The organism is Balneolaceae bacterium (genome assembly GCA_034521495.1).
Taxonomy (GTDB): domain Bacteria; phylum Bacteroidota; class Rhodothermia; order Balneolales; family Balneolaceae; genus Rhodohalobacter.
Genome location: JAXHMK010000016.1, coordinates 115,344 through 158,123, shown reverse-complemented (window position 1 = coordinate 158,123; position 42,780 = coordinate 115,344). Strand labels below are relative to the sequence as shown.

The window sequence follows — 42,780 nt, the reverse complement described above, 5'->3', positions numbered from 1 at the left end:
ACGCGTCTACCAATTCCGCCACCGAGGCACATCATTTCAAGACCTCAAATATAAGGGTAGCCCCGGTTCTTCTACAAGAAGATTTTTGGATTATTTTTTATCGGTTTACTGAAATTTACTCATCTTTACCTAATTGGAATTGGTTTTATGAAATTTAGCCCAAAAATAAACCGGGAGTCCGGCCAAGAGAATTGCAACACCAGCTAATGCACCTGTGCCGGTGAATGCCAGGCTTGAATAAAGCATATAACCGCAGGCGATTAAAAAAAGAACCGGAGTGACAGGGTAGAGGGGGACAGAAAAGGGACGCTGGTCTGTCTCAGATCGGTAACGAAAGATGAAGAGAGTGACAGTGGTTAATAATAAGAAGAACCAGAAAACAGGAGCCGTGTAATCAACCATAGTTTGAACCGCCTGCTGAGACCATGCGCCCAGACCCACCAGTATCAACGCAATGCCCCCCTGTACAATCAGCGCATTGACCGGTGTGTTGTTAGAGGATTTCCATCTTCCCATAAACCGGAGAAGCGGAAAATCACGGCCCAGGGCGTAATTGGTTCTGGCACCTGTAATGATTGTTGCATTTGCCGTAGATAGCGCCGTTGCGATGACAATGATCGCGACTATGAACGTGCTTTCATTTCCAAAAAGTTGAGTAGTTAATTCAGCACCGACCGTTTCAGAATTTTGCAGATGTTCGAGGCCGAGTACCTGCAGGTATGCAACATTGACCAGTACGTACAGTGCTGTAATAATAAAAATGCCAAACAGGAGTACTTTCATCATATTTCGTTTCACATCCTGAATTTCTCCGGAGAGATAGGCTGCTTCATTCCATCCGCCGTATGTTAGCAGAACAAAGATCATGGCAGCACCTACCGACCCTCCTGAGAACAATCCGTCACCGGGCGAGGCGGAATTAGATACCGAAGGGAGTGATTCCGCAGATATAAATGCAAACAGAGATAAAACAACAAGCATCAGGATGATAGACGCTGTAAGAACATTTTGAATACGCCTGGAGGGATCTGTTCCCAATAGATTAACACCGGTCAGAACCACAATGGTAAGAATCGCATAGATGGTTGAGCTATGAAGGCCCAAATCAAGAATTAAGGAAGCATAATCGCCGAGAATAAAAGCAATCAGGGCAATTGAGCCGGTTTGAATTACTGTCATGCGCCCCCATGTAAACAGGAATCCCACGGATGAACCAAATGCATTGCTCAGGAAATGATATTCGCCTCCGGCATCGGGTTTTGAGGAGGCAAGTTCGGCATAGCAAAGTGCACCCATTAAAGAGATAAATCCGCCTGCCACCCAGAATGCAATGAACTGAAATTCACTGGCTGAGTTACTCGCTACAATTGGCGGAAGACGGAAAATTCCGATTCCGACAACAATTCCAACAACTACCGCAATAGAGCTCAGAGTTGTAAATACCGGTCGAATTTGCTCCCGGGATATTCTATTCATTCTTCATCCAATGTAGCTGACCACCGATCAATACGGTTTAATTCTTCATTGTGAATCTGTGCATATCCCCGGACAGAATGATCCTCAACGGAGCCGCTGAAGATGTAACGGGTGTTGCTGATTTCATCATGAGCAATCAGTGTCAATCGTTTTCCGCTGAGGGTAGCCTCTTCAGTAGTTAACTCTAAATCTCCTGCTCTCAAGGTAATATCAACCTCCTGGTAGGTTTGATTGATCTGCATGGAAAACGATTGGCCGGCGGTTTCCCATTGCCAATTTCCGTCAACATCAGCAGGGATTACCCAATAATAGATATCGCGATTAGCGTATCGTTCAGCTTTATCAGGCTGCCACTCGTCCATATCAAAACTATGTGAAACCACACGAGTGCCCGGGCTGAGTTTGTCAAGAAGATATGGCCGTAATTTTACATTTACAGAACTGAGAAGATACATGGTAATGACAGATGCCTGGCTGAAATCCGTTTCAAAAATGTCTGCTTCCCTGAAGATAACCCGGTCTGAAACTCCCTCAGATTCAGCATTTTCCCTGGCTTCCCTCACCCGGGTAGGATTTAGATCGATGCCGTGGCCAACGGCGCCTCTTTTTGCAGCAGCTATTACAATTCGTCCGTCTCCCGATCCGAGATCAATCACATAATCACCGGGTCCTACGTCAGCCAGGTCGAGCATAACTTCAACCACATCACTGGGTGTTGGCACGTAAGGAACATCCAGGTTCTGGGCATTTGAAACAGGAATAAAAAACATCAGAAAAACTGAAATAAAAAAACCAGCTTTTAAAAATTCGGTGAGCGGCTTTCTGATAGGGTGCTGTGAATCTGCGATAAGCTCTTGTCTTTTAAAATGAATGTTATTCTTTTTTGTGTTCATTGGATGAACTCCGATTGGTTACCAATTCTGTTAAATCCTCCGTGATAGAATGCCATCAATGAATCTAATTGTTAGAGGATGGTTCCTGCATATTTAGATGGCAAATCATGAATACTATTATAAATAAAACATTATCAACAAAAGTTTTATAAATATTTGTAATGATTTCATAGCTGTCCAAGACATTTAAAGAAAGAGAAGAAATCTACCTTTTTTATCTCTGAGAAAAGGTATTTATAAGATGGTAAAACCAGACCACCTGAATTGGAGTTTTCTAACACCTAATCATATTGATCAGCATTGTATCTGTTTAGCGATCTGTAGATAAAAATCGAATCACTGGCAAAACTGGTGAGGGTGAAACGATGAATGGTCTTGAACCGAGTGTTTTCGCGCTAAATAAGTACTCCGCATTAGCTCATCAGGGAGAAACATTTTTGACAGGTTTAAATGATTTAAATATCGGGATAGGTAATAATGAATCAGATAAACGAATATTGAATTCGATATTTGGCGATAACTGGTTGAAGGGCTAATGTTACAACCTTTTAAAAAAAGGTAGTTAGACAGGTGCCAGTAAAACAAGAGAAGGCTTTGCAAAACTCTGACCGTCATCCTGAACTTGATTCAGGATCTCCAGATACTGGCTATAAAGACGAATGGAGAATCTGAATCGAGTTCAGATTGACCAATAACCACGGTTTTGCAAAGCCCTCCAAGAATTCAAAAAATATTTAGTGTTTTAGTGCATTTGTGAACTATTTCAAGTGAGGAAATTTACACTTCTTATCAATCTTGAGGTATTTGAATGTAGTGGTTCTAACACTAATTGATGCTGAACAAAATGATCCTCAATTTCGTTAGGATTGATATAGTATATAGACAGATATAAGAAAATCAGAACGATAAAATATAGGGGCATATGAAATACCGAACATTGGGAAATAGCGGACTAACAGTAAGTGAAGTAGGATTGGGAACCATGCAGTTTGGAGAAGCGATGCAGATGGGTGGCCTGGGCCAGAAAGAAACAAATGAAATGGTACAGTTTGCGCTCGATCATGGAATTAATTTTATAGATACAGCGAATGTTTACAGCCTTGGGGAGAGTGAAAAACTGCTCGGAAACGCCCTGAAAGGCATTCGTGAAGATCTGGTTTTAGCTACAAAATTCCGGCTGCCGATGGATGAGCATCTCATACATAGTGGAGCGACGAGAGGGAATATTATGCATTCGGTGGAAAAAAGCTTGCAAAGACTGCAGACAGACTATATAGATCTGTACCAGGTGCACAGCTGGGATCCATACACTCCCCTCGAAGAAACATTACGGGCGTTTGATGATCTTGTTAAACAGGGAAAAGTCCGGTATATCGGGTTGAGTAATTACATGGCTTGGCAGGCAGCTACTGCACTTGGTATCCAGGAGAAAGAGGGGCTTGAAAAATATGTGACTGCCCAGATGTACTACAGTCTTGTGGGGCGGGACCTTGAAAACGAATTCATGTCGTTCGCGAAATATAATAATATAGGTATTCTTGTCTGGAGTCCGCTGGCTGGCGGTTTTCTCAGCGGTAAATACGACCGTGACAATCCGCCACCGGAGGGAACCCGTTTTGCCGAAGCCGGTCAGTTTGTTCCGTTTGATGTGGATAAAGGATTTGAAATTGTAGATGTGCTTAAGAAAGTGGCGAACCGTCATGGAGTAAGTCCGGCTCGTGCATCACTGGCATGGACGCTCTCCCGGGAAAACATCAGCAGTGTATTGATTGCTGCACGTAATCTGGATCACCTGGAAGACAACATCAAGGCGGTGGATCTGGATCTGAGCGACGAAGATTTGAAAGAGCTGAATGAGGTCTCCGATCCGGGCGTTCCCTATCCGCGCTGGATGGTTTTACAACAGGCGATGGCTGAAGATCCGAGAGCCAAAGCTCTTGAGCCGGAGAAATTTAAAGATGGCGCCCCATGGGATGATCTGCGGTTTAAGAAAATGCCGCTGGAAGGGGACACAGATTAACGACATTGATTTAAGGATCTAACAGCTTCAAAATACGTAACACGTTTTGGCACTCACTCAGCTTCTGTTAGTTGTTTTTGATATCAGGGCAGTGGAACGCGTTCGGAAAAGTGGGCGAATACGGCTTAGATGATCATTCAACCAGGTCAGTCGGGATAGAATTCCCGGATGTCGTTAAACAGACAGATTTTGAATCAAGTTTAGAATGACTTTTTTGTCATTTGTGATAGGTAGTAAGTTTAATTTAAAACAATCGTAAAACATGAAAGCAGCTTATATAGATGAAACCGGAACTCTCGATTCAATAAAAATTGGAGATGTTGAACCTCCCGAATTAAAAGAAGGGGAGGTACTTGTTCGTGTGAAAGCTGCCGGAGTGAACCCGGTGGACGCAGCAATTGTACAGGGCTACATGGAGGGACGATTACCTCATCAGTTTCCGATGATTCCGGGCTGGGACCTCTCCGGTGTGATTGAGGAGAGAGGACATGGAGCCCGGCGTTTCGATACCGGAGATGAGGTGTATGGTTACGCCCGTCGTCCAACTGTTCAGTGGGGAACCTTTGCAGAGCATGTAGTAATCCCTGAAAGTTATCTTGCCAAAAACCCCAAAAGTGTTTCACATAAAGAAGCCGGGGCGATTCCACTGGTGGGCTTAACGGCGTATCAATCGTTGTATGATGCAGGGAATTTGCAGGAAGGCCAAACCGTCCTGATTCTCGGTGCTTCCGGCGGAGTCGGGACATTTGCCATCCAACTTGCAAAGGCCCGCGGAGCTACTGTTATTGGCATTGCCAGTGAGAAAAATCACGATTATATGAAAGAGTTAGGGGCTGATGAAACGATCACTTATGAGGATACTGACATTTCAGAGGCAGTTCTTGATGCTACACCGGGCGGAGTGGATCTGATTTTTGATTGCAGTCGTGGTGATGCCCTCCAGAGAAGTTTAAAAACTCTTAAAAATGGCGGGAAACTGGTTTCTATTACAAAAAGTAACCCCGATATCGATTCAAATATCGATCATGAATATGTGTTTGTGGAACCGAACTCCAAACAACTGGATCATCTGAGAGAGTTGGTAGATGATGATAAAATTTCAGTTCCGGTTTCAAAGACCTTTTCGCTCGATCAGGCTGCTGAGGCCCTTAAGCAGATTCAAACACTTCATACAAAGGGTAAGATTGTAATCGAGCCTTAAGCTGAATTATTTACAGAATCATATTTAATCAAAAAATCCTATCAGAATGAAAATAATTATAGCGGGCGCAACAGGAACCATCGGCAGCAAAGTAACGGATGATCTTGAAAGCGATCATGAAGTGATAAAAGTTGGATCCAGCAGTGGAGATATCCATGCAGATATTACTGATTCTGATTCAATTGAAGATCTTTTTAAAGAAGTTGGTTCTTTTGATGCTCTCGTCAGCGCAACCGGAGCCGGACATTTTGGTCCGATACGGGATATGACCGAAGAGGATTTCAGGGTTGGGTTAAACAGCAAATTAATGGGACAGGTTAATCTCGTTTTGAAAGGCCAAAACTACATAAATCCCAACGGTTCATTTACATTGGTTTCCGGAATTTTGTCGGAAGATCCCGTGTACGCATCCAGCAACCTGGCGGCTGTAAATGGAGCGATCAACAGTTTTGTAAAAGCAGCAGCCAGAGAGTTGGAGAACGGTGTGCGAATAAACGCCGTAAGTCCTGGTGTTGTGGAAGATTCTCCCGAATTTTTTGATGCATTTCCGGGTCATAAACCAGTTTCTATGGAGAATGTAGTGCGAGGTTATCGCAAGAGTATTCTTGGAAAGATTACTGGTGAAGTGGTGAAAGTTTATTAACAATTTGGAAGCATTTTATCCGTCAGACCGCTTGAAACGGTCTGACGGTTTTGACTGAGTTGGAAACTGTGAACGATTGGAAAAAACCTGGCAGAGCGATTGTGTTTTTCAATCTCCTGCCAGAGTTGCATTTAAAGGGTGGGCAGATTTAGGTTTTAAAATAGGAATCCGAACTCTGAAAGGAACTACGCTCCGCTCAGTGCTCTTTCAGGTTCTCTTTCCAGAAGCTTCACTCAGCGAAAAAATCCGGTCCATCGGAACCCACTTCTGACCTTCTTTGGCAAACGGGAGGCGCTTTTGATAGTTGTCCATCAGCGTTTCCCACTCCTGTACTTTAGAATTCTTACGATCTGCCTCAGCCTTCGCTTCAGCATCAAAATTATCTTCGGTCTCCATAATCATAAAAAGCCGGTTGGCAACATTATAAATCTCCATATCAAGAATCCCGGCATCGGTAATGCTCTCTAATACTTCCGGCCAAACATTCTCATGATGTTCAATATATTTTTTGATGAGATCGGGATCATCTTTCAGATCAAGAGCAAAACAGAAACGTTTCATACGAGGTGGTTTAATGTTCCAGGTCTAAAGTTTAAGGTACCAGCTTCCAGAGTCCAGTATCCAGCACCCCTTAAGCAATTGTCATTTTTCGATTACTGAACCCGAAATAGGCAACCACCAGGAAGCAGATCAGCGGGATGAAGAAGGAGAGGTGAATGCTGCCTGTGATATCAGACACCTGTCCCTGGATAGCGGTTAAAACAGCACCGCCGAGTATTGCCATAATCAAACCGGAACCCGCAATTTTGCGATCTCGACCGAGTCCCTTAGAAGCCAGACCAAAGATGGTTGGGAACATGAGTGACATACATCCGGAGATTCCAACCAAAGCAAGTACGCCTGCAAATCCTCCCACAAAGATAACCAGAAGGAGAAAAACTACAGCTACAAATGCACTCCAGATCAAGAGTATGGAGCCGCGGAAACGTTTGAGCAATCCCGTAAATGCAAACCGCATGACCGTGAAAAGAATCAAAGCAGCCAGGTAGTAGTTGGAAGCCCCGCTTTCATCCAGGCTAAGCTCGGCCATCACGTAACGAATAGTATACGACCAAACTCCAATCTGTGCACCCACATAGAAAAACTGAGCAACAACTCCCCATTTATAGTTTGAATTGGATAAAAGATTTTTCAGGGAATCTCTAATATTGAGGCTCTCCTCAAGATTTGAAAATGAAGGCATTTTGATCGTTGCAATGATGATCCAAATAACAAGCAGTAAAAGAGCTACTCCAACATAGGGACCCATCACAGCCGAAAGTTCTTGTTGCTGCATGATTGTAAGCTCTTCCGGGCTGAGTCCGGCCCGGGTTGTGGCATCAGCGGTGTTCAGGTGTTCAAGAATAAAAAACTTACTCAAAATTACCCCGGTGATTGAACCGATTGGATTAAACGCCTGAGCCAGATTAAGCCGTTGAACACTGTTTTCTTCAGAACCCATTGCCAGGATATAAGGATTGGCTGTTGTTTCCAGAACGGATAATCCACCGGCGAGAATAAAAAGGGCAGTCAAAAAATGACCGTAAACCATTGTTTGGCTGGCGGGATAGAATAATAGCGCTCCAAGGATGAAGAAACCTAAACCAAGAAGAATACCAGATTTATACGTGAACTTTCTGATAAAAATTGCTGCTGGCAGAGCAAGACAGAAATAGGACCCGTAAAATGCCACCTGAATCCATGAGGTTTGGAAGTCCGTCATGCTCATGATCCGTTTGAACGCGGCCAGGAGCGTATCCGTCATATTATTGGCCAGTCCCCACATAAAAAACATGCTGGTAACAAGGATGAAGGGAATCAGATATTTTCTATCAACAACAGAGCTTCGCATGTTTTCTGGTTTAATGTTCATGGTAAAAGTACCCCGGGTCGCCTGAGCCGGGAAAAGCGATGTAAATACTAATTCAGATAGCGCAAACGACCTCGTTTGTGTTCAACTATTAAGTAAGACTCAGATGGCGCAAACGTCCTCGTTTGTGCCACAACATTTCTTCGTAAGGCAAAAGTCGAATGCCTGCGCCATCTTAGAGTTCACGAGGACCCTCAAAGTGCGCCAGCTCCTTGAAGAGCCGATAACATTTGTACCTAACAGTTACATAAGGCACAAGCGAGACGCTTGCGCCATCTCGAATCCGCAATCCACAATCCACATCTTGTATCCTGAATCATGCCTGATACGCGCGGTCAAAATGTACATAACCGCCATCTACAAACAGCCACTGACCGGTGGTATGTGAACTGCGATCACTCAACAGAAACAGTGCTGTATCAGCAATCTCTTCGGAAGTTGTAAAGCGTTTTTCAAGCGGTATTCGATTTTCAATTTCTGAAAGTCGTTCCTCGGGATTATCAAAAGATTGTATCCATTTTCTGTAAAGCGGAGTCATTACTTCGGCTGGCACAATTGCGTTTACCCGAACTCCATATTGTGCCAGTTCTACGGCCCACTCGCGAGTGAGAGCCAGTTGTGCACCTTTGCTTGCAGCATAGCCTGATGTACCTCCCTGTCCAGTGAGAGCTGTTTTTGAGCTGATATTTACAATAGCTCCTTTTGTTTTTTTGAGATGTGGAAGTGCATAATGCACCAGGTCGTAGTAGTGCAAAAGGTTCGTTGTGACTGACTCCCTGAATTCATCAGGTCCGCCAGATTCGAGACCTGCTCCGTCATTCACACCAGCATTGTTAACTATTCCATGCAGGGCTCCGAATGTATTAACGGCTTTTTGAACTGTATCTTCGCAGACTTCCGGATTGGGCAGATCGGCGATTACGTTCAGACATTCTCCGCCTTTTTTTTCAATTTTTTTCTTAAGCTCAATACTGGCCTCTTCAGATCGTCCAAGAATTACAGGAATAGCTCCTTCATTCACCAATCCCCATACAATAGATTCCCCAATGCCTTTTGCTCCGCCTGTTACAATGAACACTTTATTTTTTAGATGTAAATCCATAGTAATCTATTCCTTTAGTTGATAAAATTCGGCAGCTGTTTCGCCCATAATGTCGCTGTATTCCGTTTGACTCAACCCATCGAGGAAATCATCAATAATACCGATCACTTCTTCATATTCAGCAGCGAGCAGACAGACCGGCCAATCGGAACCTATCATCAGCCGATCAGCTCCAAAATGTTCCAGGCACGTTTCCAGGTAAGGAGTAAAATCTTTCGTTTGCCAGTGATTCCAATCAGCTTCGGTGACCATTCCCGATAGTTTTACGTAAATGTTGGGGAAATCAGAAAGTTTTTCCATGGATGAAGCCCAGTCTTCAAATGAACTTTCTTTGATGACAGGCTTTGCGATGTGATCAATCACAAAATGCATCTCAGGGAATCTTTTCACGAATTCGATACACTCCCGAAGCTGGTTTTCAAATATCAGGATATCATATCGGAATCTTGTTTTTTGAAGGGCTTCGATGCCACTGATAAAACGTTCATCTAACATCGATCCAGTTGGTTCACCTTGTAAAATTTCTCTGAATCCTTTCAGTTTTTTAAACTGATCAAAGTGTACAAGCCGCTGCTCAAGTTTTGGGGATTTCAGATCAACCCAACCCACAACTCCTTTGATGAATTCATGCTTTTCAGCAAGGGTAAGCAGGAAATTGGTTTCTCGTTCGGATTGATCGGCTTGAACCGTAATACAGCCATCAAATTCTGCATCAGATAGATGGGGTTCAAGATCTTGTGGCATAAAGTCCTGTTTCAGAACTTCCATGGAGTCGTCAATCCACTGATCGCGAACAGGATCATACTTCCAAAAATGTTGATGTGAATCGATTTTCATCACTTACCTGAGTTCGATATTATTTTATCGATGATCATTTGATTCATCTTTTTCCTGAACTTTCGTTTACCAGTTATTTTTCTTGATAAGCAACAGCCGTTTGTTTGGATGCGCCAAGACCGTCAATTCCCAGTTCCATGACATCACCGGGTTTGAGATATTTTGGAGGATTAAAGCCAAGTCCAACACCTTCAGGTGTTCCGGTTGAGATAATATCACCAGCTTGTAAACTCATAAATTGCGACAAGTAACTGATCACCTGCGGGATGTTGAAAATGAAATCCTTTGTATTTCCATCCTGAAGAGTTTCACCATTTAATTTTAACCAAAGACGCAGATTGTGGGGATCGGCGATTTCATCTTTGGTCACCAGGTAGGGACCTACCGGTGCAAATGTATCGCAGCTCTTTCCTTTCACCCACTGTCCGCCTCGTTCAAGCTGGAACTCCCGCTCGCTTACATCATTATGGACGGCATAACCCGCCACATACTCCATCGCTTCCTCTTCGCTCACATAACTGGCTTTTTTGCCAATGATAACAGCCAGTTCTACTTCCCAATCGGTTTTTTTACTGTTTTTCGGAATGATGACCGGGTCGTAAGGACCTGTAAGTGATGATGTGGCTTTGAAGAAAACGACCGGCTCTTTGGGAATCTCTGATCCGCTTTCGGCCGCATGTTTGCTGTAGTTAAGTCCGATACATACAATTTTCCCCGGCTTTGAAATAGGCACTCCGATGCGTTCGGAATCTGAAATTTTTGATGCATCAGCAGGATCAAAATCAGATTGCAGTTTTTGGAGTCCGCCGCTTGTAAAGAACTCTTCATTATAATCATCAACGAGATGGCTGGTATTATACTTTACACCATCTACTTCAATACCAGGTTTTTCGGCTCCCGGTTTACCGTATCTAAATAATTTCATTATATAGTTTTATATGATTCAGGTTGTTTCTATTAGAACCTGCGAGAGTCCGACAGGTCCTCGCAGAGTTCGGTAGTTGTGCAAAAAAACTCTTTCAGGAGCTTCCGCACTCTGAAAGGATTTTTCGCATCCATTAGTTATTGATATTTATAAATCCACCATCAATCGGGTAATCGGTTCCGGTGATAAAATCAGCTTTATCGGAACATAGAAACAGGGCAAGATTAGCAACCTCTTCCGGTTTTGCCATTCGCCCGATTGGCTGGGTATTTGATAATTTTTCAAACATCTCTTTCTCTTTTCCCGGGTAATTTTGAGCTAAATATCCATCCACAAATGGTGTATGTACACGGGCGGGGGAGATGGAGTTGCAGCGCACACCATCATCAATATAATCTTTGGCAACAGAGTAGGTCATTGTCAAAACGGCCCCTTTGGTCATGGTATAGGCAAATCGGTCGGGAATGCCCACGTGGGAAACCACCGATGCCATATTTAAAATACAGCCTTTGGTTTTCTTCAGAGATCGAATTGAGGCCTGGATGCAGTTAAAAATTCCTTTGATGTTTACGCTGTAAAGCCGGTCGAGATCTTCTTCGCTTGTATGTTCAATATTCCCGATATGGGCAATACCCGCATTATTCACTAAGATATCGATCGGTTCGGTTTCAGTGATTTTTTCTATGATATCATGAACTTGTTTATGATTCGAGACATCACACTGATGGATTTCGATGTCGTGATCGCCTTCAATTTTGGCATCCTCTTCGATTTCAAGAACATGAACTTTTGCGCCATTGGCTGCAAATACGTTGGTAATTGCCAATCCAATGCCGCTTACTCCGCCGGTTACGATTGCTGTCTTGTTTTCTAATTCCATGTTTTTCGAATTACCTTTGATTTACGTTCGTAATTTGATAGAAATTTGAACTCTTTAAAATTTGCCACAAAAGCAGATAAACACGAAAGTTTTTTGTGATTTAATGTTTTCGTGGCGCAAAATGCAATTAATGTTGATTAAATACCCGGACTGAATTTTAGTTTCGAGAATCATCCCCCTGCGCCCCCTTCAGAGGTGGACTTCTTCTCTTCAGAATTATGCCAAATTTTTCCGTTTGGAAATTCATAATCTTTCAGAGATTCTGGCTTCATTTCAATGCTGTATCCTGGTTTTTTTGGAGGGATGTAAGCTCCGTTTTTGATTTCAACCGGATCAACAAAATGTTCATGCAAGTGGTCCACATATTCGATAATGCGGTTCTCCTTACTTCCACTGATAGCAATGTAATCAATCATCGACAGATGTTGAACATATTCGCACAAACCAACACCGCCGGCATGCGGACAAACCGGAATGCCAAATTTGGCAGCCATCAACATAATAGCAAGATTTTCATTTACACCCCCCACACGACAGCTATCAATCTGGCAAATATCCATCGCTTCGGCCTGCATTAACTGTTTGAAAATTACACGATTCTGGCAGTGCTCGCCGGTGGCAATTTTAATTGGCTTAATCTCTTTCCCGATTGCGGCATGACCTATAATATCGTCGGGACTGGTGGGTTCTTCAATCCAATAAGGGTCAAAATCTGCCAGGGATTTCATGTTGGAGATCGCTTCATCCACATTCCATTTCTGATTGGCGTCCATCATCAGTTTCATGTCTGATCCAATCTCTTCACGGATGATTCCGGCACGTCGCCTGTCATCCTCCAGGTCTGAGCCCACTTTCATTTTGAGATGAGTAAAACCTTCTTCCCTGGCTTCCCGGCTCAGGCGGCGGATTTTCTCATCCGAATAACCCAGCCAACCGGCCGAAGTGGTGTAAGCCGGATAGCCATTTTGTGTCAGGTCTTCAATTCGTTCTTGTTTAGATGATTCCTGTTTTTGTAAAATATTAAGAGCTTCCTCAGGAGTGATGGCATCTGTGATATATGTAAAATCAACACATTGTACAAGTTCTTCGGGAGACATATCCGCTAAAAGCCTCCAAAGTGGTTTCTCTTCAACTTTTGCATACAGGTCCCAAACAGCGTTGACGATTGCTCCTGTTGCAAGATGGATTACACCTTTTTCGGGTCCCAGCCATCGGAGTTGACTGTCGCCGGTTATCATCTTCCAGAAAGCTCCCATATCAGAGGTAAAGTCGCTGAGTTGCTTTCCCTCAATCAAGTAAGACATGGATTGAATGGCCTGTACACAGATCTCGTTTCCCCGCCCGATGGTAAATGTAAGTCCATGGCCTTCATACTCTGAATCTGTTTTTAAAATCACGTAGGCAGCAGAATAATCGGGATCGGGATTCATGGCATCTGAGCCATCCAGTGACTGGCTGGTAGGAAACCGAATATCTTTTACTTTTACATCTGTTATGGTGATATCCATCTCTATTTTATTTAAAACTTTATATCAATCTAATATTTATAAATGAATGTACATACATTCACAAAGAGTGTAGGAAAAAGTTGTTAAAGATGTTAAACAGATCTTGATATTTCCTGAGGTGAATTCATTTAATGTTTTGAGATTCAAAAGTGAATGAACAATCTGTATATTTCAGACTTCAAATATCCCAGAACTGAATGATCTATTTATGTCAAATCGTGTATTAACAATAACCATGAATCCCGCTGTGGATGTAAACAGCGAGGCAGATAAAGTGGTTACCAATCAAAAAGTGAGATGCGAAAAACCAGATTATGATCCCGGAGGAGGCGGAATAAATGTAGCCCGGGTTTTAACAAGATTAGGCATACAGGCAAATGCTTTTTATTTAGCCGGCGGGATTACAGGTGAATATCTTACATATCTTCTGGATGAGGAGAATGTCCCTCATAAACATAGTAAAATCAATGGAATGACAAGAGAAAATACGTCGGTGATTGACAGGAATACCGGTGAGCAGTATCGGTTTGTATTTCCGGGGCCAACTATTGAAAATGCAGAATGGAAAAACACACTTGACTGGATAGAGGAGAACCTAAATGACTTTGATATAGTTGTGGGCAGCGGAAGTTTGCCCCCTGGTGTACCCACAGATTTTTACAGCATGGTTGGATCAATTGTTTTGGAAAATGGGAAAGAGTTTATCCTGGATACATCAGGTGATTTTCTTTCAGAAGGATTGAAAAACGGGGCCACATATATCAAGCCAAATCAGGAGGAATTTGAAGAGCTAAAGAAACAGAAAGAAGCTGATTCAATGGATGACCTTCTTGAGCAACTTTTTAGCCAGGGTGTTGAAAATGTTATCTATACTCTTGGAAGCGAGGAAACAAAGCTCATCAATAAAAATGGATCCACAAGCTTTAAACCTCCACAAATTGAAGTAAACAGTTCTATTGGAGCTGGAGATAGTTTTGTAGGAGGACTTGTGGCCGGATTAGTTACCGGTATGAGTACCAGGGATGCCGTGCTTTTTGGAATAGCCACAGCAGCAAGTACATTAAAAAGTTTTGGGACAGATCTATGTGAACTTGAGGATGTAAAATCGATTTACAAGGATCTTTCATCGACAAAAAAATCATAATTAGAAGGCTTTGCAAAACTCTGACCGTCATCCTGAACTTGATTCAGGATCTCCAGATACAGGCTATAAAGACGAATGGAGAATCTGAATCGAGTTCAGATTGACCAGTAACCACGGTTTTGCAAAGCCCTCAATTAGAACATTTGATATGTTAGCTCTTGACATTTGAAATTTAAGATACCCGTAACCTCATTTCGATTAATAAAAACGAATGAAAAAGTCTCCCCTAACAAGGGGAGATTTAGAGGGGTGTTCATTGGTTTTGCATATTACTGATGGACATCCCCCTGTTTCCCCCTTTTTTAAGGGGGACTATCAAGAATCTAACTTATGAATCGAACTCAGGTCCGTAGCTAAATTCGGCCTGGCAATCTCTTTTCACACTACATTCGTGAGATATACACTGGAAGGGGTTGGAGTCCCGTGATGTTAATTTCGGTGTATTTCAGTGAGTTAATAAAGATGGCTTGAGCGAAACAATTATTCTGGAGTGCGATAAACAGCCATCAAAAGAGGAAACAGGTGTAGAAATTTACGAGGGAAAAGCCGGTTTTATGAATGTGCTAATTGACAATCAGTCACGATAAAGAGTGCAACAGGGCAGGGATCTACTCGGAAACCTGATGTAATAATCACTATGATCCGGGCTGAATATATGAGCCGCCTCCTTTCCACGTGCCTTTTTCAAATACAAGCTTATAGATTTCACGATCATCTTCCCTTACGAAACTTACCTCTCCTTCTATCTGCTTGACAAGGGCATCCATGATACGCGCATCGAGGGATTGAGAATCATTAATATCAACATTTCCATTTTTTGACAGTGCGTTACTTTCCACGGAAATAGTTACATGCCCATTCTCAGTTGTTAATTGCATGTTGATAAACGGATTTTCAACTTCGTTGAACTCTTTGGCATTTGTATAAACAAGCATTTCATTACAGATCAACCCAACAGGAATGGCTTGGTTGATATTTAGTTCCAGCTCCTGGATCTCTTTTTGGTAATCTATCTCAGTATCATTCAGTTCGAAAATATGATTCAAAAACTTAACCTGTTCATTCAGATACCATTTAAAATCGATATTTGGTTCTTTTTCAACGCCTTTAAAATTCTCATAGATCAATGAAAGTGATTTAAGACGGGTTTTATAATGATAGAGGACATCATTTAGGTGTTTAGAATCCGAGTACATTAATTGCAACTCCAGGAGTGCAGACATCAGTGCAATATTGTTTTTTACACGGTGATGAACTTCAGCCAGTAGAATCTCTTTTTCTTCAAGAGCCTGTTTTATCCTGGCTTCATCTTCTTTTTGTTGCGTTACGTCTTCGAGAATTGCGATAAGATATTGAACATGATTATTCGCGTCATAAACGGCTGCCTTTGTTACTTTTCCCGTAAAGTACTCACCACTCTTGCGCCTGTACTTCTTTTCCATATTATAACTTGATATGACCCCATCTACGATATCCTGGTCTAATTGGCGGCCTTTACCAATATCATCGGAGTGAATAAAATCTTCAAAATTCAAATTTAAAAGTTCTGTTTTGCTGTAGCCGAGCAGTTTGCAGAGGGTTTTATTAACCAGTAACCACTTTTCGTTCGGTTTGTGATGGGCAATTCCGACCGGAGCGTGCTCAAATGTGGCTTTAAATTTGTTCTTCTCCTCTTTCGTCTCTTGAAACAAATTTTCTATCAGCAGGTTGCTTTGATAGATTAAAAAAAAGATTAAAACGCCGCTGGCAAGTACATAAAACCATCCTTTGTAAGATTGAACCCGGGTGATTGTATCGACATCATCAAACATTGTGAGAACGGCCTGGTCGGAATATTGAATCCACAGCGCCCCTACAATAATGTAGATAAGGGTTATGATGAACGGACTCCCTTTTATAATTCTTTTTAACTTATCCATATACTCAAGTAACTGATTGATTTTTATAAAGCAAGTTAATTTTCTGTTTAAATCAAAACTGCTTTTTAAAATCGATCTTTTTAAAAGATCTTAAAGCTGTTAATTTGAATAAATTTCATCAATAAACATATCCTCTATATGAAAGCAATTATTTACTTTTTCCTGTTATCTCCTTTGGCTTTCGGTCTTTTTGGATCGATAACAAGTACCAAACATGAGATGTCAGAATTTATGAATCAGGAAACTCCTCATTCCATCAGAGTGATGTCATTTAATCTTCGTTTGGATACACCAACCGACAGTTCAGATGCATGGCCTCATCGAAAAGAGATGGTTGCACGAACCATGCGATTTCACAAAGCTGATTTTGTGGGAATACAGGAGGGATTGCCGCATCAGCTGGAGCAACTGGATGAAATGCTGCCCTATTTTAACCGCATCGGTGTCGGTAGAAATACGCCAGATGATCCCGGAGAATATTCTGCCATATATTACAAGAAAGATCGGTTTGAACTGATTGAGAACGACACATTCTGGCTTTCGGAAACACCGAATGAAGTTGCAAGTGTAGGGTGGGATGCTGCATTGCCCCGAATTGTTACATGGGGAGAATTCAGAGACAGAGATACCGGCAACAATTTTTTTGTTTTCAATACTCACTTCGATCATAGAGGAAAAAAAGCCCGAAGAGAAAGTGCAGCGTTAATTGTAGATAAGATTTACGAGATTGCCGGAAACCAACCGGTTGTTCTTACCGGTGATTTTAATACCACTGAAAATGATCCGCCGTACAACGTTCTGACTGGATCAGAAGATGGTCAATCAACGGATCTTGAAGATGGATTTTATCATGCTCAACATGGACATCACGGGCCAACATCAACCTGGAATGGGTTTGAGGAAATTCTTCCGGACCGGCGGATCGACTTTATATTCACTAATTCTGGTTTTGATGTGCTAAACCACGCAATTTTAGCGGATCAATATGACGGGCGGTTTCCGTCTGATCATCTGCCGGTGGCTGCGGATATTAAATTTTCAGGGGAATAACGTCTACTCAAGAAAAGGGCACAAGCGGGACGCTTGCGCCATCAGGTGCTTCAAATTATTCTGGAAGGAGTGGATTAATAAGTGTAGAAATTGTTCAGGTTTGAATGAATAGGTACAGGGGGCACAAGCGAGGACGCTTGCGCCATCTACTAAAGCCATGCACTGTGCCTGATTTTTCAATAGCCTTCCGGATTTTTTTGCTGCCAGTTCCAGGCATCGCGGCACATCTCCTCTAATCCTCGATCGGCTTTCCAGTCCAGCTCACGTTCTGCTTTGGAAGGATCGGCATAACATGAGGCTGCATCACCATCTCGGCGGGGTGCTATTTCGTAGGGAATGGATACCTCGTTTACCTCTTCAAATGTTTTTACCAATTCTAAAACTGTGTACCCGCTTCCGGTACCGAGGTTATAGGTCACGAGGCCGGGATTCTCAGTAAGTTTTTCGAGGGCTTTCAAATGACCGACGGCAAGATCCACAACGTGAATATAATCTCGCTCTCCGGTTCCATCTCTTGTTGGGTAGTCATCTCCAAAAACGTTCAGTTTATCGCGTTTACCTACGGCTACTTGTGTAACGTAGGGCATTAAGTTGTTTGGAACTCCGCTGGGATCTTCACCAATCTGGCCGCTTTCGTGTGCTCCAACAGGATTGAAATACCGAAGAAGTGCCACATTCCATCCGGGGTTGGCGGCCTGGAGATCTTTTAAAAGGAACTCCGTGGTGAGTTTGGTTTGTCCGTAAGGATTTACAGCTCCGAGTGCAGAATCTTCAGTTAGTGGAGATTGGGAAGGATCACCATAAACGGTTGCTGAGGAGCTAAAAACAAAGTTATTTACACCGGTCTCCTGCATTACTTCACAAAGATTAATCGTGCCACTGATGTTATTTTTGTAGTATCGAAGCGGCTGTTTTACAGATTCCCCAACCGCTTTTAATGCAGCAAAATGGATGACAGCATCAAAAGAGTAGGCATTAAACACCTCACGAAGATCATTCTTATTCAAAAGATCTACCTGGTAAAAATCGATCTTTTTTGATGTTAACGATTCAACTCTTGAGATGGCCTCCAGTTTGCTGTTGCTGAGATTATCAACCACAACAACTTTATAATCTGCATTTAAAAGTTCTAATACGGTATGGCTGCCGATAAATCCTGCGCCTCCTGTTACAAGAATACTCTTCATTCTTAATTTTTTTATTCAATTAGATAATATCATATCTAAGATAAGTCCTAAATATGATAAGGAAAAAAGCTTCTGTATAATCAGGAAGGCATACTGATTTTAAACGTTGTTCCCCTGTTGAGCAAGCTTTGAACAGTGATTTTAGCTCCGTGCAGTTCCAATATTTTTTTAGCGATTGAAAGTCCTAATCCTGCACCTGAACTGTTTGAGCGGCTTTTGTCAACCTGGTAAAAACGGTCGAAAATATGGGGGATATCCGATTCAGGAATTCCTTTACCTGAATCACTAATCTCAAGGTTGATCTCTTTCCCATTTTGAACCAACTGAATGGTTACCGTTCCGCCTTCAGGTGTGTGCTTGATAGCATTGTCAATAAGATTGGTGAGGGCACGGTCGAGCAGACCGATATCTGCATAAACCTGTGCGTGCGGATTTTCGGGATAGATTGTCTTAATCTCGATATTTTTTTGTTGGGCAATGGGTTTAAACTGCTGTACAAGATCCTGCACCAGTTCCGCCAGGGTAATATGCTCAAGATTTGGGGTTACATTTTCGGCGTCAAGTTTAGAGAGGGCAAACAGGTCATCGATCATCCGGTTTAGCTTTTTGGTATTTGTGAGTACCGGTTCCAAATAGTTTTGCAGTTCTTCGCGCGAGAGCTCTTTTCCCTTCATCTGTATGGTTTCCAAATACCCCTGAATAGATGAAAGGGGATTACGCAGATCGTGAGAAACATTGGCAACCAGGTCTCTGCGAAGCTTATCGGCTTTCTTCATTTCGTTCATGCTTTCAAGAACGGTGTCGGCCATTTTGTTGAAACAACGAGAGAGATCGGTGATTTCATCATTACTCTTGATAGGAATTCGCTTATTCAATTGGCCCCGCTCAAACTCTTTCACAGTCTTTTTTATTATATCTAAGCGGCGGGTAAGCATTCGGAAGATGAAAAATCCAATAGCCAATCCAATCAAAAGAACTGTACCGATGAACATGAGAGAGCCTCGCAGAATATAACTGTCTTCAATCATGTCTGCGGTTTGTGTAAACTGACTCCCCTCCAGCACAACATAGATATAACAGTCTTCTTCCCCCATAATCGTAATATTGGCTGCGCTAAAGGGTTTCAGCAGGTCCGGGTTTTTGGGATCCATTCCAAGAATGGGCAGAGGTTCACCGGCAATAAATTGATCCAGAGGTTTTACATCCACCATTAGTGTTTCCGGTTCCTGCCCGTTGTTTTGTGCCTGTATAAAACTTTTAATCATACCCTGGCGGTTGAGTAGATAAAAATCGAACTGGGGATTGGCTCCGCTAAGCTCACGTAGTTTTCGGGCTATTGCTTGTTCATCAAAATTATCATCCACAATGGGCTGAAACTCCGTTACAAGTCGTTTGGCGAGATCTCTGTTGGTTTTTTGAATAGATTCCTGGATAATGCGAGATGAGGCCCGGATACTTGTGTACGCCACAAGAGCTCCGAACAGAATCATAATTACCGAAAAAATGGCAATAAGTTTAAAGTAGAATCTACGCATTGTCTTGGCTGTCTGCAGGATCTGTAAACCGGTAGCCAACTCCCCAAACCGTTTTAATGAAGTGAGGATTAGAAGGGTCGCTTTCAATTTTACTCCGCAACCGATTGATGTGTGAATTTACGGTATGGCTGTATCCTTCGTAGCTATATCCCCACACTATATTAAGAAGTTGTTCGCGGCTATAAGCCTTGCCCGGGTTGGAGCTAAACAGAAGTAACAGGTCGTACTCCTTACTGGTTAGTTCAATGCTTTTTCCAGAAAGTGTTACTTTTCGTTTATCAGGATAGATTTCAAGGTGATCATAAACCAGTTTATCCGGTAAATTACCCTCCTGTTCCCGATCTACCTTAATGCGCCGGAAGATCGCTTTTACCCGGGCTGTTAATTCCCGAACACTGAACGGTTTAGTCATATAATCATCAGCCCCGAGTTCCAGCCCAAGAATTGTGTCAACTTCTTCGGTTTTCGCGGTGAGCATCATAATGGGTATCTTTCGATTCTCTTTTCTGATTCGTTTGCATACTTCAAAACCATCCAATTTGGGAAGCATGATATCGAGAATTACAAGCGAGGGATCTTTTTCTTCAAATAGCTTCAGTGCTTCAAGACCATCTCCTGCCGTATATATTTTGTAGCCCTGATCCTCAAGATTAATTTTTATGAGTTTTACCAGGTCACGGTCGTCTTCAACAATCAGTATAGAGTTGGAACTGTCTTTCATAGACATTTTTTTCAAATTAAGAGGAAAAAATCCCCTGTTTATCAACTGCTTTCATCACAGAAAGGTAACATCTGTTATTCCAGTTGCTTTAATTCCTTGAGGAGTTGAGTGCAGAATTTATTCATATTATCAGCCAGATTTTTAATCTCCTCATCAGAGGCATCTTCTTCGAGCATAATTTTAGATGTCTCATACATTGTGATGACTGGATCCAGTTTCATCATTTGGGCAACGGGTTTAATTTTGTGGCCGGCTTTACGGAGGCTCTCCATATCCCGAGTTTTTAAAGATTTTGCAAATTTATCTTTAAACTCGGTGAATGATTCAACGGACGCTGAAGCAAATTCGCTAACGTAATCCTCATCACCATATAAAAGATCAACGATTACCTGTTTATCAACAATTGGTTCTTGAATATCCATAAGTTATCTGTTTACAGGTTTTGTAATTCCGTGTGGTGTAGGTTGTCCATTTTCATCCAGATGAACAAATACAATTTTATCAATCCGAATGATCGGTTTACGCGTGAACTTATGCCGAACTTCGCATTTTACTGTGATAGATGTTGTTCCGAGAGAAACCGTCTCCATTCCAATCTCAATGATATCTCCAAGTTTAGCTGAGCTTACAAAATCGATTTCAGACATAAATTTTGTCGCTATATTCCCCTTTCCCAGCTGGCATATAACATAAATGGCAGCCTCCTCATCAACCCAGGCCAGTACAGATCCTCCAAAAAGAGTGCCATGAGCATTCAGATCCTGTGGTTTGATGAGCTTCCTGCTAAAAAATCGCATTTTTGGAAAATTATTTTCCATGAAAAGCCAGTTTTAAAGTTTTAATTTCTCAGGATTTATAAATAATTGCGCTTTAAATCAAATAGTCACTTCAAGATAGCGTGTTTACATCTTTTCTGATAATATTTTCATGAGAGAATTAGCCTCAAACAACAAGTTGTTTCTATTTATTAATACTTCATTAATATTTAGATAATAAGGAATAGATATGTTGTAATCAGTAACTCCAAAGCGTACTATCGACAATCATATAACGGCAAAAAAAGCTCACTTGATTGGGAGCTTTTTTTATTTCAAAACCGGATGTTACGACCAGGGCCGGATATCGAGATAGAGTTTTCCCTTAAATCCTTTTTTAGATGATAATGGAATATAAACACCTTTCTGGTCAGTGAGCACATCTTTGCCAAGTTTTTCGCCCCACTGTTCATCAGTTGGTATATACCGGATGTTCCATCCGTCATCGGTAATGGTAGCTCGCACGGTTAATTTATCGCGATAGAGATTCTCTTCGGGAATCCGTTCTTCAAGGAAAAGAATTTTATTGATTCTGTACTCCGTAGTTCTAACCACAATGTCGATTGTGAATACAAGTGTTCGTCCGTGTGTAATTTTGTTGCTGTCCAGGAAAACCGAGAACAAAACAGGCAGCCTTGGTTTGTTCCGTCCAACATTTTCGGGGCGCAGAAGTTCATCAAATGTTCGAAAAACAGCGGAACTGTGATCTATTTTACGTTCGGTAAGTTTGTATGTAAACGATCCTCGCGGTGCAACGGTAGCCTCAAAAAAGTAGGAAGCTTTGATATCTTTGTCTTCTTCATACGCCTTTTGAACAGAAGGAGGCAACGGCAGTGCAATAGGTTCTAAAACTCCTTTCACTCTTGTGTTTCCAAACAGAAATCGAACCAGGTTCTGGTATCCTTCTTCAGAATTTACCATTCCAAAGTGGCCGCTGTGGCTGTGATGGGTATAAGCTCTCGGCGATTTATCGACTGTTGCATTTTTTATTTTAACGAGTCCGTCACTCATAGGCCCGACGGCGTATTTGGCGGCGTTATAATCTTTGTGATTTGTACCTACCAGGCAGAAAAACCGGGCTGGATCAAATTTTCCATCCAGCGAGTTAACCTGTACCGAATCTCTGTTAAGATCCAGGTAAGACGCCATCTTATCCCGGTTAAAGTTGTTCATATCCCAAATTCCCAGGAAACCGGGAACGTTTGCTCCGGCAACCTCTATCCCGTTATGCGGAGTGCCGTAGGTAAATACCTTATCTACCAAATGCTTTACATTTTTATTGCTTACATTGTCGTTTTGCAGCAAACAGCGGCAGATCAATCCTCCCATGGAATGTGCCACCAGGTAGACTTTAAATTTATTGTGAGCCTCTTGATCGTCTCCGCAGACCAGGTTTTTGGTTTTCTCAATCAGTTTGCCCAGGGCTTTGGCAGCATCAATAACTGATGGTACTTTTCCTGCACCAATTTCTTCAGAAGCAACATCGTAATACCGGTGAATAATGATACTTTTAGCCGGAATGGTGTCTTCAATTTCTGTTCCATTCATATAATTATCGGCGTATTCGTAATCTTTCATCAAGCGCACAAGAGACGATTCAAATATGTGTTTCTTGATTTTACCATCCCACTCCTGGCGGATTTTGGTGGATCCGAGATTGAAACCCATATATGGCGTTGCAACAGTATCTTCAATCTCAGATTGCCTCATAGCATAACCGCGTACATAAATAATAGGATAGAAAGGAGGATTGATAGCTGGCATAGATATCTCCTGAATTTTAAATGAATATTATCAACAGTTAAATAAATAAATGAAAAACAGTAATGATTTACTATTTTTGATCGCAGAAAAGAATATTAATTCATTAAATTTTCTCAAAATTCAACTTGAGTCCTGGTAGTATTATTGGGATTTTTTCGCATTTGGGGTTTAGAAATAGTATCTGAATAAAAGCAATATACGGTGCCAGATTTGATTACAGTTGTTGGTATAATTTTTATTGCCGGGTGCAATTACGTTGCAACCGGATGGTTCATCAAGTATGCTCAAAAACATAACATTACGGATGTACCAACGAAGCGAAGTTCCCATAGTACGCCAACACCAAGGGGAGGAGGTATTGGCTTTGTCCTTACATCAATCATCGCATTTGTTCTTTATTTTGCATGGCAAGGCCTGCTTACCTCGAGTGCATATCTTTCCTTAATTGCAACAACAATAGTGATTTCATTACTGGGCTGGTTTGATGATAGAATTAATCTTTCTCAATCCATTCGATTAGTCACACAAGTGGCGGCTGCTTCTTTAATTCTATTCTTTGTGGGCACACTTGATTCGTTTTCTTTACCATACGTGTCTGAATTTTCATTGGGAATTTTTAGCCCGTTTCTTGGGATTTTGTGGATAACCGGTGTTACGAATATCTACAATTTTATGGATGGGGTTGACGGGATAGCTACAGCCCAGGCGCTCACCGCCTCTGGAGGCTGGATGATTTTTGCTTTTTTTTGGGGTGAACCCACTCTCTTTACACTTAACCTGATTGTATTTGCAACTGTATTGGTTTTTCTAATATACAATTGGGCACCTGCCAAAATATTTATGGGCGATGTAGGTAGTCTTTTCCTGGGTTTCTTTTTTGCTGTGATGCCCTTTGTTGCGGCATCAGTTTCTAAGGAGATCACTATTGCCACAAGTCTGTGGATTGGAGCATTGCTTTTATGGCCCTTTCTGTTTGATAGTTCATCAACCCTGGTTCGGCGAATGATAAAAGGTGAGAATATTTTTAAACCTCATCGTTCTCATCTTTATCAGCGATTAAATATAGCAGGTTGGCCGCATTCAAAAATTTCAACTCTGTACCTGGCTTTTGCTCTAATTTGTTTGATGATCTCACTGTTGTATTACCATGAAAATGATGCAGTTCAAATTTCTCTTCTGCTCTTGTTACTGCTTATGTCATTTTTATATTTGACGGGAGTTCATTTTGTAGAGAAAAATAAGCAACAGTAAATATCAACAAAGTTTATTCCACTACTGCACGCCATAGTGCTGTTGACTGGTGTTATCTGAGGCAATTAGATTTTAGAACAATCAGAGAGGTTCACATGCTGTTGGAGTACCCACCGCACAGTAAAACAGCTATCTGTTGGCTTCTTTAAAGCTATTTATAAAAAGGCTGTGCAGAAGCAATCATTTGTTTTCGACTTCATTCGTCGTACCTCCTCATCGCGATCAAACTGACGTTCTATTGAGCGCCCCGAAGGGATCACTTTGTGGCAGCGGAGCGAAGTCGAAATATGTCTGGTATTTCAAAACCCTCTCAATAAAACATGAGCGGTAATTATAAAATGAAGCTATACATATACATTGATAGTAATTAAATTCTATTTCGGACAGAAAAATTACGGATAATACAACTTATAGGATATATATCAGTAATTTTTAATTGACTAATAATTACTATATTAATCGGATAGTTAGAGAGTTTTAAAATAGTAGACTTGGTATTATTTACATATAAGGTTTAAACCTTGAAAATGGCAATATTGAAGAAATATACAAGCCGTGTCTTTTTTTTCATTGCAGGAGATGCGATCGCCATACTGCTGTCTTCTTTCATATCGATATATATTTTAAGGTCTGTAGCCAGTTTTTCGGTTGAACTACCTATCCTGTTTATAGCCGCTTATTTAGTACTTTCTCTCCTTTTTCTTGGCCTGTTTAAGATGTATAAGGTAAGCTGGCGTTTTACCAGTCTTCGTGAATTGTTAATGATTATTAGTGCTTTGACAATTTCCGCTATTTTATACGCCGGGTTTTTAGTGGTCATAGGACAGGCCAACAATATACAGCTCTCTTTACTTGCAATAACCCATCTGCAAAGCATACTCTATATTGGTGCTTTCCGAATAAGTAAACGTTTAAATCTTGAAATTTTTCAAAATCAACATCACGAAAAAAGAGCCATTGTATTCGGAGCGGGTAATGCGGGTGATCAGATCATGCGGGATATAAAACGGCATACACACTGGAATTTAAATATTATTGCTGTATTCGATGATGCTGAGAAATTACATGGTCTTTCCATGCATGGGGTTCCAATTAAAGGCGACAGAAATAAAATGATTCAATTTCTGCGATATACAGATATCGATGAGTTGATTATTGCTATACCGTCTCTCCCAAAGCATGATCTGAAATCGGTCATCAAGAGAATAAAAAACGTAAAACCGAACTTAAAGGTAAAAGTACTGCCATCCTTTCACCTTCTTTCAGATGATCCGGTAGGGGTTAAAAATATTCGCGAAATCAGTATTGATGATATTCTTGGCCGCGAACCTGCAAAAATTGATATGGATTCAATTCGCAGCAGTATTGAAGGAAAAACAGTTTTAATAACTGGTGCCGGAGGTTCGATAGGCCGGGAAATTGTCAGGCAGTGTGTAAGTTTAAATGTTGGTAAACTCATTGCTCTTGATATTGATGAAACCGAAGTGTTTCATATACAGAAAGAGTTTGAAGATGGAGAGGTAAATCTTGTACCATATGTTGCAAATATTATGGATGAAGATAAAATGAACCGGCTTTTAAAGAAGGAAAAGCCTCATATTATCTTTCATGCAGCTGCTTATAAGCATGTGCCCATGATGGAAGATTTTCCGGAAGAAGCTATTAAAGTAAATGTGAAAGGTACAGATGTTCTTGCACGCCTCTCTTGTACCCATGATGTAGATAAATTTGTACTGATTTCAACGGATAAAGCTGTAAACCCAACTAATGTAATGGGGGCAACTAAACGGATTGCCGAGGAGATCTGTCTTGATCATAACGATCTTTGTATTACTAAATTTATATCGGTTCGTTTTGGTAATGTATTGGGATCCCGGGGTTCTGTAGTACCGATTTTTATCGATCAAATTCAAAATGGGGGCCCTGTTACAATTACACATCCTGAGGTAAAACGATATTTTATGACAATTCCTGAAGCAGTATTATTAGTAATGCAGGCAGGAGAGATGGGTAAAGGAGGCGAAGTTTTTGTATTGGATATGGGTGAACCCGTTAAGATTTTAGATATGGCTAAACAACTCATTCAGCTTCATGGCTTAGAGCCTGAAAAAGACATTCCGATTGAGTTTATTGGTTTACGACCCGGCGAAAAAATGTTTGAAGAACTGCTGAAGGCTGAAGAGGGGGTTGAAAATACTTCTCACGAGTTAATTCACAAGGCTATTTGCAGGAAAGATGTAAATAATGATGAACTCACAATGGTAATTTCTCAAATGGTGGAAAGTATTGAGAACGGAAATATGGATTCACTTCGCAATCATATCAAAAAAATTGTTCCTACGTACTCCTACAAAGACTCGTATAAAACTCTCAATAATGAACGCGACTCTTTGAAGAATTATACCAATTAGTGATCCAGTTTTTTGACTAAAATTCGGCATTTATAAATAAACTTATTCATCTGGTGCTATTTTCATTTCTCAATTCGGTGAGGAGTCTTATATTCCATGCTTGCAATAGATAATATTCATAATAAAAATACATGAACATCAAACAGTTACTGCAAAAAATTCAAAATAGAGAGTTTAAAGTTGGAATTATCGGTCTTGGTTATGTTGGGTTACCACTGATGTGGACTTTCCACGACAATGGAATGCCTGTTATTGGGTACGATATTGATGAGTACAAAGTGAAATGCATTGAAGAGGGTACACCTTACATCAAACATCTCGGAAAAGATAAAATGCAGGTATTAGCTGAATCAGACAGGTCTTCTGCTACTGCAGATTTCTCTCGATTAGAGGAAGCTGATGCACTTCTGATGTGTGTACCTACCCCGCTGAATACTCACAGAGAGCCGGAGATGAGATTTGTTGTGGAAACGGCCAGGGTTATCGCAAAAAATTTAAGGAAAAACCAGTTGGTAATCCTTGAGTCTACAACATGGCCGGGTACTACCCAGGAATTAATTATCCCGATTCTGGAAGAAGAAAGCGGCTTAACTTCGGGGGAAGATTTTTATGTAGCGTACAGCCCGGAGCGCGAAGATCCCGGAAATGCAGAGTTTAATACGTCCAAGATTCCTAAAGTTGTGGGCGGACATGGACAGGAAGCAGTAGAACTTGCCTGCGAACTCTACAATACATCCATTGTGGAAACAGTGCCCGTAAGCGATACAAAAACAGCCGAAGCGGTAAAATTAACTGAAAATATATTTCGTTCAGTTAACATTGCGTTGGTAAATGAATTAAAAGTGATTTATAAAGAGATGGGTATCGATGTCCATGAAGTGTTGGATGCGGCTGAAACCAAACCCTTTGGATTTATGAAGTTTACTCCGGGACCTGGTTTGGGAGGACATTGTATTCCAATCGATCCATTTTATTTAACGTGGAAAGCAAGGCAGTTTGAGCAAAATACGCGATTTATTGAGCTGGCCGGTGAGATTAACACCGAGATGCCAAATTATGTAGTAAACAGAACACTTCAGGCACTCAACTCTCATAAAAAAGCTGTAAACGGCAGCAAAGTTTTGATTCTTGGTTTAGCCTACAAACCCAACGTGGATGATGATAGAGAATCACCCAGTTATAAACTGATGGATCTATTCTCTTCAATGGGTGCAGACGTGAATTACTACGATCCCTATGTGCCTGTAATCAAAGAATCCAGGGAACATGCGCACTGGGCGGGTACCAAATCCGTGGAATGGAATAAAGATACCATACAACAGTATGATGTGGTTGTTATTTCAACAAATCACGATGAGATAGATTACCATGAATTATCTGAATGGAACGACCTGATTGTGGATACCCGTAACTCCATGAAGCATATATCATCTAAAAACGGGCATGTTTGGAAAGCTTAACGGGCTTGGGGAAACAAAAAAATATTACATAGCATAACCTTTAATAAAAAACGGTTATACAATTCTCTTCTTGATTTTAAATTTTAAACAACATTAGAAAATGAAAGTTCTTATCACCGGCACGGCTGGTTTTATCGGGTTTCACTTAACAAAGCGTTTGCTTGAGGAAAACTTTGAAATAGTGGGCCTGGATAATATAAACGACTATTATGATGTGAAGCTGAAAAAAGACCGACTGAAAGAAACAGGTATTGATGAGATCAGCGAAGATAATCTTGTAACAAGTTCATCAAACAGCAATTATCGTTTCATCAAAACAGATCTTGGAAATAAAGAAGTTGTAGAACAGCTTTTCGAGTCAGAACAATTCGATATAGTTATTAACTTAGCGGCTCAGGCGGGCGTTCGTTATAGCCTTGAGAATCCACACTCATATATAGAAAGTAATATAGTCGGTTTTTTAAATATCCTTGAAGGATGTCGCCATACGAATGTATCTCATCTGTTGTATGCTTCATCAAGTTCAGTATATGGATCAAACAAAGAGATGCCTTTCAAAACATCAGACAATGTAGATCATCCGGTGAGTTTATATGCTGCAAGTAAAAAGTCTGATGAATTGATGGCCCATGCATATTCTCATCTGTATGGCATTCCAACAACGGGGCTTCGCTTTTTTACCGTTTATGGCCCATGGGGACGGCCCGATATGGCACTGTTCCTGTTTACAAAAGCGATGTTGGAAGGACATCCAATTAAGGTATTTAATCACGGTAATATGGCTCGCGATTTTACTTATGTTGATGATATTGTTGAGGGAATGAAAAGATTAATTCTAAAAGCGCCTTCTGAATCTTCAGGTCAGCTAACTGCTCCTTACCAGCTTTTTAATATTGGGTATGGCAGTCCTGTCAATCTCATGGACTTTATCAATGAAATTGAAGAAAACCTGGGAATTGAAGCTGAAAAGAACATGATGGACATACAACCCGGCGATGTTCCTAAAACATGGGCAGATGTGGAACCTCTTAACAATTTAACAGGATTTCGTCCACAAGTAACTGTAAAAGAGGGAGTTAAAAAATTTATAAATTGGTATAAAAAATACTATACTGATTAACAATGATCTAAAAATTGTTGGGACAAAACAGGTGGAAAAGCTTTAGTTATAAAGATTGTAAGAATAGCAGATATAGCTGAGCATTAAATCGATAAGATAAATAGAATAGAATTTTTGTAAATTCTTAATTTTATTTGTCTTGATGTGAAATAAGCTTTAGTGTTTTTTCTTCTTAAGGAATAATTAACTGTTGGTAATGTTAAAAAGAATTATTGATCACAGAGATTTTTGGAAGTTCTTTATAGAGCTTGGTGTTTGGAGTTCTATTACAATCGTAGCATTTACGCTCCGTCTTGATGGAGATTTTAATGGATATGTTGATGAAATTTTAGGAGCAACGGTTGTACTTTCATTAATAAAAGCTTTTTCTATTTATTGGTTTGGAACGTTCCGGCAATCTTGGAGGAATACAGGATTTCGGGATCTTTTTTCCCTTTTAAAGTCTATTTCATTTGTCACTGGCATTTTTCTTGTTTCAACAATTTTACTTCGTGAGTCCGTTGTTATTCCATATTCTGTTCCTGTTATAGAATACTTTTTATCACTCTTGCTGCTGTCCGGTATGAGAGTGGGCACTCGTTTTTATCTTGTGTATTGGAATCCAACGTATGTTCGGGCTAAAACCAAAAATAAACACAGAGTACTAATTGCCGGTGCTGGAGAGAGTGGTAATATGGCTGCCCGCGAAATGTTACGCCACCCCCAGGCCGGAATGTATCCTGTTGCTTTTTTAGATGATGACAGATCGAAGCACGAACAAAAATTTCTTGGAATTCCGGTTGTTGGCACCATTGATGAAATGGATGAAGCGGTCAAACAGTTTAAAATTGATGAAATTTTGATAGCTATGCCTTCTGAATCTGGTGATGTGATTCGGAGAGTTGTTGAGCAGGCAAGAAAGACGGATGCCAAATATAGAATAATTCCAAGCATATACGACCTGATTAGCGGTAAAGTAACTATCAATCAGATACGGGATGTGGATGTAGAAGACCTGCTTCGCAGAAAACCGGTTGAACTGAATACCAAGCTGATCAGAAAATATACGGAAGACAAAACTATTCTCGTGACGGGGGCCGGTGGATCCATTGGTTCAGAAATTGTTCGCCAACTCTCAAGATTCAAACCTCGCAAGGTTGTACTTTTGGGTCGCGGTGAAAATAGTATTCACCGGTTGATAAATCATATTGACTATCAGTTTAGCGACCTTAGTTATGCTACTGAGATAGGAGATGTTAGGGATAAGCAAACTCTTGAACGGATTTTTAAAAAATATAAACCGCAAGTTGTTTTTCATACAGCCGCTCATAAACATGTTCCGCTTATGGAAGCTAATCCCGAGCAAGCGATATTTAATAATGTATGCGGAACAAGGAACTTAGTTCAGGTTTCTCTTGATTTTAAAATAACGCACTTTGTTAATATTTCTACAGATAAGGCCGTAAATCCCACCTCTGTGATGGGAGCTACCAAAAGGATATCGGAGCAGATTGTGCAGTGGGGTTCAAATCAAACAACTAACGGAGAAGTTTTTGTATCTGTTAGATTTGGAAATGTACTGGGCAGCCGGGGAAGTGTTATTCCCAAATTTAAAGAACAGATTAAACGTGGCGGCCCGATCTCCATTACGCATCCGGATATGGTGCGCTATTTTATGACGATTCCCGAGGCATCACAACTTGTAATGCAGGCCGGGGCATTAAATATGAACGGTTCTGTATTCGTGTTGGATATGGGGGAGCCGGTAAACATAGAAACAATGGCAAGGGATTTAATAACACTATCGGGTTTTGAACCGGATAAAGATATTAAAATTGAATATATAGGGATGCGGCCGGGTGAAAAGCTTTACGAAGAACTTTTAACGGCTGAAGAAGGAACTGATATGACACAGCATGAAAAAATTTATGTAGCAAAAAGCAATGATGTAAAAAGTGATATTTCAAATAAGCTTGATCATCTGGAGCAGGTAGCAGCCGGTGGTAATCACGAACAGATTAAGCAAGCAATTAAAGATATTGTACCTACATATCAATTCAAGTCAAAAGAACTCCTCAATTACAAAGCTTAGATTTACGTACATTTTCGTAAATTTAGTAAGAATTCAATCATTTCTATATTACCTGAAATATTAAAGTAATTTTGTCTCGTTGTGTCAGATTATAACAAAAATGAGCCGGACCGCCCTGAGGAGGGAAGTATAGAAAAAAAGGGTAAAAAACAGTTAGAGAAAAGCTCATTAAAAGAAGAATACAGGCTTATCCCTGTTTCGGAAGAGGGATACCAAGACCGCGAGGACGAAGTATTTATTGACCTTGTAGGTATTGCTAAAGATCTATGGGTTAATAAGGGTACAATACTCAGCTCTGTAATTATTGTATTTGCTTTAGGAATAATTATATACCTGGGTAGTAATCCAATGTATTATTCAGAGGCTCAATTGATGCCACAATCCACTTCAAATCAATCTCAATTAGGTCAATTATTTCAACAATACGGTAACTTTTTTGGCATTCAAAGAGAGGCTGAAGAAAATGATATCCAGGTCACCATGTATCCTCATATTGTTGAGAGTCTGAATTTTCAAATTGAATTGATGCAGCATGAAGTCTATTTCAGCACATTAGACAGCACCCTAACGGTTTTCGATTACTTTAATGAATATTACAGACCCAGTTTAGTAGACAGGACGGTAGATTTTATTTGGAATTACACAATTGCACTACCGGTTACAATTTGGGATGGAACAAGGTCATTTTTTTCTAAAGAAACCTCAGAACGCCCTGAAATTGACTTTTCTCAGTTCGATGAATTTGATGCGCCAAAACAATTAGATAATCGTATCAGAAAAGTATCAACTACTGCAGGAGAGTTGATAACGATCTCCAGGGAGCCACAAACAGGGTTTGTTAATATTGGGGTTTCGCTACCTGATCCACAAGCCTCAACAGAAATGGTGATGTTAGTTAAGGAACTGTTGCAGGAGTATGTAACTGATTTCCGAACTGAGAAGGCAATAAATAATTTAGAATTTATAGAAGAACAGTATGAAGAAGCAAAACAATTGTTCCAAATCCGTCAGGATTCATTAGCAGCTTTTCAGGATCGGAATGTAAATCTTAATTTACAAAGTGTAGCTGTGGTGGAGCAACGTCTTCAGTCTGAGTATGATTTAGCGTTCAGCCTTTATAACACATTAGCCCGAAGACTACAGGAAGCAAAGATTCAGGTGCAGGAAGAAACACCTGTCTTCAGGGTTCATGAGCCTGCTGTGATACCGGGGAGTCCATCTGAACCAGACCCTTTAAGAATTTTAGGTGGTTCATTATTTGCAGGCCTGTTTTTGGGGATTGTTATGATCTATCTGAGACGATGGGTATCCTACTTTTGGAATGAATTTAAAAATAAAGATCCTAAACCTTACCTAAGCTGAGTTTGAAGTTTTTTGAGAGTATAGCGTATTATTTTGGCGTCTATAAAGATTTTATAGGGAAAAGACTCTACATTGTATTTGCTCTAACGGCCACTGCTGCACTAACCGAGGCTTTCGGAATTACGTTAATCTTACCTTTGATTGAAGCGGCTGACGCCGGAGATGGCGGACTTGGCGGCCGTGGTGGTGTTGCGTTACAGTTTTTGCATGCAATTCTTGAATTTATGGGAATCCAAAACTCAATTGTTGGTATTCTCATTTTTATTGGCGTGATATTTATAGGCAAGGGTTTTTTGAAATTCCTGGAGGGTGGATATGCCAGTTATCTTCGTGCCCAATTGATGAAAGAGATCAAGGGGAAGATGTTTAATTCCTACCGGTTTATGGATTATAAATATTATGCTGATAATAATACCGGTCATTTTATCAATGTGATTAACGGACAAATCAATAATTTTATACGAACATTTGATACATTTACCCGTTTTCTCACAATGATTATTATTACGGCATCGTACCTGTCAATTGCATTTTTACTGGCATGGAGATTCGCCCTAATGGCCATAGGCATAGGTTTTCTGCTTCTGTTTCTCTTCAGATATTTAAATAAATACGTTCAGAATCTCTCCAGGAAAACCTCTAAAGAAGAAAGTCTTCTGAATAAGTTTTTGGTTCAAACTATTCAGTCATTTAAATATCTGTCATCCACAAATCAGATGCAGTATTTGAAAGGCGGTGTAATGTCGAGTATTGAAAGACTGGCTCAGTATATGTTTCGGCAAGGAGCTGCAAGTGCATTTACAAAGGCTATACGGGAACCTGTTTCTGTTATATTTCTGCTTTTTGTAATTATTGTTCAAGTGGTGGTATTCGACGCCCCGATAGCCCCGATATTTGTTGCCCTGTTACTCTTTCACAGAGGAATGCAACACATGATTGGAATCCAGGATGACTGGCAAAAAACAATGGAAAAAATCGGATCACTTGAGATGGTTGTGAACGAGTTTGAGATTTTGGAACATCACCGCGAACAAAGTGGTTCTCGTTCTGTTGGTCAGCTTTCGGATGGAATCGAGTTGCATGATGTTAAATTCCGCTACGATGACAGTGACGAGAATATTCTTAAGTCTGTAAATATTGAGATTCCGATCAATAACATGATCGCCTTTGTGGGAGAATCCGGTGCTGGCAAATCAACGCTGATTGACACTTTAACCCTTCTTTTAAAACCCCAGAGTGGTAAAATTTACATTGATGGTATTGATTCTTCAGAGATTGAAGTTGGTTCATGGAGATCACAAATTGGATATGTTTCTCAGGAAACGGTTGTTTTTGATGATACCGTAGCTAACAATATCTGCTTATGGAAAGGGGATTATGAAAATGATCCCGGCGTAAGAAAACGTGTGGAAGAAGCAGCCAAAAGAGCTTATGCCGATCAGTTTATCCGGGATATGAATGATGGATACCAAACAGTTGTGGGCGATCGGGGAGTACGTTTGTCCGGCGGTCAGCGCCAGCGACTTTTCATCGCACGCGAACTTTATAAAAATCCTAATCTGCTTATTCTTGATGAGGCTACAAGTTCTCTGGATACAGAATCCGAGCGATATATTCAAAAAAGTATCGATGCTCTGAAAGGCTCAATGACAGTGGTAATTATTGCACATCGATTGTCTACTATCAAAAACTCAGACTTGATTTATGTACTGGAAAAAGGACGTATTATTGAAAGCGGAACATACGATGAGCTTTCGCTAAATAGTGATTCCCGTTTTGCCCAGATGGTTGCAATTCAAAGCCTGTAGTTTGCAAATAGGTGATTGCTGCAATACATTTCACTTCTCAATTAAACAGAGGGTAGAATGACTCCAAATCTGGCAATTGTATTACCTGCCTACAAATCTGAATTTTTACAGAAAACGCTTCAAAGCATCTGCAATCAGACGGATCAGCGATTTATACTATACATTTTTGATGACGCCAGTCCACATAATATCGAACAGATTACTCAACAAGTATCTTTTGATTGTAAAGTTAAATTCAAACGGTTTAAAAGAAATCTTGGAAAGAGATCACTCACTCAGCAGTGGGAGCGATGCATTGGAGAGACAGCAGAGGAAGACTGGATCTGGCTTTTTTCTGATGATGATATTATGACACCAGATTGTGTGGAATCTTTTTATAAAACCGTTAATGTAAATCCGGGATTTTCGGCCTATCGGTTCAATACAAAAAAAGTATCAGTAAACGGAAAAGTTATTAAAGAGAACGAATTCCCGGAGATACTTGACGGGGCTGAATTCCTGAATAATAAGTTGTCCTACAAAGAGGAAAGCTATATTGTTGAGTATGTTTTTTCACGGAGAGCATATCAAGAGATAGATGGATTTCCTGACTTACCGCTTGCGTGGACGGCCGACGATCTTTTTTGCCTGAAACTCGCCCAACACGGAGGTATCTGCTCCATTAAGGGGGGATCTGTCCATTGGCGCTATAGTGATTCAAATATATCAGGTAGAAAGAATCGAAAAAATGCACTTTTGAAGGTGAATGCGGCTTTAGAATTTGTAGATTGGATCATGGAAAAGCCTAACATTACACAAAAACTCAAGCCCCGTGAATTGCCGATTACATGGTATATTCGTCAAATTCGCTCGATGCTGGATCAGTTGACGCTTATAGATCAGTTGAAAGCGGTGCAATCTGTATCACATCATGATAAAGGTGCATGGATACATTATTTTCGAATGAAAAAAAACAGAAGTAAAATATACGGATGGCTGAAAAAATTCTCATCATAAGTCCGGTTCCACTTTTTCCGGGTCATGCGGGTAATCGCGAAAGAATTCGGGCGATCTGTTACGAGCTGATGTCCAGTGGATACCAACTCGATTTTTTTTATACAGGATTCCATCAAGAAATTTCGAATGATCATCAAACCTTTTTTAACGGTACAGTTTTAGAACATGCTCTGACGGATGAAAAAGTAAAATGGATTAAAAATCCGCTGTATAGAATGAGAGAAATTCTTCAGGGTATCAGGATAAAAACAGACCGATGGTTGAGATATCTCAAAGATGGAGCGAAATCTGCTCGATTTAACCGGAGCTTGAAGGAGTACAGAAATTTCGGGAAGCTAATTCTCCTGGAGAATCAAATACATAGTGATTCATATAAAGCTGTAGTTGTAAACTATGCCCCTTACTCCTTCTACTTTGATCTTTTTGACAAAGAAACTATCAAAATTATCGATACACATGATCGGTTAACGGATCGTTTTAAACTGTTTTCAGAAAACAACCAAGCTCCGGCAGACTGGCACAGTCTTCAAAAAAAGGATGAGAAAAAAGTTCTTGCAAAAGCAGATGTAGTGTGGGCAATTACGGAGCAGGAAAAATATTTTTTTGAGGAGTTGCTCGCCGCAGACTCAGTACAAGTTTATTTATTAAAACATCTGATTTCCTACAGCCAAACAGAAAATCGTGAATCGGTCAATACTATTATTATGATCGGTTCATCAAATCGACTGAATATCAGAGGTTTGACATGGTTTTTAGAGCAGGTTTGGAAAAAAATTACACACTACGAATTTGATCTGAAATTCCTGGTAGCCGGGTCGATTTGTGAGGCCGTAGATGCGTCTATATTGGATGAAAATGTTGAACTTTATGGAAGGTTTGATTCAACCGACGAAATTTATTCTAAAGGAGATCTTTTCATCAACCCGATGCAGGAGGGTACAGGTTTAAAAATCAAAACTTTTGAAGCACTTGCCAATGGTAAATTTGTACTTTCAACGGAAGCCGGCGCTACGGGATTACAAGAACTGATTGGCCATGCGTTGATCTGTACAAATAATCCTGCTGTCTGGATTTCTGAGATTAAAGATTTTTTTGAAAAGGGAACTAAAAAGGAAGAAAAGTTAGAGCAAACAAAAAAAATTATCTCAAAAATCTACAGGGATAATTTAAATGTGATTAGCAAATCGTTGAACATCAAAAAAGGAAGCTAAGTGTTTGTGACACAATTGGTATCTTTTTCTACCTTAAAGAGCAATCAATTACGAAACCCGATATATCATTCATGAAAATATTGATTCCACAGCATGTAAGAACAAGCGGAAAAGCAAATCCCTATCTGTTCTTGCTGATGAGAGAGCTGCATAAATTAAATAAGATTACCGAAATACAGCACGGATATGGCTGGTTATATGAACCCGGTTTGTGGGATATTATTCACTTGCATTGGCCCGAGTATTTAGTAAAATCACAACTCACTGATATGACGAGGATCGATTTGCTGCAAGAAAAGCATTTTAAAAAAGTCACTGACTCTATTGAACAAAAGAAGTCGCAGGGCGCAAAGATTGTTCTAACCGTTCACAATGAAAAACCGCATGAAGATAAAGGTGGCATTTTTGATTCATTCTATGATCAGATTTATGATTTGGCAGACGGATTCATTCACCTGGGAACATTTTCTGAGAAGAAATTGCATGAAGTTTACCCGAAAGCAAAGGAGAAGTCCCATTTTGTAATTCCTCATGGCGATTACAATTATTTTCCTTCTGACATGAAAAGGTCTGAATGCCGGCAGAAGTTAAATATTGATGAGGATCAAAAGCTCTTGTTGGCATTTGGTGCCATACGATCTAAAGAGGAGCTTGAATTGGGTATCAATGCTTTCAACAACAGTTCTGTTGAGAATAGTATTTTTTTAGTAGCAGGATCACTTCCGCACCCATATCGATCAGAACTGGATCACTATATAACAAGAAAAAAATTATATACCAATGTTCTCAATAAACGTATCAAAGTTCATGAAAAAGTGGTCGCACCGGAAGAGGTTCAGATCTATCTGAAAGCTACAGATCTTTTGTTTTTACCTCGTTTAGATACTCTCAATTCCGGAAACATAGCGTTAGGTTTTACATTTGGTAAAGTAGTTACAGGTCCTGGCTATGGAGTAATTGGTGAAATTTTAAACGAGACCGGCAATCCTGTTTTTGACCCCGCCAACCTGGAATCGGTAAGTGAGGGTATTGAGAAAGGGTTTGAATTATCAGAAGAAGGGCATGGTATAAAGAATAAGGAATATGCAAATCATCAAATGAATTGGAAAAATATCGCACAGAAAACAGTTCAGTCGTATAAATCTTTATAACCGTTTATGAGAGAACTTAACAGAGATATAGATTTGTTTTTGACTTCATTCCTCGTTCCTTCTCATTACACCGAGGGGATCTGCCGCAACCATCCCTTAAGGGGCCCTTGGAGCGCTCAAACTAACGCCATATTGAGCGCAGTAGAGCAGCCTGCCCCGAAGCGTCAGGGAAGTCGAAATATGTACTGTATTTTAAAGTTCTCTTTGAAAGAACTTAAAATTACGGTCGGAAAATGAATCCAAAAGATTTTCAATCGGAAAGGCCGACTGTTTCTGTCATCATTCCTTTTTATAACAATCAGGATGAGGTTGTACGGATTGAAGAGCATATACGAAATCAAACCTACCCGGAAAGTAATCTTGAAGTCATTTTTGTGGATAATGGTTCTGAGGACTCGTATCAATTTCAGGAGTCTTTTTTAAAGAGGAACATCCTGCTTACAGAAAAGAAATATTTAAACAGCCCATACTCCGCAAGAAACAGGGGGATAGAAGCATCAACAGGGGAGATTATTGTTTTTGTGGATGCGAATTCATTTCCTGAAGGTGATTGGTTGGAACAAGGGGTGAACTGCCTGAGAGATTCCGGGAAGGATTTAATGGGTGGGAATGTGCTATTTGATTTCCAGGATGAAATGACGGCCGCTAAAATTGTAGATTCATTAACATCCATACAGATGAAAGATGCGATTGAGAAAAGAGGTGTTGCATACACGGCTAATCTGTTCGTGAAAAGATGTGTTTTTGATCAAATCGGCCATTTTGAAGAGCGGAGTGCGATCCGGTGGTGATGTACGGTGGACCCTGAAAGCAAAAAGCCACAATTATAACATCGGGTATTGTAGGACAGCGGCGGTAAAAAAATATGCCCGCCAGTCAAAAAGCCTTTATCAAAAGAAAATACGAACCGGAAGAGGCTACTTTTATACCTGGAAACAAGAACCCAGAAAGGAGAGAAAACCTTGGTATTATAATTTTTTAAGATCCTTAAAACCCCCATCTATTGCAAAAATCAGAGGAAATAACCCGGAGAGGTACAGAAAAGAATTTGATCAGAAAACAGGTCTGATTTGGTTACATTTTTATGCATTAGGGATTTTGGAACAACTGGCGTTTATTTTTGAATTTATGAGAGAAAAAGTAAAGTGATATGGGTACTGAAAGTAAACTCAGACAGGCAAAAATATATTACCTCTTATGAGTGAAATGAAGAAATATGAGTACAGGCGGCAGTTCATAGCCGGTTCACATTTTCGGGGTGAAAATGAATACTGGCAGCACATTGATGTTGCGAAGAATTTAAAGCTCAGCGTCCATAAGGATCTTCCCGTACAGGTCATTCAGAGAGAAGAAAAGCAACTTTTTCTGTTGGGGTATATTATTGATCCGTTTCACCCGGATCGGACGGATGCGGATATCATAGAATGGCTTTTTGAGAAGTCAGCAGATGCTTCAACTCTAATTGAAAATACATATCGCTTATCCGGAAGGTGGATTCTGATTTATGTTGACGATGGGGAGATTACATTCTTTCACGATCCGTTTGGGATGAGGCAGATTTACTACGCCAAAGTTGAGGGGAATATTTGGTGTGCATCGGATCCTGCAATTTTAGCTGATTACCTGAATTTAAAACCTGATGAAGAAGATGAAGAGAAGATTAAATTCATCCATTCTTCTGCGTTTGAGAAAAAAGAAAGATTTTGGGTAGGAGACAAAACAAGGTATCGGGAAATACAGCACTTGCTTCCAAACCATTATTTGGAAATTAATACGGGTTTTGTTCACAGGTATTGGATGAATAATGAACCAACAATCTCAGCAGATGAAGCCGCAAAACGGGCAGGTGATCTTTTAAAAGGTTCACTTCTTTCAGCCAAAAAAAGATTTAATTTGATGATGCCTGTTACGGCAGGATGGGACAGCCGGGCACTGCTATCTGCAACAAAAAAGATCAAAGATGAGATATTCTATTTTATCAGTACCAAAAACCAGTTAACCGAAGAAGATGAAGATGTAAAAATCCCCCAAAAACTATTTAAAAAATTAAGGGTAGATTTCCACCTGTTAGATAATCTGAAACACCCCGATGAAGATTTTTTAAAGACACTGCATAAGAATGTAGACCTGGCTCGAAATCTTCCTAAAACGTTGACTTTTTATGAGTTTTATTTAAATCACCAGGAGAAGGTGAATATAAACGGGCGAGGGGCAGAAACCGCTCGATCATACTATCCTTTTGAGAAAAATCCTGCGCCTGAATTTCTTGCAAAAGTAACGGGTTACCCGAATAGTGAATTCGTTTTGGAGGAGATAAATAGCTGGATAAACGAAACTAGGCCCATTATATCAGAAAACAATATTGATATGGTTGATCTTTATTACTGGGAACAGAGAATGGGGAATTGGGGAGGAACAGACCCGGCTGAACAGGATATTGCCATTGAGGAATTTTGCCCGTTTAATAACAGGAAATTGATGATGATTCTGCTGAGTACGAATAAAAAATATCGTATCAGGCCCAATTACAGGTTACACAATATGATCATCTCATATTTGTGGAAAGATATATTAAGGGAACCGATTAACCCCATGCCGAAACTTTTATATTTTAAAATGCTCATCAATAGCAAAATATCTTCGAACCTAAAAAGCAAAATTAAGAGATTACTTGGTATGCATCCGTATGATTAAAAAGGAACATATAAGCCCAAATAAATCCATTGGATTATTGAATGAGCAGCATTTTTTTGGACTTTCGCATATCATGCGATTGGATAGCATAGATATAGAAACCTGAAGCGAGATTTGATGCATTAACTTGAATTAAATAGCTACCGGGTTCTCTAAATCCGCTGAAAAGAGTTTTTATCTTTCTACCGGCTAAATTATAAAGATCGATGTTTACGTTTCCTGCATTCTCCACGCTGTAATAAAATTGAGTTTGATTGTTGAAGGGATTCGGATAATTCTGTCCTAACTGGAAAAAAGATTGGGTCTCTAAATATGGGAATTCGGATTCAATCTGGTTTTTATATCGAATGATGGCCTCTAAAAAGTAGTAATCAGCATAGATTGTTCCTCGTTCTGAATCCCCCCGATGAATTGTGGACCGGAGAAGTATGGAACTATCATCGGTTTGTTTTGATGAATATTCGTCACTCATCAAAGAGTTTAAAATATCTACAGCATTATTGAAATAGTCGGGATTATTCGTAAACGAATAGAGTTCAATCAAACCGGATGAAGCGATTGCGGCTGCGGAGGCGTCTTTGGTGGTGTTTGGAATTGCAGGCTCCCTGAAATCGTACCATGGGACATGATCAACCGGAAGGTTTTCAAGAAAATAGTCTGCAACAGTTGTTGCAGCCTTTAAAAAATCAGGATTTTTCGTGTAGCGGTATGCCATTGTAAATCCATAAATGGCCCAAGCTTGTCCTCGTGACCACACAGAATTTTTATCATATCCTTGAATTGTAAATTTTCGATTTACCGATCCGTTCTTATTAAAATCGACAATGTGATAAGTGCTGCCATCTTGCCTCAGATGATGCTCAATAGTTGTGTTGGCATGTGTAATCGCAATATCTTTCCATTCATTTCGTCCGGAATGTTTTGCAGCTAAAAAGAGCAGTTCCAGGTTCATCAAATTATCGATGATAACGGGATTCACGGCGTTGAGCTCTGTCCAGGGATCCCAGGATTTTACAGCACCAATATCAGGGTTATAGCGTTTTGAAAGGCTGTACGCTCCCTGTAATATGATCTTCAGATACTCGGGTTGATCAGTTAATTTGAATCCATTTCCGTAACTGCCAACGATTCGGAACCCAACATCATGGTCTGAAGATTTATACGCAGTTGATTTCATGTCGTGTGTCCATTTTTGGGCATACTCTTGCCATTTTTCTTCGCCGGTAAGTTGATACATAAACCAGAGTGTACCTGCAAAAAATCCGCTTGTCCACTCATTTCTGTCAAAAGTGATCCACTCTCCGGTTACCGTATCTGTATGAGCGGGATGAACTGTTTTATGAAAAGAGATCTCTTCTAATGTTTTTTCTAATTTTTGATCGGCAAGATTTATGGCATCATTCAGGAATAAAAAATTTCGAAGATCGGCATAAGGCTGAGAAAAAGAGAGATCAACATTCGCTGTAACAAAAATCAGCAGAGTAAAGAGATGGTAAATTCCGAGCTTCATCTTTAAATATATCGTGTTTATTATAATTCACTGAGCGGAGGATAAGTGAGCAGAATGTTAGAATTTTGACATCCATTATTAATAAGAATCTGTGCAATTTCTTCATATTTTGCACTGTCAAACGCAACAGCGGCGGGCCTGAAAATCTCAAGATATCTGCATGTTCTAAAATCGGGATCGGATGAAAAAAGAGTGGTATTATCTTC

At 40.4% G+C, this 42,780-nt stretch carries 35 protein-coding genes (1 of these 35 cut by a window edge); 17 read left to right on the top strand and 18 right to left on the bottom strand.

Annotation, left to right across the window (positions count from 1 at the left end; genetic code table 11):
- Positions 1-129: 129 nt before the first annotated feature.
- Positions 130-1,476: an APC family permease gene (locus tag U5K72_15920; GenBank protein ID MDZ7720304.1), complete on the bottom strand. Its 1,347-nt coding sequence runs from the start codon at positions 1,474-1,476 to the stop codon at positions 130-132.
- On the bottom strand, positions 1,473-2,369 hold the full coding sequence (locus U5K72_15915) for a methyltransferase domain-containing protein (protein MDZ7720303.1): 897 nt from the start codon (positions 2,367-2,369) through the stop codon (positions 1,473-1,475). The genes U5K72_15920 and U5K72_15915 overlap by 4 nt, the downstream gene beginning before the upstream one ends.
- A gap of 922 nt (positions 2,370-3,291) precedes the next feature.
- On the opposite strand from U5K72_15915, the gene U5K72_15910 reads away from it, so the two are divergent.
- The 3 genes from U5K72_15910 (at position 3,292) to U5K72_15900 (ending at position 6,233) form a co-directional block, all read left to right on the top strand.
- Positions 3,292-4,389 carry an aldo/keto reductase gene (locus U5K72_15910; GenBank protein MDZ7720302.1) on the top strand — a complete coding sequence of 366 codons (1,098 nt, stop codon included), beginning with the start codon at positions 3,292-3,294 and terminating at the stop codon, positions 4,387-4,389.
- A gap of 262 nt (positions 4,390-4,651) precedes the next feature.
- Positions 4,652-5,590, top strand: coding sequence for an NADP-dependent oxidoreductase (locus U5K72_15905; protein ID MDZ7720301.1), 939 nt, complete (start codon positions 4,652-4,654; stop codon positions 5,588-5,590).
- 46 nt (positions 5,591-5,636) lie between these two features.
- A complete protein-coding gene (locus U5K72_15900) occupies positions 5,637-6,233 on the top strand; it encodes a short chain dehydrogenase (GenBank protein ID MDZ7720300.1) in 597 nt (198 codons plus the stop codon).
- A 207-nt stretch (positions 6,234-6,440) separates the two neighbouring features.
- On the opposite strand, the gene U5K72_15895 is transcribed toward U5K72_15900, so the two are convergent.
- The 7 genes from U5K72_15895 to U5K72_15865 all read right to left on the bottom strand — a co-directional run bounded on the left by U5K72_15895 (position 6,441) and on the right by U5K72_15865 (position 13,394).
- Positions 6,441-6,794, bottom strand: coding sequence for an L-rhamnose mutarotase (locus tag U5K72_15895; protein MDZ7720299.1), 354 nt, complete (start codon positions 6,792-6,794; stop codon positions 6,441-6,443).
- Positions 6,795-6,864: 70 nt separating this feature from the next.
- Positions 6,865-8,145 carry an L-fucose:H+ symporter permease gene (gene fucP, locus U5K72_15890; GenBank protein MDZ7720298.1) on the bottom strand — a complete coding sequence of 427 codons (1,281 nt, stop codon included), beginning with the start codon at positions 8,143-8,145 and terminating at the stop codon, positions 6,865-6,867.
- A 313-nt stretch (positions 8,146-8,458) separates the two neighbouring features.
- Positions 8,459-9,244: an SDR family oxidoreductase gene (locus U5K72_15885; protein ID MDZ7720297.1), complete on the bottom strand. Its 786-nt coding sequence runs from the start codon at positions 9,242-9,244 to the stop codon at positions 8,459-8,461.
- Between the two features lie 6 nt (positions 9,245-9,250).
- Entirely contained in the window at positions 9,251-10,081 is an 831-nt protein-coding gene (locus tag U5K72_15880) for an amidohydrolase family protein (GenBank protein ID MDZ7720296.1), read from the bottom strand.
- A 73-nt stretch (positions 10,082-10,154) separates the two neighbouring features.
- Positions 10,155-11,006, bottom strand: coding sequence for a fumarylacetoacetate hydrolase family protein (locus U5K72_15875; protein ID MDZ7720295.1), 852 nt, complete (start codon positions 11,004-11,006; stop codon positions 10,155-10,157).
- A gap of 133 nt (positions 11,007-11,139) precedes the next feature.
- A complete protein-coding gene (locus U5K72_15870; protein ID MDZ7720294.1) occupies positions 11,140-11,886 on the bottom strand; it encodes an SDR family oxidoreductase in 747 nt (248 codons plus the stop codon).
- 170 nt (positions 11,887-12,056) lie between these two features.
- A complete protein-coding gene (locus U5K72_15865; protein MDZ7720293.1) occupies positions 12,057-13,394 on the bottom strand; it encodes an L-fuconate dehydratase in 1,338 nt (445 codons plus the stop codon).
- Between the two features lie 208 nt (positions 13,395-13,602).
- On the opposite strand from U5K72_15865, the gene U5K72_15860 reads away from it, so the two are divergent.
- Positions 13,603-14,538 (top strand): 1-phosphofructokinase family hexose kinase, encoded by a 936-nt coding sequence (locus U5K72_15860; protein MDZ7720292.1) that lies wholly within the window; start codon positions 13,603-13,605, stop codon positions 14,536-14,538.
- Between the two features lie 635 nt (positions 14,539-15,173).
- Here the strand turns inward: U5K72_15860 and U5K72_15855 are convergent.
- On the bottom strand, positions 15,174-16,457 hold the full coding sequence (locus U5K72_15855; GenBank protein MDZ7720291.1) for a PAS domain S-box protein: 1,284 nt from the start codon (positions 16,455-16,457) through the stop codon (positions 15,174-15,176).
- A gap of 138 nt (positions 16,458-16,595) precedes the next feature.
- On the opposite strand from U5K72_15855, the gene U5K72_15850 reads away from it, so the two are divergent.
- Entirely contained in the window at positions 16,596-17,507 is a 912-nt protein-coding gene (locus tag U5K72_15850) for an endonuclease/exonuclease/phosphatase family protein (protein ID MDZ7720290.1), read from the top strand.
- Positions 17,508-17,683: 176 nt separating this feature from the next.
- On the opposite strand, the gene galE is transcribed toward U5K72_15850, so the two are convergent.
- The 6 genes from galE to U5K72_15820 all read right to left on the bottom strand — a co-directional run bounded on the left by galE (position 17,684) and on the right by U5K72_15820 (position 23,529).
- Positions 17,684-18,694 (bottom strand): UDP-glucose 4-epimerase GalE, encoded by a 1,011-nt coding sequence (gene galE / locus U5K72_15845; GenBank protein ID MDZ7720289.1) that lies wholly within the window; start codon positions 18,692-18,694, stop codon positions 17,684-17,686.
- Positions 18,695-18,774: 80 nt separating this feature from the next.
- Positions 18,775-20,229 carry a HAMP domain-containing sensor histidine kinase gene (locus U5K72_15840; protein ID MDZ7720288.1) on the bottom strand — a complete coding sequence of 485 codons (1,455 nt, stop codon included), beginning with the start codon at positions 20,227-20,229 and terminating at the stop codon, positions 18,775-18,777.
- On the bottom strand, positions 20,222-20,950 hold the full coding sequence (locus U5K72_15835; GenBank protein MDZ7720287.1) for a response regulator transcription factor: 729 nt from the start codon (positions 20,948-20,950) through the stop codon (positions 20,222-20,224). The genes U5K72_15840 and U5K72_15835 overlap by 8 nt, the downstream gene beginning before the upstream one ends.
- A 74-nt stretch (positions 20,951-21,024) precedes the next feature.
- Positions 21,025-21,372 carry a taurine dioxygenase gene (locus U5K72_15830; GenBank protein MDZ7720286.1) on the bottom strand — a complete coding sequence of 116 codons (348 nt, stop codon included), beginning with the start codon at positions 21,370-21,372 and terminating at the stop codon, positions 21,025-21,027.
- A gap of 3 nt (positions 21,373-21,375) precedes the next feature.
- Positions 21,376-21,768 carry a hotdog domain-containing protein gene (locus tag U5K72_15825; protein MDZ7720285.1) on the bottom strand — a complete coding sequence of 131 codons (393 nt, stop codon included), beginning with the start codon at positions 21,766-21,768 and terminating at the stop codon, positions 21,376-21,378.
- Positions 21,769-22,053: 285 nt separating this feature from the next.
- Complete coding sequence (locus tag U5K72_15820; GenBank protein ID MDZ7720284.1) at positions 22,054-23,529, bottom strand: hypothetical protein; 1,476 nt, start codon at positions 23,527-23,529, stop codon at positions 22,054-22,056.
- Between the two features lie 201 nt (positions 23,530-23,730).
- On the opposite strand from U5K72_15820, the gene U5K72_15815 reads away from it, so the two are divergent.
- The 12 genes from U5K72_15815 (at position 23,731) to U5K72_15760 (ending at position 41,064) form a co-directional block, all read left to right on the top strand.
- Entirely contained in the window at positions 23,731-24,780 is a 1,050-nt protein-coding gene (locus U5K72_15815) for a glycosyltransferase family 4 protein (protein MDZ7720283.1), read from the top strand.
- Between the two features lie 527 nt (positions 24,781-25,307).
- On the top strand, positions 25,308-27,191 hold the full coding sequence (locus tag U5K72_15810; GenBank protein ID MDZ7720282.1) for a nucleoside-diphosphate sugar epimerase/dehydratase: 1,884 nt from the start codon (positions 25,308-25,310) through the stop codon (positions 27,189-27,191).
- 131 nt (positions 27,192-27,322) lie between these two features.
- A complete protein-coding gene (locus tag U5K72_15805; GenBank protein ID MDZ7720281.1) occupies positions 27,323-28,651 on the top strand; it encodes a nucleotide sugar dehydrogenase in 1,329 nt (442 codons plus the stop codon).
- 100 nt (positions 28,652-28,751) lie between these two features.
- Entirely contained in the window at positions 28,752-29,771 is a 1,020-nt protein-coding gene (locus U5K72_15800) for an NAD-dependent epimerase (protein MDZ7720280.1), read from the top strand.
- A gap of 196 nt (positions 29,772-29,967) precedes the next feature.
- A complete protein-coding gene (locus tag U5K72_15795) occupies positions 29,968-31,842 on the top strand; it encodes a nucleoside-diphosphate sugar epimerase/dehydratase (protein MDZ7720279.1) in 1,875 nt (624 codons plus the stop codon).
- A gap of 81 nt (positions 31,843-31,923) precedes the next feature.
- Complete coding sequence (locus U5K72_15790; protein ID MDZ7720278.1) at positions 31,924-33,204, top strand: Wzz/FepE/Etk N-terminal domain-containing protein; 1,281 nt, start codon at positions 31,924-31,926, stop codon at positions 33,202-33,204.
- Positions 33,205-33,206: 2 nt separating this feature from the next.
- On the top strand, positions 33,207-35,012 hold the full coding sequence (locus tag U5K72_15785; protein MDZ7720277.1) for an ABC transporter ATP-binding protein: 1,806 nt from the start codon (positions 33,207-33,209) through the stop codon (positions 35,010-35,012).
- Positions 35,013-35,069: 57 nt separating this feature from the next.
- Positions 35,070-36,008, top strand: a complete 939-nt coding sequence (locus U5K72_15780) for a glycosyltransferase (GenBank protein MDZ7720276.1) — start codon at positions 35,070-35,072, stop codon at positions 36,006-36,008.
- Positions 35,984-37,219 (top strand): glycosyltransferase family 4 protein, encoded by a 1,236-nt coding sequence (locus U5K72_15775; GenBank protein MDZ7720275.1) that lies wholly within the window; start codon positions 35,984-35,986, stop codon positions 37,217-37,219. Before U5K72_15780 ends, U5K72_15775 begins: the two co-directional genes overlap by 25 nt.
- 71 nt (positions 37,220-37,290) lie before the next feature.
- Positions 37,291-38,370, top strand: a complete 1,080-nt coding sequence (locus tag U5K72_15770) for a hypothetical protein (protein ID MDZ7720274.1) — start codon at positions 37,291-37,293, stop codon at positions 38,368-38,370.
- Between the two features lie 233 nt (positions 38,371-38,603).
- Positions 38,604-39,161 (top strand): glycosyltransferase, encoded by a 558-nt coding sequence (locus U5K72_15765; protein MDZ7720273.1) that lies wholly within the window; start codon positions 38,604-38,606, stop codon positions 39,159-39,161.
- 406 nt (positions 39,162-39,567) lie between these two features.
- Positions 39,568-41,064, top strand: a complete 1,497-nt coding sequence (locus tag U5K72_15760) for a hypothetical protein (GenBank protein MDZ7720272.1) — start codon at positions 39,568-39,570, stop codon at positions 41,062-41,064.
- Between the two features lie 34 nt (positions 41,065-41,098).
- Here U5K72_15760 and U5K72_15755 read toward each other — a convergent pair whose 3' ends face one another.
- Together U5K72_15755 and U5K72_15750 are read right to left on the bottom strand one after the other, a co-directional pair.
- Complete coding sequence (locus U5K72_15755) at positions 41,099-42,574, bottom strand: glycoside hydrolase family 88 protein (GenBank protein MDZ7720271.1); 1,476 nt, start codon at positions 42,572-42,574, stop codon at positions 41,099-41,101.
- A gap of 20 nt (positions 42,575-42,594) precedes the next feature.
- A protein-coding gene (locus tag U5K72_15750) for an alginate lyase family protein (protein MDZ7720270.1) crosses the window boundary here: on the bottom strand, positions 42,595-42,780 show its end. The gene runs 1,134 nt beyond the window's last position; the window shows 186 of its 1,320 coding nt (coding positions 1,135-1,320); its start codon lies off the right edge, out of view; its stop codon occupies positions 42,595-42,597.

Bases quoted from the DNA above. Each gene is read 5' to 3' on its own strand.
- U5K72_15780 (MDZ7720276.1), top strand. From the start codon at position 35,070: ATGACTCCAAATCTGGCAATTGTATTACCTGCCTACAAATCTGAATTT.
- U5K72_15810 (MDZ7720282.1), top strand. From the start codon at position 25,308: ATGGCAATATTGAAGAAATATACAAGCCGTGTCTTTTTTTTCATTGCA.
- U5K72_15770 (MDZ7720274.1), top strand. From the start codon at position 37,291: ATGAAAATATTGATTCCACAGCATGTAAGAACAAGCGGAAAAGCAAAT.
- U5K72_15835 (MDZ7720287.1), bottom strand. From the start codon at position 20,950: ATGAAAGACAGTTCCAACTCTATACTGATTGTTGAAGACGACCGTGAC.
- U5K72_15765 (MDZ7720273.1), top strand. From the start codon at position 38,604: ATGAATCCAAAAGATTTTCAATCGGAAAGGCCGACTGTTTCTGTCATC.
- U5K72_15855 (MDZ7720291.1), bottom strand. From the start codon at position 16,457: ATGGATAAGTTAAAAAGAATTATAAAAGGGAGTCCGTTCATCATAACC.
- U5K72_15805 (MDZ7720281.1), top strand. From the start codon at position 27,323: ATGAACATCAAACAGTTACTGCAAAAAATTCAAAATAGAGAGTTTAAA.
- U5K72_15760 (MDZ7720272.1), top strand. From the start codon at position 39,568: ATGAGTGAAATGAAGAAATATGAGTACAGGCGGCAGTTCATAGCCGGT.
- U5K72_15900 (MDZ7720300.1), top strand. From the start codon at position 5,637: ATGAAAATAATTATAGCGGGCGCAACAGGAACCATCGGCAGCAAAGTA.
- U5K72_15850 (MDZ7720290.1), top strand. From the start codon at position 16,596: ATGAAAGCAATTATTTACTTTTTCCTGTTATCTCCTTTGGCTTTCGGT.
- U5K72_15795 (MDZ7720279.1), top strand. From the start codon at position 29,968: ATGTTAAAAAGAATTATTGATCACAGAGATTTTTGGAAGTTCTTTATA.
- U5K72_15870 (MDZ7720294.1), bottom strand. From the start codon at position 11,886: ATGGAATTAGAAAACAAGACAGCAATCGTAACCGGCGGAGTAAGCGGC.
- U5K72_15880 (MDZ7720296.1), bottom strand. From the start codon at position 10,081: ATGAAAATCGATTCACATCAACATTTTTGGAAGTATGATCCTGTTCGC.
- U5K72_15800 (MDZ7720280.1), top strand. From the start codon at position 28,752: ATGAAAGTTCTTATCACCGGCACGGCTGGTTTTATCGGGTTTCACTTA.
- U5K72_15875 (MDZ7720295.1), bottom strand. From the start codon at position 11,006: ATGAAATTATTTAGATACGGTAAACCGGGAGCCGAAAAACCTGGTATT.
- fucP (MDZ7720298.1), bottom strand. From the start codon at position 8,145: ATGAACATTAAACCAGAAAACATGCGAAGCTCTGTTGTTGATAGAAAA.
- U5K72_15895 (MDZ7720299.1), bottom strand. From the start codon at position 6,794: ATGAAACGTTTCTGTTTTGCTCTTGATCTGAAAGATGATCCCGATCTC.
- U5K72_15860 (MDZ7720292.1), top strand. From the start codon at position 13,603: ATGTCAAATCGTGTATTAACAATAACCATGAATCCCGCTGTGGATGTA.
- galE (MDZ7720289.1), bottom strand. From the start codon at position 18,694: ATGAAGAGTATTCTTGTAACAGGAGGCGCAGGATTTATCGGCAGCCAT.
- U5K72_15820 (MDZ7720284.1), bottom strand. From the start codon at position 23,529: ATGCCAGCTATCAATCCTCCTTTCTATCCTATTATTTATGTACGCGGT.
- U5K72_15905 (MDZ7720301.1), top strand. From the start codon at position 4,652: ATGAAAGCAGCTTATATAGATGAAACCGGAACTCTCGATTCAATAAAA.
- U5K72_15915 (MDZ7720303.1), bottom strand. From the start codon at position 2,369: ATGAACACAAAAAAGAATAACATTCATTTTAAAAGACAAGAGCTTATC.
- U5K72_15830 (MDZ7720286.1), bottom strand. From the start codon at position 21,372: ATGGATATTCAAGAACCAATTGTTGATAAACAGGTAATCGTTGATCTT.
- U5K72_15755 (MDZ7720271.1), bottom strand. From the start codon at position 42,574: ATGAAGCTCGGAATTTACCATCTCTTTACTCTGCTGATTTTTGTTACA.
- U5K72_15865 (MDZ7720293.1), bottom strand. From the start codon at position 13,394: ATGGATATCACCATAACAGATGTAAAAGTAAAAGATATTCGGTTTCCT.
- U5K72_15910 (MDZ7720302.1), top strand. From the start codon at position 3,292: ATGAAATACCGAACATTGGGAAATAGCGGACTAACAGTAAGTGAAGTA.
- U5K72_15920 (MDZ7720304.1), bottom strand. From the start codon at position 1,476: ATGAATAGAATATCCCGGGAGCAAATTCGACCGGTATTTACAACTCTG.
- U5K72_15775 (MDZ7720275.1), top strand. From the start codon at position 35,984: ATGGCTGAAAAAATTCTCATCATAAGTCCGGTTCCACTTTTTCCGGGT.
- U5K72_15825 (MDZ7720285.1), bottom strand. From the start codon at position 21,768: ATGGAAAATAATTTTCCAAAAATGCGATTTTTTAGCAGGAAGCTCATC.
- U5K72_15885 (MDZ7720297.1), bottom strand. From the start codon at position 9,244: ATGGATTTACATCTAAAAAATAAAGTGTTCATTGTAACAGGCGGAGCA.
- U5K72_15840 (MDZ7720288.1), bottom strand. From the start codon at position 20,229: ATGCGTAGATTCTACTTTAAACTTATTGCCATTTTTTCGGTAATTATG.